The 54,026-nt window shown below is 61.6% G+C and carries 58 protein-coding genes, 1 tRNA gene and 1 pseudogene (1 of these 60 running past the window's edge); 22 read left to right on the top strand and 38 right to left on the bottom strand.

Going from position 1 to position 54,026, the window contains the following annotated elements; all coding sequences use genetic code 11:
• Positions 1-2,017, top strand: the 3' portion of a protein-coding gene (locus ACT3TP_RS13120) for a YhgE/Pip domain-containing protein (RefSeq protein ID WP_096285402.1). Its footprint begins 314 nt before the window's first position; the window shows 2,017 of its 2,331 coding nt (coding positions 315-2,331); the start codon falls outside the window, past its left edge; its stop codon occupies positions 2,015-2,017.
• Positions 2,014-2,625 (top strand): TetR/AcrR family transcriptional regulator, encoded by a 612-nt coding sequence (locus ACT3TP_RS13115; protein WP_096285403.1) that lies wholly within the window; start codon positions 2,014-2,016, stop codon positions 2,623-2,625. The genes ACT3TP_RS13120 and ACT3TP_RS13115 overlap by 4 nt, the downstream gene beginning before the upstream one ends.
• Positions 2,626-2,644: 19 nt before the next feature.
• Here the strand turns inward: ACT3TP_RS13115 and ACT3TP_RS13110 are convergent, their stop codons facing one another.
• The 4 genes from ACT3TP_RS13110 to ACT3TP_RS13095 all read right to left on the bottom strand — a co-directional run bounded on the left by ACT3TP_RS13110 (position 2,645) and on the right by ACT3TP_RS13095 (position 7,089).
• Positions 2,645-4,306 (bottom strand): ABC transporter transmembrane domain-containing protein, encoded by a 1,662-nt coding sequence (locus ACT3TP_RS13110; RefSeq protein ID WP_444620768.1) that lies wholly within the window; start codon positions 4,304-4,306, stop codon positions 2,645-2,647.
• 8 nt (positions 4,307-4,314) lie between these two features.
• Positions 4,315-5,469: a DUF1611 domain-containing protein gene (locus ACT3TP_RS13105; RefSeq protein WP_444620767.1), complete on the bottom strand. Its 1,155-nt coding sequence runs from the start codon at positions 5,467-5,469 to the stop codon at positions 4,315-4,317.
• Positions 5,470-5,683: 214 nt separating this feature from the next.
• Positions 5,684-6,211 carry a SixA phosphatase family protein gene (locus tag ACT3TP_RS13100; protein ID WP_444620766.1) on the bottom strand — a complete coding sequence of 176 codons (528 nt, stop codon included), beginning with the start codon at positions 6,209-6,211 and terminating at the stop codon, positions 5,684-5,686.
• An 86-nt stretch (positions 6,212-6,297) separates the two neighbouring features.
• Positions 6,298-7,089 (bottom strand): winged helix-turn-helix domain-containing protein, encoded by a 792-nt coding sequence (locus ACT3TP_RS13095; RefSeq protein ID WP_096285407.1) that lies wholly within the window; start codon positions 7,087-7,089, stop codon positions 6,298-6,300.
• 613 nt (positions 7,090-7,702) lie between these two features.
• On the opposite strand from ACT3TP_RS13095, the gene ACT3TP_RS13090 reads away from it, so the two are divergent.
• Positions 7,703-8,443: a response regulator transcription factor gene (locus ACT3TP_RS13090; protein ID WP_096285408.1), complete on the top strand. Its 741-nt coding sequence runs from the start codon at positions 7,703-7,705 to the stop codon at positions 8,441-8,443.
• Complete coding sequence (locus ACT3TP_RS13085) at positions 8,440-9,921, top strand: sensor histidine kinase (protein WP_444620765.1); 1,482 nt, start codon at positions 8,440-8,442, stop codon at positions 9,919-9,921. Before ACT3TP_RS13090 ends, ACT3TP_RS13085 begins: the two co-directional genes overlap by 4 nt.
• 11 nt (positions 9,922-9,932) lie before the next feature.
• Here ACT3TP_RS13085 and upp read toward each other — a convergent pair whose 3' ends face one another.
• Entirely contained in the window at positions 9,933-10,580 is a 648-nt protein-coding gene (gene upp, locus ACT3TP_RS13080; RefSeq protein WP_096285410.1) for a uracil phosphoribosyltransferase, read from the bottom strand.
• A gap of 200 nt (positions 10,581-10,780) precedes the next feature.
• Here upp and tadA point away from each other — a divergent pair, with 200 nt between their 5' ends.
• Together tadA and ACT3TP_RS13070 are read left to right on the top strand one after the other, a co-directional pair.
• The gene (gene tadA, locus ACT3TP_RS13075) at positions 10,781-11,257 is read left to right on the top strand and encodes a tRNA adenosine(34) deaminase TadA (protein ID WP_096285411.1); all 477 of its coding nucleotides are present in this window, start codon (positions 10,781-10,783) and stop codon (positions 11,255-11,257) included.
• A gap of 94 nt (positions 11,258-11,351) precedes the next feature.
• Positions 11,352-11,442 (top strand) — tRNA-Ser (locus ACT3TP_RS13070).
• A 175-nt stretch (positions 11,443-11,617) separates the two neighbouring features.
• Here ACT3TP_RS13070 and ACT3TP_RS13065 read toward each other — a convergent pair.
• Positions 11,618-12,163 carry a DinB family protein gene (locus ACT3TP_RS13065; protein WP_444620764.1) on the bottom strand — a complete coding sequence of 182 codons (546 nt, stop codon included), beginning with the start codon at positions 12,161-12,163 and terminating at the stop codon, positions 11,618-11,620.
• 104 nt (positions 12,164-12,267) lie between these two features.
• Between ACT3TP_RS13065 and ACT3TP_RS13060 the strand changes: the two genes are divergently transcribed.
• Positions 12,268-13,224: a helix-turn-helix transcriptional regulator gene (locus ACT3TP_RS13060; RefSeq protein WP_444620763.1), complete on the top strand. Its 957-nt coding sequence runs from the start codon at positions 12,268-12,270 to the stop codon at positions 13,222-13,224.
• A 237-nt stretch (positions 13,225-13,461) separates the two neighbouring features.
• On the opposite strand, the gene ACT3TP_RS13055 is transcribed toward ACT3TP_RS13060, so the two are convergent.
• The 10 genes from ACT3TP_RS13055 to ACT3TP_RS13010 all read right to left on the bottom strand — a co-directional run bounded on the left by ACT3TP_RS13055 (position 13,462) and on the right by ACT3TP_RS13010 (position 21,437).
• Positions 13,462-14,004: a YaeQ family protein gene (locus ACT3TP_RS13055; RefSeq protein ID WP_096285421.1), complete on the bottom strand. Its 543-nt coding sequence runs from the start codon at positions 14,002-14,004 to the stop codon at positions 13,462-13,464.
• A gap of 27 nt (positions 14,005-14,031) precedes the next feature.
• Positions 14,032-14,370, bottom strand: coding sequence for a YciI family protein (locus ACT3TP_RS13050; RefSeq protein WP_096285422.1), 339 nt, complete (start codon positions 14,368-14,370; stop codon positions 14,032-14,034).
• 130 nt (positions 14,371-14,500) lie between these two features.
• Entirely contained in the window at positions 14,501-14,767 is a 267-nt protein-coding gene (locus tag ACT3TP_RS13045; RefSeq protein ID WP_096285423.1) for a DUF6457 domain-containing protein, read from the bottom strand.
• 19 nt (positions 14,768-14,786) lie between these two features.
• Positions 14,787-15,395 (bottom strand): molybdenum cofactor guanylyltransferase, encoded by a 609-nt coding sequence (mobA, locus tag ACT3TP_RS13040; protein WP_444620762.1) that lies wholly within the window; start codon positions 15,393-15,395, stop codon positions 14,787-14,789.
• On the bottom strand, positions 15,392-16,630 hold the full coding sequence (locus tag ACT3TP_RS13035) for a molybdopterin molybdotransferase MoeA (protein ID WP_444620761.1): 1,239 nt from the start codon (positions 16,628-16,630) through the stop codon (positions 15,392-15,394). Before ACT3TP_RS13035 ends, mobA begins: the two co-directional genes overlap by 4 nt.
• A gap of 94 nt (positions 16,631-16,724) precedes the next feature.
• The gene (locus tag ACT3TP_RS13030; protein WP_444620760.1) at positions 16,725-17,486 is read right to left on the bottom strand and encodes a sulfate/molybdate ABC transporter ATP-binding protein; all 762 of its coding nucleotides are present in this window, start codon (positions 17,484-17,486) and stop codon (positions 16,725-16,727) included.
• The gene (locus tag ACT3TP_RS13025) at positions 17,483-18,295 is read right to left on the bottom strand and encodes an ABC transporter permease (RefSeq protein WP_096285428.1); all 813 of its coding nucleotides are present in this window, start codon (positions 18,293-18,295) and stop codon (positions 17,483-17,485) included. Before ACT3TP_RS13025 ends, ACT3TP_RS13030 begins: the two co-directional genes overlap by 4 nt.
• Entirely contained in the window at positions 18,292-19,107 is an 816-nt protein-coding gene (gene modA, locus ACT3TP_RS13020; RefSeq protein WP_444620759.1) for a molybdate ABC transporter substrate-binding protein, read from the bottom strand. Before modA ends, ACT3TP_RS13025 begins: the two co-directional genes overlap by 4 nt.
• Before the next feature lie 696 nt (positions 19,108-19,803).
• On the bottom strand, positions 19,804-20,226 hold the full coding sequence (locus ACT3TP_RS13015) for a molybdenum cofactor biosynthesis protein MoaE (RefSeq protein ID WP_444620758.1): 423 nt from the start codon (positions 20,224-20,226) through the stop codon (positions 19,804-19,806).
• On the bottom strand, positions 20,223-21,437 hold the full coding sequence (locus ACT3TP_RS13010; RefSeq protein WP_444620757.1) for a ThiF family adenylyltransferase: 1,215 nt from the start codon (positions 21,435-21,437) through the stop codon (positions 20,223-20,225). Before ACT3TP_RS13010 ends, ACT3TP_RS13015 begins: the two co-directional genes overlap by 4 nt.
• A 60-nt stretch (positions 21,438-21,497) precedes the next feature.
• Between ACT3TP_RS13010 and ACT3TP_RS13005 the strand changes: the two genes are divergently transcribed.
• The 5 genes from ACT3TP_RS13005 to ACT3TP_RS12985 are packed head-to-tail and all read left to right on the top strand — an operon-like array spanning position 21,498 to position 24,250.
• A complete protein-coding gene (locus ACT3TP_RS13005; RefSeq protein WP_096285432.1) occupies positions 21,498-21,767 on the top strand; it encodes a MoaD/ThiS family protein in 270 nt (89 codons plus the stop codon).
• Between the two features lie 9 nt (positions 21,768-21,776).
• Positions 21,777-23,039, top strand: coding sequence for a molybdopterin molybdotransferase MoeA (locus ACT3TP_RS13000; protein WP_096285438.1), 1,263 nt, complete (start codon positions 21,777-21,779; stop codon positions 23,037-23,039).
• Entirely contained in the window at positions 23,032-23,520 is a 489-nt protein-coding gene (gene moaC, locus ACT3TP_RS12995) for a cyclic pyranopterin monophosphate synthase MoaC (protein WP_096285440.1), read from the top strand. The genes ACT3TP_RS13000 and moaC overlap by 8 nt, the downstream gene beginning before the upstream one ends.
• The gene (locus tag ACT3TP_RS12990; protein ID WP_343252120.1) at positions 23,504-24,010 is read left to right on the top strand and encodes a molybdopterin-binding protein; all 507 of its coding nucleotides are present in this window, start codon (positions 23,504-23,506) and stop codon (positions 24,008-24,010) included. The genes moaC and ACT3TP_RS12990 overlap by 17 nt, the downstream gene beginning before the upstream one ends.
• A gap of 30 nt (positions 24,011-24,040) precedes the next feature.
• Entirely contained in the window at positions 24,041-24,250 is a 210-nt protein-coding gene (locus ACT3TP_RS12985; protein ID WP_096285442.1) for a DUF1653 domain-containing protein, read from the top strand.
• A 103-nt stretch (positions 24,251-24,353) separates the two neighbouring features.
• On the opposite strand, the gene ACT3TP_RS12980 is transcribed toward ACT3TP_RS12985, so the two are convergent.
• Entirely contained in the window at positions 24,354-24,647 is a 294-nt protein-coding gene (locus tag ACT3TP_RS12980; RefSeq protein ID WP_096285444.1) for a DUF6966 domain-containing protein, read from the bottom strand.
• 111 nt (positions 24,648-24,758) lie between these two features.
• A complete protein-coding gene (locus ACT3TP_RS12975) occupies positions 24,759-25,409 on the bottom strand; it encodes an alpha/beta hydrolase (protein ID WP_444620756.1) in 651 nt (216 codons plus the stop codon).
• A 215-nt stretch (positions 25,410-25,624) separates the two neighbouring features.
• Here ACT3TP_RS12975 and ACT3TP_RS12970 point away from each other — a divergent pair, with 215 nt between their 5' ends.
• Positions 25,625-26,017 carry a VOC family protein gene (locus tag ACT3TP_RS12970; protein ID WP_096285448.1) on the top strand — a complete coding sequence of 131 codons (393 nt, stop codon included), beginning with the start codon at positions 25,625-25,627 and terminating at the stop codon, positions 26,015-26,017.
• 4 nt (positions 26,018-26,021) lie between these two features.
• Here the strand turns inward: ACT3TP_RS12970 and ACT3TP_RS12965 are convergent, their stop codons facing one another.
• The 5 genes from ACT3TP_RS12965 to ACT3TP_RS12945 form a co-directional block, all read right to left on the bottom strand.
• Complete coding sequence (locus tag ACT3TP_RS12965; RefSeq protein WP_444620755.1) at positions 26,022-26,804, bottom strand: IclR family transcriptional regulator domain-containing protein; 783 nt, start codon at positions 26,802-26,804, stop codon at positions 26,022-26,024.
• A 99-nt stretch (positions 26,805-26,903) separates the two neighbouring features.
• Positions 26,904-27,560, bottom strand: a complete 657-nt coding sequence (locus ACT3TP_RS12960; RefSeq protein ID WP_404289086.1) for a 3-oxoacid CoA-transferase subunit B — start codon at positions 27,558-27,560, stop codon at positions 26,904-26,906.
• Positions 27,560-28,231 (bottom strand): 3-oxoacid CoA-transferase subunit A, encoded by a 672-nt coding sequence (locus tag ACT3TP_RS12955; protein WP_444620754.1) that lies wholly within the window; start codon positions 28,229-28,231, stop codon positions 27,560-27,562. The genes ACT3TP_RS12960 and ACT3TP_RS12955 overlap by 1 nt, the downstream gene beginning before the upstream one ends.
• A 19-nt stretch (positions 28,232-28,250) precedes the next feature.
• Entirely contained in the window at positions 28,251-29,462 is a 1,212-nt protein-coding gene (locus ACT3TP_RS12950; protein WP_444620753.1) for a thiolase family protein, read from the bottom strand.
• A gap of 175 nt (positions 29,463-29,637) precedes the next feature.
• Entirely contained in the window at positions 29,638-30,306 is a 669-nt protein-coding gene (locus tag ACT3TP_RS12945) for a DUF6318 family protein (RefSeq protein WP_444620752.1), read from the bottom strand.
• A gap of 248 nt (positions 30,307-30,554) precedes the next feature.
• Here ACT3TP_RS12945 and ACT3TP_RS12940 point away from each other — a divergent pair.
• Positions 30,555-31,217 (top strand): annotated as a pseudogene (locus tag ACT3TP_RS12940) (IclR family transcriptional regulator); the annotation flags it as partial.
• A 940-nt stretch (positions 31,218-32,157) separates the two neighbouring features.
• Here the strand turns inward: ACT3TP_RS12940 and ACT3TP_RS12935 are convergent.
• The 3 genes from ACT3TP_RS12935 to ACT3TP_RS12925 all read right to left on the bottom strand — a co-directional run bounded on the left by ACT3TP_RS12935 (position 32,158) and on the right by ACT3TP_RS12925 (position 35,752).
• Positions 32,158-33,483, bottom strand: coding sequence for an MFS transporter (locus ACT3TP_RS12935; RefSeq protein ID WP_444620751.1), 1,326 nt, complete (start codon positions 33,481-33,483; stop codon positions 32,158-32,160).
• A gap of 120 nt (positions 33,484-33,603) precedes the next feature.
• Positions 33,604-34,617 (bottom strand): PDR/VanB family oxidoreductase, encoded by a 1,014-nt coding sequence (locus ACT3TP_RS12930; RefSeq protein WP_102598618.1) that lies wholly within the window; start codon positions 34,615-34,617, stop codon positions 33,604-33,606.
• Positions 34,618-34,657: 40 nt separating this feature from the next.
• Positions 34,658-35,752, bottom strand: a complete 1,095-nt coding sequence (locus ACT3TP_RS12925; protein WP_102598619.1) for a Rieske 2Fe-2S domain-containing protein — start codon at positions 35,750-35,752, stop codon at positions 34,658-34,660.
• Positions 35,753-35,921: 169 nt separating this feature from the next.
• On the opposite strand from ACT3TP_RS12925, the gene ACT3TP_RS12920 reads away from it, so the two are divergent.
• Positions 35,922-36,503 (top strand): PadR family transcriptional regulator, encoded by a 582-nt coding sequence (locus ACT3TP_RS12920; protein ID WP_102598620.1) that lies wholly within the window; start codon positions 35,922-35,924, stop codon positions 36,501-36,503.
• A 58-nt stretch (positions 36,504-36,561) separates the two neighbouring features.
• On the opposite strand, the gene ACT3TP_RS12915 is transcribed toward ACT3TP_RS12920, so the two are convergent.
• The 10 genes from ACT3TP_RS12915 to ACT3TP_RS12870 all read right to left on the bottom strand — a co-directional run bounded on the left by ACT3TP_RS12915 (position 36,562) and on the right by ACT3TP_RS12870 (position 46,404).
• The gene (locus ACT3TP_RS12915) at positions 36,562-37,431 is read right to left on the bottom strand and encodes an ABC transporter ATP-binding protein (RefSeq protein ID WP_102598621.1); all 870 of its coding nucleotides are present in this window, start codon (positions 37,429-37,431) and stop codon (positions 36,562-36,564) included.
• The gene (locus ACT3TP_RS12910) at positions 37,421-38,143 is read right to left on the bottom strand and encodes an ABC transporter permease (RefSeq protein ID WP_441674159.1); all 723 of its coding nucleotides are present in this window, start codon (positions 38,141-38,143) and stop codon (positions 37,421-37,423) included. Before ACT3TP_RS12910 ends, ACT3TP_RS12915 begins: the two co-directional genes overlap by 11 nt.
• Before the next feature lie 47 nt (positions 38,144-38,190).
• Positions 38,191-39,027 (bottom strand): ABC transporter permease, encoded by an 837-nt coding sequence (locus tag ACT3TP_RS12905; protein WP_102598623.1) that lies wholly within the window; start codon positions 39,025-39,027, stop codon positions 38,191-38,193.
• The gene (locus ACT3TP_RS12900; RefSeq protein WP_444620750.1) at positions 39,024-40,004 is read right to left on the bottom strand and encodes an ABC transporter substrate-binding protein; all 981 of its coding nucleotides are present in this window, start codon (positions 40,002-40,004) and stop codon (positions 39,024-39,026) included. The genes ACT3TP_RS12905 and ACT3TP_RS12900 overlap by 4 nt, the downstream gene beginning before the upstream one ends.
• 83 nt (positions 40,005-40,087) lie before the next feature.
• Entirely contained in the window at positions 40,088-41,086 is a 999-nt protein-coding gene (locus ACT3TP_RS12895; RefSeq protein WP_444620749.1) for an ABC transporter substrate-binding protein, read from the bottom strand.
• A gap of 210 nt (positions 41,087-41,296) precedes the next feature.
• The gene (locus ACT3TP_RS12890; RefSeq protein ID WP_444620748.1) at positions 41,297-42,814 is read right to left on the bottom strand and encodes an acyl-CoA synthetase; all 1,518 of its coding nucleotides are present in this window, start codon (positions 42,812-42,814) and stop codon (positions 41,297-41,299) included.
• A gap of 61 nt (positions 42,815-42,875) precedes the next feature.
• The gene (locus tag ACT3TP_RS12885; protein WP_073707419.1) at positions 42,876-43,331 is read right to left on the bottom strand and encodes a MaoC family dehydratase; all 456 of its coding nucleotides are present in this window, start codon (positions 43,329-43,331) and stop codon (positions 42,876-42,878) included.
• A gap of 54 nt (positions 43,332-43,385) precedes the next feature.
• Entirely contained in the window at positions 43,386-44,573 is a 1,188-nt protein-coding gene (locus ACT3TP_RS12880) for an acyl-CoA dehydrogenase family protein (protein WP_444620747.1), read from the bottom strand.
• A complete protein-coding gene (locus ACT3TP_RS12875) occupies positions 44,573-45,463 on the bottom strand; it encodes an amidohydrolase family protein (RefSeq protein WP_444620746.1) in 891 nt (296 codons plus the stop codon). The genes ACT3TP_RS12880 and ACT3TP_RS12875 overlap by 1 nt, the downstream gene beginning before the upstream one ends.
• A 17-nt stretch (positions 45,464-45,480) precedes the next feature.
• Complete coding sequence (locus ACT3TP_RS12870) at positions 45,481-46,404, bottom strand: SDR family NAD(P)-dependent oxidoreductase (protein WP_444620745.1); 924 nt, start codon at positions 46,402-46,404, stop codon at positions 45,481-45,483.
• A 133-nt stretch (positions 46,405-46,537) separates the two neighbouring features.
• Between ACT3TP_RS12870 and ACT3TP_RS12865 the strand changes: the two genes are divergently transcribed.
• The 7 genes from ACT3TP_RS12865 (at position 46,538) to pcaC (ending at position 52,600) form a co-directional block, all read left to right on the top strand.
• On the top strand, positions 46,538-47,011 hold the full coding sequence (locus ACT3TP_RS12865; RefSeq protein WP_444620744.1) for a MarR family winged helix-turn-helix transcriptional regulator: 474 nt from the start codon (positions 46,538-46,540) through the stop codon (positions 47,009-47,011).
• A 165-nt stretch (positions 47,012-47,176) separates the two neighbouring features.
• On the top strand, positions 47,177-48,373 hold the full coding sequence (locus ACT3TP_RS12860; RefSeq protein ID WP_444620743.1) for a 4-hydroxybenzoate 3-monooxygenase: 1,197 nt from the start codon (positions 47,177-47,179) through the stop codon (positions 48,371-48,373).
• A gap of 40 nt (positions 48,374-48,413) precedes the next feature.
• On the top strand, positions 48,414-49,262 hold the full coding sequence (pcaH, locus tag ACT3TP_RS12855; protein ID WP_444620742.1) for a protocatechuate 3,4-dioxygenase subunit beta: 849 nt from the start codon (positions 48,414-48,416) through the stop codon (positions 49,260-49,262).
• Positions 49,263-49,841, top strand: coding sequence for a protocatechuate 3,4-dioxygenase subunit alpha (gene pcaG, locus ACT3TP_RS12850; protein ID WP_444620741.1), 579 nt, complete (start codon positions 49,263-49,265; stop codon positions 49,839-49,841).
• Positions 49,842-49,986: 145 nt separating this feature from the next.
• Positions 49,987-51,393 carry a lyase family protein gene (locus tag ACT3TP_RS12845; protein WP_444620740.1) on the top strand — a complete coding sequence of 469 codons (1,407 nt, stop codon included), beginning with the start codon at positions 49,987-49,989 and terminating at the stop codon, positions 51,391-51,393.
• Complete coding sequence (locus ACT3TP_RS12840) at positions 51,375-52,172, top strand: alpha/beta fold hydrolase (protein WP_176484144.1); 798 nt, start codon at positions 51,375-51,377, stop codon at positions 52,170-52,172. The genes ACT3TP_RS12845 and ACT3TP_RS12840 overlap by 19 nt, the downstream gene beginning before the upstream one ends.
• Before the next feature lie 17 nt (positions 52,173-52,189).
• The gene (gene pcaC, locus ACT3TP_RS12835) at positions 52,190-52,600 is read left to right on the top strand and encodes a 4-carboxymuconolactone decarboxylase (protein WP_096285469.1); all 411 of its coding nucleotides are present in this window, start codon (positions 52,190-52,192) and stop codon (positions 52,598-52,600) included.
• Between the two features lie 83 nt (positions 52,601-52,683).
• Here the strand turns inward: pcaC and ACT3TP_RS12830 are convergent, their stop codons facing one another.
• Both ACT3TP_RS12830 and ACT3TP_RS12825 read right to left on the bottom strand, forming a co-directional pair.
• Complete coding sequence (locus ACT3TP_RS12830) at positions 52,684-53,124, bottom strand: acyl-CoA thioesterase (RefSeq protein ID WP_255248404.1); 441 nt, start codon at positions 53,122-53,124, stop codon at positions 52,684-52,686.
• A gap of 50 nt (positions 53,125-53,174) precedes the next feature.
• A partial coding sequence (locus ACT3TP_RS12825; protein WP_444620739.1) for a hypothetical protein occupies positions 53,175-54,026 on the bottom strand: 852 nt, incomplete at its 5' end.

The following is a 54,026-nucleotide window of genomic DNA, read 5'->3' as shown; positions in this document are numbered from 1 at the left end:
CTACGCATTCGCGATGACCATTCCGAAAGACTTTTCCGCCTCGTTGACTTCCCCGGCGGAGCTGAAAAGCGCGAATGCGGCAAATCTGGAGCTAACTACCAATGACGCCAATAATTTCATGGCTGGCAATTTCGCAAAGACCCTGGCCAATGAAGTGCGTGATTCGGTCTCCAAAGAAGTCGGCACCGAAACCGCCGAAGGGATGATTGCCGGCTTTGTCGACATCCACGATTCGATGGACGAGGCGGCCGATGGCGCGAAGAAACTCTACGACGGCACGATTTCTCTTTCGGATGGGGTCCTCACCCTCCAAGACGGCACCACGCAGCTCGTGACCGGCGGCGCCGAACTTGAAGCTGGCGCACAAACCCTGCATGACGGCACCGGCCAGCTATCCGGCGGCCTCAAGAAACTCGTTGACGGGCAAGGCAAGCTCGTAGCTGGCACAGATGACTTGGCCAGTGGCAGCGCCGAGCTCAATTCCGGGGCGAAAACGCTCAGCAGCGGGCTAGACACCCTGGAGTCAAAGACGGCCCCCCTGCCCAGCTCGGTTTCCAAGCTCAACGACGGAGCCCAACAGGCCGCTGCCTCGGCAGATCAACTAGCCGCCGGATCGCGTCAGGTAGCCAATGGAAACGCCGAGCTCAGCGCCACGGCCGACGAGGCAATTGCGGTCATCCGGGATCTGCAGGCGGATGCCGAATTCCGGCTGGACCAGGTGCAGCAAAACACCAACGCGTTCCTTGCACGGCAGGTCGAATCCGGAACGCTCACCCAGGAACAGGCTGAGCAAATCAACGCACAGCTGCAATCCACCGTGGAAAACTCCACGCTCACCGAGCAGTTGAACTCCAAGGTCAAAGACGTCAACGTGAAACTCACCTCGGCGCAAAACGACCTGGATAAACTCGCCGAAGGCTCCGAACAGGTTGCCGACGGCAATAAGCAGCTGGCCACCGGACTGCACACCCTGGCCCAAGGCACCGACAAGCTCAACGATGCCGTTCCCGCCCTTGCCGATGGCATCTCATCCGCCGCGAACGGCGGCAGCAAACTCGCCGACGGAGCCGCAAAGCTCGCTTCGGGAAGCTCCACCCTTGCAGAAGGCCAGAAATCCGCACTGGCAGGTACCAAAGACGCGGCCCAAGGCAGCAATAAACTCGATGCCGGAGCCAAGGACCTGGCAGCCGGAACCACCACCTTGCACGATTCACTGGTCACGCTGGACCAAGGAGTCGGCGAACTCGGCGATGGCGCAAGCGAATTGCAAGACGGCTCGGGCGATCTTTCCGAAGGCCTGGACAGCGGTGTGGGCCAGGTGCCGAACCCCGACTCGCCAACTTCCGCACAGCTAGCCGACGTGATCGGTGACCCGCTGCGGGTGAACTCCCATGCGCAATCCGAGGCCAGTGCCTATGGTGCGGGACTCGCACCGTTCTTCATGACCCTCGCTACCTGGATCGGCACCTTCATCCTCACCCAGGTGATGCGCCCGGTCAACAACCGTGCGTTGGCTTCCAACGGCAGCAGCTGGAAGATCGCGTTGGGCGCGTGGCTTCCCTTTGCTTTCATTTCACTCATCCAGTGCACCGCGCTGTACGCGGTGGTGGTGTTCGCCGTCGGGCTGGAACCCGCACACCCATGGTTGACCTTGGGCTTGTTCCTACTCGCCGCACTATGCTTCAGCGCATTGATCCAGGGAATCTGCGCCTTGCTGGGTGCCGCAGGTAAGTTTGTGGTGCTATTGCTGATGGTCCTGCAGCTGGTGACCGCTGGCGGCACCTTCCCTTGGGAAACGTTGCCGGCACCATTGCAGATATTGCACCAGGTTCTGCCGATGAGCAATGTCGTGGTGGCATTGCGACATGTGATGTATGGTGCAGACTTGGGAATGCTCGTCGCCACCATCCTCCCAGTCATCGGTTACACGCTGCTGGGTCTGCTGCTGAGCTTCCTGGCGGTGCGCAAGCACAAGACCTGGACTTTGAAGACGCTACAACCGGAGCTGACGGTATGACTACACCACCAAGCGCGCGGCCCCGTGTGCGGGCCACCGCCTCCAAGAAGCGTCTGTTCGCGGCCTCGATGCAGCTGCTCGGCGCCCGCGGCCCCAACGCCGTATCGGTGGACGAGATCGCGCAAATGGCAGGTGTCTCCAAGGGAACCGTGTATTACAACTTTGGTTCCAAGGACGAGATGATCGGCCAGGTTCTGGAATTCGGTGCCGATATGCTGGTCGCCGAGCTGGATCAGGCCGCGGCGAATCCCAAGCCCCGCGAGGCTTTGCGGGCAATGGCCACTATCGCCGTTGAATTCGTCGAGAAATACCCGTCATTCGCGCAAATCTGGATCAGCGAGCAGCTGCGGCCCGAAAGCGACTGGGGCGACCAAATTACCCCGGTGTATTCACGGGTCACCTCGACCCTCGTTGAAGTCTTGGATCGCCTGGTCATCTTGGCTCCCGAGGAAAAGCAGCCAGCGGCGACGGCGATCTTCGGCGCGGCCTTGTTCTCCGCACGTATGCGCACCGTTTCTGACAACGTAGCCGACCGCGAAACCACCCTCAACGCGGTGCTGTACAGCGTTGACGGTTTGCTTGCCACCCACCAGCATGTGGCGTCCTAGGCGAGCATCCTCGGCTTGGCTATTCCGCGTCTTCCAGCGGGGCCGGGTTCTCGGCATGGGCTCCGACGCGCAGCGGTGCCTGCCACGTGCCGGTTGCTTCGAGCCCCGGAATTTCTCCTTGGAAAATCACCACTCCGGGATATTCGTTGAGTTTTCGAATCACCGCTTCGCGGGCGGCGCTCGGCAGGCGGTTGAGCACCGGGTCGAGGATCAATACCGGCGGCTGTCTCAGCAGGGCGCGTGCCATGATCAGGCAGGCGCGCTGTGCGGAGTCCAGAGGTTCTCCCCCACGACGCAACATGGTGCGCTCCGCGGCGGGGAGCGGGCCGAGCTCTAGCCCGCAGTCGGCGGCCACGCGCAGCGCGCGTTTCACCGAAGACCCCGGATGCCGGTAGGTCAGCGCACGGATGATGGTGCCGCGTTCGGGAACCATGGAACTCAACGCTGCGCCTATCAGCTTACGTCGTTCGGTAGCCGGAAGGTCCTCGCTGCGTCCCTCGGCGATCCACAACCCGCCGAGCGAATCGCCGTGGGCGGTGATCCTGCCGGTGGCCAAAGATTCGAGCAGTGCTCCGGATTCTGCCCCGGGCCCCACCACCTGGATCCGTTGCCCTGCGTGCGCTCGAAGCACCGGCCAGTTCTCCAAGCCCGGTGCCGTGGGACGGATCCGCACGGTGATTTCTTTGCGGTTCAGGTCCTTCACCTCTCGGGTGGAGATCATTTTCTGCTCCGCGATGCTCCAGGATTTCTCTGCGTGCAGCAGCGGAGCAATAATCCGTCGGCCGGCTCGATAGTTTTGCCGGTACTCAACGATGCGCCCCCATTCGCCCATGGTCCCTGCGCAGATCCCCATCAACGTCAAGGCGCTGGCCAAGGTCCCCGCGCCAAGGCCCGCCCAGGAGCCGGCAGCCACCACCAGCGCGGTGCCCAACAACGGCACCGTCAGCGATCCGGCCCGCAAGGCGCCGGCATACTTTGCGCGATCCACGGCGGCCTGAACGACTTTCTGCGAGCTTCGGTCGACTCGCTCGACCTCGCGGCGCACGCCTCCGCCCGCGGCGATGGTGGTGGCCGCGGTGACCGTGTCGGCGATCCGTGCCGCAAGATTCCCCCGGTGCCTGCGCAGCACTCGTGCGGTGCGCAAGGCCCCTCGGGCCAAGAACGCGAGCAACCCAACTTCCAGCAGGACCGGAAGTACCAGCGCCGCGGCCAGCAGTGGGTGCAGGGCTCCCAAGCCGAGCGCGGCGAAAACGATCAGCGGGATGCCCGCGAGCAAGGGCACGATTCCTTGGGTGACCCAATTGCGGATGGAGGACAGGTCATTGCTTGAACGCGCCACGGTGATCCCCACCGAGGGTCCCCGGCGAGCCTTGAGGGCATGCGATATCAATGATCCGCGCAGCTGAGCCACATAGTGCTGGCCAAGCCTTTCGGCCAGCACCCGTTCGATAAACTTCGCACAGAAAAACGCCAGGGACAGGACGATAACCCAGGTCAGCGCTCCGAGGCCGAAGGCCGTTGCCAACTGGCCTACCTGCCAAGCGATGGCGATGGACAGCGCCCCCACGCCCAGCGCCAGCGCCAGCAGGGCAGCCAGCAGCCCGCGTCGCCCCGGCGCCAGCAACGCCGGGAGCGAAGGTTCCTTGATAGTGGGTGGATCTACAGGCTGCGAGCCGGTCATCGGGCCTCCTAGCGTGTCGGCAGCAGTGCGCTGGCCACCTGTGGGTCGCACAGGTCATAAGTGTCGATGATTTCGGTGTCCATGTGGGATCGCGCTTCCGAGGCCGCCAGCGGGGATGCGGTGAGCACCCCGGAAACCGCGGCGAGGTCGAGTCCTGCGTCCAGGAGAATTTTTTCTCCCGCCTTTGCCCCGAGCGCATCCTGGGCGCTGAACAGCACACGGTCGACGTGTTCCTTGAATACCGGGTCCCGGAGCAGTCGCGAGGTCTCGCCCTGGAACAAGCCGTCGGCGATCTCGATGATGACCGCGTCGGCGCCGGAGGCGCTCTGCTCATTGATCATCGAGACCAGCAGCGCGCGAACGGTTTCATAGTCCAACCGGTAGGTGGTGGGGTAACCGAAATCGGTGAAGTCGCAGACGCTGAAGGCACCGGCGTCGGTGAACAGGTTCGGGTCGTTCCCCGCACCGGTTCCGGTCGCCTTACCTGCGGCGACCCGCAGTCCCGCGTTGCTCAACCCATTGACCAGGCAACCGAGGGTGGTGGATTTTCCGGAGTTCATCGAGGTTCCGAGCACCGCGATCACCGGTGGACGCTGGCCTGCGATGCGGGAGGTGACATTAACCGAAGGGTTCTGGACGCTTAGCGGGGCGAAGTCGCTGAGCGTGACGACCTTGCCGCCGCGCATCAGCAGACCGACCGGTTCAATTTCGGTGGCCTTGTCAATCGAGGCGTGCTGTTGCTCCACGCGCGAGGCCAGCCCGCCACCGGCGACCAGCTCGCATGGCCCAAGATCGGTTGGTACGTGGGCAAGGAACTGGTCCGGTGCGTAGCGGTGGCCGTAGGCCACCATGATTTCCTGGCCGACAAAGAGCTTTTGGCGGCGCGCGTGCGGCGACTGCAGGCCCTTGTGCTTGCCCAGCTCGGAAACCTTGGCGATCACCACATCACCGGAGCGCGGAGCCATGCCCGAGCTGGAGACAATCTGGAAGTCCTGTGGATTGCGGGAGAGTTCGGCTGCGACAAAGCGCGTGGTGTAGGCCGCCTTGATGGTGCTGGCGCGGAGGGCGTCGATCGCAATCCGGGCTTCTTTGATGGTGCAGGTTTCGGTGCTTTCGTTCGGGATGATCTCTGCAATGATGCCCATGGCTTCGGCCTTTCTCACTTCGGTTCCCGCAGAAGCGGAAAACCGTCATCTTCAGTCGGCCGTTTGGCTCGATGAATATCAGTCAAGCGAGCGAAGATGAACCGAAGATGAATCAATCCTGAGGCCTTGGGAAGAAAATGATGAGGGCGTTCTCATGCACGCCTCATAAAGCCAACACAGCTCGTATTACGAGACTGACAAGGGTCTTTAAAAATTCCTCATGAGAATCTTCTCATTCAGGCCGCGGGACGATGAAATGCGTGACCCGCGCATCGCGCGCATCCAAAAGTGAGTAGGAATGATCTGTTTCTAGCACCGTAGTGCCCAACGTCGGATAGTTCATCGCCAGTTCGTAGACTGCTTCCTCATCGGATTGCGCCGAGGCCAGACGCAGTGCGAGGTCCTGGAGCGTCGGCTGGTGCCCGATGACCAGCAAGGTGGAGACGGCATCAGGGACCTCGTTGATGATTGAGCATAAGGCGGTGGCCCCTGCGCCGTAAACGCGCGAGTCGACGTACGGGGTTGGACCTTTTTCGCCGAGCTCCGAGAGCACCCAGGCGCAGGTTGCCCTAGCGCGCAACGCGTCGGAGCAGATGATGTAATCCGGTATCAGGTCATTCTCTACCAGCCAGGCACCGGCGGCCGGCGCTTCGCGGTTGCCGCGAGCGGCCAGCGGGCGGTCATGATCACTCACTCCCAGCGGGTAGTCAGACTTTCCATGGCGCATGAGAATCAGCCGACGGCGCTGCATAGTATTCATAGTCCAAGCTTAGACGCGCGGGACCTAAAAAACTGAGGCGAACAAACCTGAGTGGTTTGCTCGCCTCAGCGAAAAAAGCGTTCTGCTTAGATGGAGTATTCCGGAGCGGCCCAGACGACTACCTCTGGGTGCTCGTAGAAGCGGTAGCCCTGTCCACGCACGGTGCGCACGGTGTTCGCCAAGCGACCCAGCTTCGAGCGCAAGCGACGGATGTGCACGTCGATGGTTCGCTCATTCGGGATCTCCTCGGCATTGCGCCACAGGTTTTCCAGCAATTCTTCACGGCCCACGGTGCGGGTGCCGTTCTCCACCAAGAAATTCAGCAGTTCGAATTCCTTGAAGGTCAGGTTCAGCGTTTCACCATCGAGGTAAACCTCTCGGCGGGACAGATCGATCAGCACGCCGGATGGGCGTGGCGCGCTTGGACGAGCTTCGGCACGCGGGCGACGTGACAGGGTGGGATCCCCCAGCGCCTGACGAACGACGTCAATTGGCTCGCCTTGCGCGCTGGTTGGCGCCAGCGCTACTGCAGCATGGGTCTGCGCCTGCGGCGACAAGGTCGCCAGGAATGCGCGAACCTGGGTTGCCAACTTTCCCAACGAGGTTCCCTGAGCCTGGGCGGCAGCTTCATCCAGTCCGACATACAGCACGAAACCACGAGCGCTGGTGTCCGCGCTAGGCGTGCCAGAGGACTGTACTGGTGTGGCGATAGCTTGAGTCATCGGTTCACGCGTTTCATGAACGTTGTTGACCGCACGCAGCGGGCGATAGCCGGCCGGAGCATAGCTTCCGCTACCAGCAGCGGCGCGCTGTGCTGCCGCCGCGCGATTCTGAGCGTTGCGAATTGAAACGTGTACGTATCCGGATCCAGCCGACATGATGACTTCCTTTTCGTGCGAAGGCCAAGTGATTTGGCGTTAATGCTTCGGGTTTTGCTTGCGCCGCCCGCGACCTTCTTTCACGAACAGCAGTTGGGTTTCCCGTCGGTGTCTCTGGACTCGGCCGCTTGTTACTTCAGCCGATCGATCCAATTTCACCGACGCCGAGCATTCGACAACAGCACGCAAGCGTACCCTCAGGGCCTCTACCCTGATTGCTGTTGTTGATCTGCGCCGTACTCACACACCAAGTATTCCCCGTAACATTCGAAACTTGCAAGTAACAAAGGTCACCACTGTTCAGTATGTGAGACAGATGTGTCCAAAAGTGACGGAGAGCACCTTGGGCAAATCTCAGGTATCTAAGCGCTTAACTAATCGGAATGACCAATATCGAGGCCAAAAATATGCAGAATGACCATGCCATTCACGGTCATGAATATTCATTCAGGCTCATAGGTGGTCCATAGGTCAAACATTCGTGCATTGCGGCATTTGACCAAATTAACCGCTACCCGAACGGAATATTCCCGCATAAACTCGACATACAGTCATAGCTGTTGCACAGCTGAAACATAAAGTAGCCCAATGACAATAGGAGAAGCTGGTTAACATGAGCGATTCACGTTTTTCTCCCGCACAATTACCCCGGCTGACCCATCCAGATGGCACACCCATCAAGGTCCTGGTCGTCGATGATGAACCGTCATTGGCGGAACTGGTGGCCATGGGTACTCGCATGCTTGGCTGGGAAGCAACGATGGCCCACGATGGTCCGGAAGCCGTAGCCACCGCGCGCTCACTCTCCCCGGATGTTTTGGTTCTGGACTGGATGCTCCCCGGCTTCGACGGCCCCGAGGTACTGCGCAAGGTACGCAGTTACCTGCCAGAAGTCCCCGTACTATTTCTCACCGCGAAGGATGCGGTCGAGGACCGGATCGAAGGGTTGGGTGCCGGCGCCGATGATTACGTGGCGAAACCGTTCAGCCTCGAAGAAGTACTCATTCGCCTACACCGTCTGGTTGAACGCTCCGGTGCCTCGACCGCGGACTCCGCAGAACTTGTAGTTGGCGATCTGGTGCTGAATCTGGATTCACACGATGTCTCCCGCGCCGGACGCTCGATCTCGCTGACCGCAACAGAGTTTGATCTGCTCAGCTACTTGATGAATAACGCCCGGCGAGTGGTCTCCAAGTCGCAAATCCTCGACAACGTCTGGCATTACGACTTCGACGGTCAAGCAAATATTGTCGAGCTCTACATCTCTTACCTGCGCAAAAAGATCGATGTCGACGCCGAATCAATGATCCACACGGTGCGTGGTGTGGGCTACGTCCTCAAGCCCGCTGCATGAGTTCATTTCCCACCGGCCTCCGGCCAAGTTCGCCACACGCGCTGCAGCGCAAACTGCTAATGATCCTGCTGGGCTCGCTGACCGCAGTCTGCGTCTTGCTCGGGCTGCTCTACAACGCCGGCATGCGCCAAACGCTGATGGACCAGCTGGACGAACAGCTCAAGGCCTCGGTGGAACGAGCCAGTAGCTACTCGGTAGGGCTAGCCCGCCCGGATCAGCGCCTCTATGCGCCCGGACAGGCCGCGGGCACTCTGACCGCGCGCTTCGTGGATCGCTATGTTTTCTCCGGAGACGTGCTTGACCAGCATGGCGAACGAGTCATGCTCTCCCAGGATGACGCCATCCATCTGGTGACCATCGACATCAACGCGGAACCTGTACGACGCACGTTGTCCGTGGGCGACTATCTGCTCTCGGCGGTTCCAGATCCTGGCTCCGGAGGCGTGCTGATCGTTGGCTTGCCGCTGGATTCCACGGATCAAACACTGCTCGAAATGGCGTGGCTGACGCTGTTCATCGCGATCAGCTTGGTGATCGGCACCGGTTTGGTGGGAACCTGGCTCATTAGCCGGTCATTCGCCCCGCTCAAACGCGTCGCGGCGGTGGCCTCCTCGGTAGCTGCCGAAGAACTTGAATCGGGAAAGGTCGAGCTGACCCAGCGAGTCGCTTCCGAAGATGCCGTTCCCGGCACCGAAGTTGGCAACGTGGGACGCGCCTTGAACGCCATGCTCGACAACGTATCTACCGCGCTGACGGCACGTGAAAAATCTCAGGACCAGATGCGTCAATTCGTGGCGGATGCTTCGCATGAGTTGCGCACTCCGCTATCGGCGATTCGCGGCTACACCGAATTGCTGTCGGCAACCGAGCATTTCTCCCCCGACGGCAGGCGTTCGGTGGATCGAGTACTGCAGCAAAGCAACCGCATGGGTTCGCTGGTGGAAAATTTGTTGCTCTTGGCCCGGCTGGACGAGGAGACTTCGTTCACCATGAAGCGCCTGGATTTATGCGCATTAACTTCAGATATCACCGAGGATTTCAAGGCCACCGCGGATGACCATCTCTGGGAATTTGTCTGCCAGGCACCGGGGACAACGGTCAACGCCGATTCGCCCTCCCTGCGCCGAGTGATTACCAATTTGCTGGCCAACGCGCGTAAGCACACCTCGGCTGGCAACTCCGTAACCGTCAGCGTGGGGCAAGATCTCGAAAGCGGCGAGGCGGTGCTGCAGGTGCATGACACCGGCGAAGGGATCTCCGAAGAGTTCCTGCCGAAGGTCTTCGAAAGATTCACCCGCGCCGACAAGGCCCGCTCCGGAATGGACGGCACCACCGGCCTCGGGCTGCCTATTGCCAAGAGCATTGTCGAGGCCCACCGGGGCACCATTTCGGTGACCTCAGAGCCTGGTCATACGCTCTTCGAGGTGCGGCTGCCGCTGGCGGGCGAAATGCCCGCCAGCGACGAAACCGCAGGCTAAGCGAGGGCCGTCTAGACGATCGGTGGGGTGACGCCGTACAGACGGTCCCCGGCATCTCCGAGTCCGGGGATGATGTAGGACTTCTCGTCCAGTCGTTCGTCCATCGCGGCAAGCACGATGTGGACGCGCTCGTCGGCACCGTGGATTTCCTTCAGGCGTTCCACGCCCTCCGGAGCCGCGATCAGGCAGATGCAGGTGACCGATTCGGCGCCGCGCTCGAAGATGAACTTGATCGCTTCGGCCAGGGTGCCGCCGGTGGCCAGCATCGGATCCAGCACGAAAACCTGACGGCCGGACAGATCGTTTGGCACGCGGTCGGCGTAGGTGATGATGTCCAGGGTTTCTTCGTTGCGGGCCATGCCCAGGAAGCCGACCTCGGCGGTGGGCACCAAGCGGGTCATGCCTTCAAGCATGCCCAGACCCGCGCGAAGAATCGGCACCACCAAAGGGGTTGGCTTGGCGAAGGTGATTCCGGTGGTGGTGGCTACCGGGGTGACTACCTCGACTTCTTCGGTGCGCACCTCGCGGGTTGCTTCGTAGGCCAGCAGGGTGACCAGTTCGTCGGTCAGCTGGCGGAAAATCGGGGACGGAGTATCTTTGTCTCGAAGAACTGAAACCTTATGTGCCACCAATGGGTGGTCGACTACCTGTACGCGCATAAGTAGAAATCTATCAGCCCACCAATGAAGCAAACGAGATAAAAGTGCGAAATCCCGGTGTAATCACTCCATGATGTGCCCAACTAAACAGGAATCAGCGGGATTGCGGTCCCCACGGCAAAGGCATATCGGTGTTTTGCGGAGTGCTAGTCCCCAAGCGCATGCACTGACGAGGCTAAAACACGTAAGGTAAAGGCACTATGGCGCACGTACACGAGACTTGGATGGACCTCGCCCTCGCAGAGGCCCGAGCCGCATTGGACACCGATGATGTTCCAATCGGCGCGGTCGTCATCTCCCCCGAAGGCAAGCTCCTTTCCACCGGACGCAATGAGCGCGAGGCGCACTTTGATCCGACGGCTCACGCCGAAGTGGTGGCCATCCGCAACGCAGTCAAAGCGCTACAGGTTAAGGACAACGCCGACGGATGGCGACTAGAAGACTGCACGCTGGTCGTCACGCTGGAGCCCTGCGCCATGTGCGCCGGAGCCATCGTGCTTTCGCGCATCCCCCGACTGGTCTTCGGCGCTTGGGATGAGAAGGCCGGAGCCTGCGGCTCGGTCTTCGACATCGTCCGCGAACCCCGCTTGAACCACTGGGTCGAGGTATACCCGCGGGTCAAAGAAAACGAGTGCGCAGACCTGCTGCGCGATTTCTTCCGATCCAAACGCGGCTGAGCGAACACCCATATGTGTTTCGAACCACTTACCGGGATTTTCGCCTCGTTCGTTTTGGTGTTCTCGAAAGGTTCGTTATAGAGTTATCAGGTCTGGTGACGTGTCCGAGCGGCCGAAGGTGCAACACTCGAAATGTTGTGTACGGTAACCCCGTACCGTGGGTTCAAATCCCACCGTCACCGCCAGCGAAAACCCCGAGAATCATTGAATTCTCGGGGTTTTTCATTGCCTTAAAATGTCCGTGCTGGCTGAGAAGCTTATTTTGTCGCCACTAACAGTGGCCAGCATTCGGGGTCGCCTGATTATCCCCAGGAGCGCATCCTTCTTTGCCACCAATATCGCGACGCCCGGCTTCGGTGGTTAGCCCATGGTTTTTTGTCCGTCCAAGGATTCGCGGATGATGTCGGCATGCCCGGCATGCTGGGTGATTTCGGCGATGATGTGCAGCAACGTGCGGCGCACCGTCCAATGGGTATCGACAAACCAGGGTGCCTTGGGCAATTCGTGGACGGTATCCATGTCTAACTCTGCCAGAAAGTCATCGGTGTGGGCTGCGACCCGCGCGTAGTTTTCCAGCAGCTCATCCAAGCACTCTTCGCGCGACATGCGGAATTCATTCTGGAAAGCCTCCACTGCTTCGGGTGGCATCTTGCTGAAGTCTGCCCCGTCCCAGGCCATGGCGGCCCGTCCCTTGACCATGAATTCCTGCCACTGCTTTTCCACTGCGGTCACATGCTTGATTAGTCCGCCGGGGGTCAATTCGCTGTCGGTGGTGCGCTGTGCTGCCTGCGAATCACTGAGTCCACGGACGGTGAAGCGCAGGAAGTGCCGGGCGTTGGCTAACGCCTGGAATAGGTCGGCGCGTTCCCCGGTCAGGGTGGTTTCGGTGGTGGCCATGGTGCTCATTGTTGCCTCCTGGCATCAGCTTCAGCCGGTATTTCCAGCTGATAATTACCAGCGTAGAAGCAATAAGCGCCAGTTTTTGTCCTAAATTAAGGCAGACTAATTGCATGAGTACCAGCACCAGATTCTTGCGTTTGCTCTCCTTGCTGCAAACCCGCCGCTACTGGTCCGGCGACGAGCTGGCCGAACGGCTGGAAGTCAGTTTGCGCACCGTGCGCCGGGACATCGACCGGCTGCGCGATCTGGGCTACCCGGTGCAGGCTGACCGCGGGGTGGGTGGCGGCTACCAGCTGGCCTCCGGCACTGCCCTGCCTCCACTGGTACTCGGCGATGAGGAAGCCGTGGCGCTGGTCATCGGGCTGCAATCTACGGTGCATGGCGGCTCTTCCGCGTTAGCCGAAGCCGCATTGCGCGCGCTGTCCAAGGTCGTTCCGGTGCTGCCGGCCAGGTTGCGGCAGCGGGCCCAGGCATTGACTGCCAGCACCGTCCCGTTGAACTCGCAGCACGCTGTTCCAGAACCGGTGGACCCCCAGGTGCTGGTGGTGTTCGCCCAGGGATGCCGCGACCGCGAACGGGTGGCCTTCGACTACCGCGATGCTAAGGGAACCGCCAGTTCAAGGCGGGTGGAACCGGCTAAACTGGTCAATGTGGGCAACCGCTACTATCTGGTGGCCTATGATCTGGATCGCGCGGATTGGCGCAGCTTTCGCGTGGATCGAGCTGAAAACGCCGCGGCGCGGGCACTGCGCTTTGTCCCGCGGGAGATTCCCGGCGGCGATGCAGCCCAGTTTGTCCGCGAAGGGCTGCGCGGAGCCGGTCAGCAACAGATCAGCGCGCGGGTGCATGCCAGCGCAGAGGAGCTGGCACCGCGCATCGGCCGGTGGTTCGAGATCCATCCGCTTGATGAGGACAGCGCCATGGTGCGCACCGAGAACGCCAACCTACCTTGGGCTGCCTTCGGCCTTGCGTTGAGCGAGGCGAAGGTCAGCGATGTGCAACCGGAGGAACTGCGCTCACTGCTTGACTCATGGTCGGCAAACCTCGCCCCGGGGCCCGGAGAGTAAAGCTGGGAAAGCAGACTCACAGGTATGCAAGATGAGGAGAGCCGCGAAAGAGCGATCCAGGTCGCACGGCCAGCACCGCTTTCCCGTGAAGCCACGGACTAATACCTTATAAAACGGAGGCAATCGGCCTTTTGGATTGGACCGGAAACTAATAGCAATTCCGGGTGCCTTTGCAGGCAAAATCATCCGTTCAATAATGATATTCACGCTGGAGGCGTGCTTTACCGCCTGCGGTCGCTACTCGATGTGATGCTCGTGAATTTGCGTCTCAAAATTGCTGCCGTTGAGTTCGAGATAGATCTGCCCCTCGGTCACCGAAACCGACATGGTGTTGCGCCGGGTGAGGGCCTTGGCTGCCAAATCGATGAAGCCGGGGTCAAAGGAACGGACAACAATCTCATCGGCTTGGTAGATGGTCTTGCCCTTCCACGAGGCCAACAACTTCGCAGGCTCTCGGTGGGTGTAAACGGCGGCACGCTCTGCGCGCTTACTTCCCTGGTGAAGGCGCTGGGCATCCGGGGCGCCTACCTCAATCCAGGCCAGGATGCTTCCGGTGAGGTCCTTGACCAGCACCGCCGGTTCCTCCCCCGTGGATACCCCTCCGGCAGAAAATGCGATGCCTTCCTCCGCTTCGAGGCAGTAGGCGAGAACCCGGGTCACCAGATAGGCGTCGGTCTCCGAGGCTTGCTGTGCCACACGCAGTGAGAGATCTTCGTAAACACCGCGATCCACATCAGCCAGTTGGACTTCAAAAGTTTGTATTGTCGCGCCGATTGCCATAAGACACGAGTCTACAGTGGTGCGGGGCTAGCTCGCCGAGTCATAGGCGAATTCGCGCAGCTCTTGTGCGCAACGACAGGCCACCGCGATCTTTCGAGCCCAGCCCAGCGCTTCTTCACGGGTTGGCACCTCCAGCACGGTAAATCCGCCTTTGAGCTCCGAACCCGAATAGATTTCGTCACTCACCGAACCATCTGCCGATACCAGTACCGGACCCACGCGTTCCTCGATGCCACCACCGAAGACATAGACACCTGCCGCTTTGGCCTCGGAAATCACGGCACGGGCATCGGCGGCGACACGCGGCAGCTCTTCGTCCGCAATCACCATGGCCCGGCTCGGAAACGAGATCAGATATTTAGTCATCTCCCGATTGTGCGCCCGGAGGCGGCACACGGCAATGCTCAGCCCGCTGAAGCCGGAGATGCCTACCTCGCCATTGGGTGGCTACAACGCGTTGAGCTGAGACACGTGGTGGAACTTCAGCAGCTCGGGCTTACTGTTGCTCGGCCGCCCAACGCGCGGCCCGTGCGTTGAGCTTCTCGGCGAGCGCCGACAGCTCGGTGCCCGGTTCCGCGCGGCCAAGAGCCAAGCCCAAGAGAAAGGTGCTCAATGGGGCAGCTGGCCGCGCGACGTCGTGGGCAACGTGCTTGGCCACGTCGAGCAGCGTGCCTATAGATACCTCGTTGGCGTCCAAGCCGAGTTCCTCGGCCGCGGCCTCCAGCCACGGAATGAGTGCCTCGGGTGGGAGATGCTGTGCCATGATTATTTTCCTTTGCTCGCTAAGTCTTGGTTGGCTTCGTCGATTGAGTTGAATTCTTTTGCCGCAGACGGGCCTCTTCCAACGCTTCGGGGGTATCAATATCCGCCGATTTCTCCCCCGAAATCTTGGCCCTGTTCAGCCGAAGGTTGTTGAAAGCCCGCCTGACCGGTGCATTGACGACGCCGGCGCCCAGCGCCTCGCAGGCTTCGCGCAGCGGCTCGGTGCGGTAGCAACCCGCGAGCCACTGCGTCCGCCCGTTGTCGTCTACCAGCACCACGCCATCCGTCCCAGAAGTCTCCATGGCCACGGAAAGCGCCTGACAGACCGTGGCCGGATATTCCAGGTCGCAAGACAGAATCACTACCCAGTTAGCTGTCACCGCACGAAGCCCCACCGCAACTGCGGCCAGCGGTCCGGCGAATTCAGGTTCTTCGCGCAGCACCGCGTCCGCTTGGGTTCCAGCAGTTTCGGGACCCACAACGATCACCTGGCCGCTGATACTTTCCCGGCAAGCGCGCACCACGCGGTCCACCAGCCGCTGCCCGCCAAGGAGCAGTTCGGCTTTATCCAGGCCACCGAGCCTGGACCCACGGCCACCGGCGAGAATCAATGCGTCGGCGGCCATCATGGAAGCATCCGGATGACTTGCACGCTATCGCCCTCGGCGATGTCCCCACGTTCAGGTTCGACCAGGGCGTACCCTTGGGCCGCGCCGAAACCACCGACGGAATGCGACACCCGCTTGGAGTGCACCACCGGATAGCAGCGCAAAGACTGCCCATGTTCGAACTCAACGGGGAGCACTTGCAGCTTCCCGGTGAATCCACGCCAACCGGTCCCGGCGGTAGCGGTCAATCGTGGACGCTCGGACACCGTGTGCCCCTGCATGGCACGCAGCGCAGGGATTACGAACAGTTCAAAGCCGACCGCCGCGCTGACCGGATTGCCCGGCAGCGCGAAGACGAACGCGCCGGCGGCCAATCGCCCGGTGCATTGCGGCTGCCCGGGACGTGCATCCAGCCTCACGGCACGAACCTCTGCCTCATCTGCCAGCGCCAACCGCATCACGTCCCGTGTGCCCGGGCCCACCCCGCCGGTGCTCACGATGGCGTCGTAGCTCGAACCCAGTTCGGCCAGCCTTTGGGTCACCTCGGCTGCCTCATCGGGGCAATGCTGCACGCTGACCTCGACGATGCCCGCCTCGGCCAAGAGTCCGCCAATGAGCAAGGAGTTTGATTCCGGGATCTGCCCGCGGGTCAGCTCCGCACCAAGTGGTTGCAATTCGGCACCGGTGACCAGCACCGCAACTCGCGGCGCCCGCCGAACCAGTACCTTGGCTATTCCGGCCGCGGCCAATGCCGACAGGCGCACCGCGGTCAGCTGATCTCCGGCGCGCGCCACCAATGCACCTCGGGCCAGGTCTTCTCCATGGGCACGGATCTCCTGGCCGGGCTGAACCGGTTTGAATACTCGCACGAGTTCTTCGGCCCAAGTGCTTTCGCCCTGATCGCCAATGGTCGATTCGACGCGCACTACCGCGTCGGCACGGGAGGGGATGGGAGCACCGGTCATGATGCGCACCGCTTGGCCAGGCTCCAGCGGCGCATCCCACGAACTTCCCGCGGCCACTTCGCCCATCACCTTCAAGACGATCGGCTGCTGCCAGCTAGCGTTGGACGTATCGCAGCTGCGCACCGCGTAGCCGTCCATGGCCGAGTTCTCCCACAGCGGCAGCGAGTGAGCAGCGAACACATCCTCGGCAAGCACCGTTCCTCGCGCCTCGGCCAAGCCCACCGTGCGGGTGGCTACCAGGGTGATTCGGTCAAGAATCCACGCCAGATGTTCTGCAGGGCTTATCCCCATCGCTCCTCATCCTTCATTACCATCAAACGTTGTGTAGGCCCGGAAGCAAGAAATAATCGAAAGGTGCCGGACGGAAAAATCTTTGGCTTCATTGCTAAGAGGAACATCGCTTCTCCGGTTCGCTCTCGTAGCCCGCCGGAACGCTATTGGCCACGGCCCGCACAAACTCCGTAGCCGGCTGCGCAAGCACTTGCCGCGTATACCCCTGCTGAACGACCACCCCGCGTTCGATCACCAATAATCGCTCTGCCAGGGCCAGCGCGTCCGCCCCCGAATGCGAGACGACCACCGCGGTGGTTCCGGTGCGGGATAGCTCTTCACGGACCAGCTCGCGCATCTCCACCGCCGCTTGGACATCAAGTGCGGAGAAGGGCTCATCAACCAGCAACAGCTTCGGTCCCGCGGCCAAGGCACGAGCCAGCGCGATACGCTGCTGCTGCCCACCGGAAAGCGCGGCGGGTCGTTGCGTCGCGAATGCCGTGAGCCCTAAGCGTTCAAGCCAGTCGTGCGCCACCTGCTGGGCGGCGCGTTTGCTTAGGCCAGCCGCGCGGGCTGCGAAGGCGATATTCTCCGCGGCGTCCAAATGCGGGAAGAGCCTGGGCTGCTGCCCGAGCAGTCCGATCGCTCGGCGGTGTGGCGGCAGGTGCACTCCGGGACCGGAGAGCACCTTACCGTTCAGGGAAATCTGTCCGGACGTAAGGTGTTGAATTCCAGCTATTGCATGCACAATCGTGGACTTTCCAGCTCCGTTGGGTCCCATCAATGCGAGGGTCTTCCGGAATTCAAGGTCCAGTTGCACGTTAATTTCGAAGTTTGGGCGCGCCACACGGATTTCAGCCAGAAGCCCGGTGGTCATTTCAACGCCCCTGGACGCCAGGCACGCAGGCAAACCAGGACCAGTACTGCGGCCGCGAGTAACAACAATGAAAGCGCAACGGCTGATTCTCGTCCGGCGCCTGCCCCGTTGAAAGCCGTATAGATTGCCAGTGGCATGGTCTGGGTGCGTCCTGGCGCATTGCCGGCAAAAAGCGCGGTAGCCCCAAACTCGCCCAGAGCCCTGGCGAAGCAGAGGATCATCCCGGCAAACAGCCCCGGTGCGGCCAAGGGCAGGCTGATTCGGGTCAGCACCATCCAGCGTCCGGCGCCAAGCGTGGCCGCGGTCTGCTCATAGGCCGCCCCGCTGGTACGCAGGGTCCCTTCGACGGTGAGCACCAGAAAAGGCAGTGCGACAAACATTTGCGCCATCACCACCGCGGCGGTGGAAAACGGGAGGGTGAACCCCCAGAACTGTTCCAGCAGCTGGCCAATGCCGCTAGTCCGGCCGAAGAGCAGCAGCAGCGCGACACCGCCGACCATAGGCGGGAGTACCAGGGGCACCGCCACCAATGCACGGAGAACCTGTGCAACGTGCGGGGAGCTACGGGCAATGAGCAGTGCCAGCGGCACTCCGAGCAGCGTGCACAGCACGGTAGCCAGCAGCGCGGTGCGCAGCGATAGGCCAAGCGCCTGCAAGGCCTGGGGGCTGGTCACATCCGCCCACAAGGTACCCCAGGAGGCTTGCGTCAACAAGGCAAACAGCGGAAGGACGAGCAAGGCCACAGCCAATACTGCGGGCAGCAGCACCAGGCTCGGCGCCCGGGTGCCGACATCTACTTGGGCGGTCATTTCTGCCCGGACTTCAACTGGGCGGAGGACGTCGGGCTTCCGAAGCCATATTCGCGCATCACCTGTTGTCCATGCTCGCTCAGAACATAGTCCACGAACTCTTCGGCAGCCTCGCGCTTGGCCACTTCTTGTTTGTCCCCGCTTGCATTGGCGACTACCGAGATGGGATACGAGTTGACGACCTTCTGTGCCTCGGGAGGAATAATGCTTTCCGCGGTCGGCTCATTGGCCATTTCCGTGCGGTATACCAGTCCCGCGTCCGCTTCCCCGGTGGCAACCTTGACCAGTACGGTGCCTACATTCTGTTCCAGACTTGCGGCTTCGACCTGCACGCCGGCAAGATCTAGCAATTTTTTGGCCGCGGAACCACAGGGCACTTCGGGAGCGCAGAGCACCGTGGTGGCCTCTGCAAGGTCCGCCAGCTCACTGATGTTGCCCGGGTTCCCCTGGGGAAGGGCAATCACCAGCGTGTTGGTAGCGAAGATGCTCGGGGTGGCCACCAAGCCGGCCTCCTGCAACGCGTCCATGTTGCGTTCATCTGCCGAGGCAAAGACATCTGCGGGCGCTCCGGCGATGATCTGGGTGGCGAGCGTTGCGGAACCGTCATAGCTAATATCGGAGAGCAGAATATCTGGGTGCTGCTCCCGGAATTCCTGAGCCAATTGTTCGAAGGGCTCATGCAAAGAGGTTGCTGCCGAAATGTTGATTTGGGTCTGCGGCTGCGCGGCGTTTTCCATCCCGTCATTTGCTGCGCAAGAGCTCAGAGCCAGAATTAGGAATCCAGCTAACGCCAGCGTTGGGCGTAGTTGCATGCTCGGCTCCTTCAAAAACGGTACTTTGCCATGCTACCGCCGATGTCACGCGCGTCACGAGTTATTTCCGCGCCGACTTCACGATCCATCACAGCCGCTCGTCCGAGGATGCCGGCACGGTCTGCGGCCGCGTGGCGCTAAGCCGAGGTGCGGCCATCCCGCCGGCGGCGCCATCTGAGTTACAACCCCTCGAACGGCAGCTTCTGAGTGGCGAGCTGGCATATACGTTTTCAGGCTCTCGCACGATGGCGGCAGCCTCCGTATCGCCGGGCCTCGCCGACACCCGCGGCGGTGGCTGACCCGGACACGGAAATGTGCCGCAGCTAGAGATATCATGTGATTTGCTACTGCCGCGGGCGGTTTACCGGGATTGGCAAAATCAGGCGTTTTCGAAGCGCTCTGGATCTGGGACTAAGCGGAAATTGGTGACATGAAGAATTCCACGGTTTCACCCACAACTGCCTCGGTTCTCGCGGCGCTTTTCCTGATCGTGGGTGTTTGGCAGATGACAACCGGCACGGTTTGGCCAGGCGGTGCGATGCTGGCGCTTGCTGCCCTATGGGTTGCTGTCGCTGTGCGCCAAGCCAGAAAACCACCGGTCTAAGCGAATATCCCTCGTCGTTTGCGGCAGATCTAGCTTTGCTGTCACCTCAGCCGCGCCGAGATGACTGAAACCGGTGGCTAATGTCTCCGTGCTTAGAGTCCCACCCATTGACTGGTTCCCGCTTCGAAATGCTGACGCTTCCAGATCGGCACCTCGTGCTTGATGCGCTCAACCAGCGCTTCGATGGCGGCGAAGGCCTCGCCACGGTGCGCGGCAGCAGACGCCGCGACCAAGGCAGCGTCGCCAATTTTCAGTTCCCCCACGCGGTGCACCGCCGCCATACGCACCCCGGAGCGTTCCTGCTCTTCGGCCAGGATCTTGGCCAGGAACTCTTCGGCCTGCGGGTGGCTTGAGTAGTCCAGTCCCATGACCTTTTCGCCGCCGTCATGGTTGCGTACGATGCCATGGAACATCACCACCGCTCCGGCGTCCGGTCCGTCCACCGCCGCTCGAACCGCGGACTCATCGATGGCCTCAGTGCTGATGCGGGCAAGTGAATTGTTCAACTCGGTCATGAGTTCTCCTTCAAGCTGTCTGTTGATGCCATCGCGGCATCCGTCGCGGTGAATTCCGGGGCAAGCGGGGCGAACTCGTGGATACCACCTGAAAGGTAGCGCACCGGCACCCCGCGCTTGGCTAATAGCTGTGCGGCACGGATGGACCGGGGGTCACGGGCGCAATAGACAATCAGCTCGCCGCTACCGGGCAGGAACAATGACTGCTCCGCTTGGGAAGCCGCTTCAAGCTCATCCAACGGCACAAACTGGGATCCGGCGATGCGCAGCTGTTCGCGTTCTGCCAAGGTCCGCACATCAAGCAAGCGCGGGGCATCACCGGAACGCATCATTCCCGCGAGCTCGGAGGCCGAGATCGCCTCGGGTTGCGGTTCTGCGCCGGCGCAGAATAGTTCGTAGTCGATCAATTCGCTCACCGGATTTCCTTGCGGGTCACGGCCGTAGGCGATTTCCCTGGTGCGGCCGGCGAGCGCGTCATAGATCAGCACCCGGCCAATGAGCAGGTCGCCTAGTCCGGTGATCACCTTCAAGGTTTCGGTGGCCAGCAAGGAACCAACCGTTCCGCAGAGCCCCGGCAGCACCCCGCCGACGGCACAGTTCACCACGGTGCCCGGTTCCGGCGGACTCGGGAACAGATCCCGGTAGCCCGGGCCGTACTCATGCCAAGCCACGCTGACTTGCCCATGATGGGCGAGGATGGATCCCCAGATCAACGGAATCCCGCTGAGCTGAGCCGCATCATTAACCAGATAGCGGGTGGGGAAATTATCGCTCCCATCAACTACCAGGTCGTAGCCGGCAAAGATCTCCAAGGCGTTCTCGGCGGTCAACCGCAAGTTGTGTTCAACAACCGTAATGCTCGGGTCCAGCGCCCTGGCCGCCTGCGCCAAAGACGAGGTCTTGGCCACGCCGAGGTTCGCCGTGGTGTGCGCAACCTGCCGATGCAGATTCGAAAGTTCGACCACATCATCATCAACCAGCCCGATGGTCCCCACCCCGGCCCCGACCAGATACGGCACGCTCGCGCACCCGAGTCCACCGGCACCGATGACCAAGACCCGCGCGTGGGCGAGCCTGCGCTGGGACTCAAAACCGAAGCCGGGCAGTGAGAGCTGCCGCTGGGCACGAGCGCGCTGTTCGTCGTTGAGTTCCGCGCCCACCTGCACCGCGGCAGGAGGCGTGGCACCACCCGGAGATACGCTTTGATTCATACTGGGATCCTACGCGTTTATCGACTTACCTGCCCGCTACGCACAAGATAGCATGGAGATATGACCTCGATCCTGATCCGTTACTTCGCCGCCGCCGCCCAGGCCGCCGGCACCGAAGAGGAGCATTGGCCAACCGTGACAACGCTCGCGGAATTACGCGCCGGACTCCAGGAAAAGTACGGCCAAGAGATGGCAAAAGTGCTCAACGCCGGAAGTTTCTTGGTCAACGGCACGGTCCGCCGCGATACCGGTGCGCTGCGCACCGCCGGGGATGAAACAGACGGCAAACCGCTGACCGTTGATGTGCTTCCACCCTTCGCCGGCGGGTAACCACCCTTCATGAGTTGCACTCTCGAATCCCACCGCGTCCATGTGCGCGATCTGCTGGCGCCAATGCTGCAGCGCCTTCGCGGCGAAGCGCCGGAACTCTTGAGCGTCGGCCACCCTGCGCTCGCCGGTCGGGTCACCGCCGCGCAAATGACCGCCACCCTGCCGATCCCCGCCTTTACCAATTCGCAGATGGACGGCTACGCCCTTCACTCGCAGCAGCTCGCCGCGGCCAGTAGGCAATCCCCGCTGACCTTCCCGCTTGGTTTCACCGCCGCGGCCGGCGACCCGCGATTGACCCTTGAACCCGGTACCGTCATCCCGGTGATGACCGGCGCTCCCATCCCCTCCGGGGCAGACACCGTGGTTCCCATCGAGGAGACGGTTTCTGCAGCTTTTCCTGCGCTGGTTCGGGTCGGTGCAGGCACGCCGAGCGGCACGGCCACCTTTACCGGGCCAAGCGGCGCGGGGCGTTTCATCCGCGAGGCCGGCGAACAACTGGCCGGCGGCGCGGTCGTGGCCGAAGCCGGCGAGCTGCTGACCCCCACCTTGATCGGCGCGCTGGCAGCCAGCGGCGTGCATCAAGTTCCGGTACAGGCACGACCACAGGTGCTGCTGTGCACCACCGGCGACGAGCTGGCCGCTCCCGGATCCGAGGTCGCGGCTGCGCGCATCCCGGATGCCAATAGCCCGATGCTCGCCGCCCTCTTGCGGAACTACGGTGCCGAGGTCTCGGTGGCGCGCTTGCCCGATGATCCGCAGGCTTTCTCCGAACATCTCTTGAAGCATGCCGCGCAGGCTGACTTGCTGCTCACCGTTGGCGGGATCAGTGCCGGGGCATTCGAGGTGGTTCGCCAGGTACTCGAACCCCTGGGCGGCGACTTCCATCATGTGGCGATGCAACCCGGCGGGCCCCAGGGACATGCGCGCTTGGAAAACCCAGATGGTTCGCGCACCCCGGTCCTCTGCTTCCCCGGCAACCCGGTCAGCGCGCTGCTTTCCGCCGAGCTCTTCCTCGCCCCGTTGCTGCGCGCTTTCGCAGCTCTTCCACAGCCGCAGGCAACGCGCGGAGTGCTTGCCCATGAGGTCAGCTCCCCCGGATCCAAACATCAGGTGCGCCGCGCGATGCTGGCAGATGGGCAGGTCACCGTGCTCGCTCCGGGCTCGCACCTGATCCATGATCTTGCCCGAGCCGATGCGCTAGTCCATCTACCGGTGGGGCTGACCCATTTGCCCGCCGGCGCAGAAATTGAAACCTGGAGCTTTAATGTCTGAGAACCAACGCCTCACCCACCTGCGCGCCGATGGCACGTCCCACATGGTTGATGTCAGCGATAAGACCGTCACTAAGCGGGTGGCCACCGCCGAGGCGCTGTTCGTTACCCGCCCCGATGTCATCGAGCAGCTGATGAGCGGCAACCTGCCCAAAGGCGAGGCGCTGGGCACCGCCCGCGTGGCCGGCATCATGGCGGCAAAGCGCACCTGGGAACTGGTGCCGCTATGCCACCCGTTGCCGATCTCCAAGGTCTCGGTGGACTTCGCGGCCGAGGCAGACACCGTGCGCATCACCGCACAGGTCACCACGAAGGGGGTCACCGGTGTGGAGATGGAAGCACTAACCGCTGCCAGCGTCGCGGCCCTGACCCTGTACGACATGACCAAGGCGGTAGACAAGCACGCCGAAGTCACCGGCATCAAGGTGCTGTCGAAGTCCGGCGGAAAGAGCGGGGACTGGACTCGTGACAATCAGCGGTAAGGCAGGCGGCGACCGAGCCGCGGTCATTGTTGCTTCCACCAGCTGCGCGGCCGGAACCGCCACGGACAAGACCGGCCCGGTCATTGCCCGGTGGCTCGTCGAACGCGGCTTTGCTGCCGCCCAGCCGCTGGTGGCCGCCGATGGACTACCGGTGCGCGTTGCCGTGGAAGAGCAGCTTGCCGCCGGAGCCCGCGTGGTGGTTGTCACCGGAGGAACCGGAGTTTCCCCGGATGATCAGTCACCGGAGATGGTCGCCCCGCTGCTGGATGTGCAGTTGCCCGGGATCATCGAGGCCATCCGCCGGCGCGGCGAAGCGATGACCCCGATGGCAATCATGACCCGTGGCGTCGCAGGGTTCGCCGGGAACAGCTTTGTGCTGACCCTGCCCGGATCCACCGGCGGCGTGGCCGATGGTCTGGCCGTGCTGGACCCGATCCTGGATCACCTCTTGGACCAGCGCAGCGGTGCTCGCGAACATGGTCCACGCTAATTTGCATCTTCTGGCAGGAAAGGCCACCCATTGAGCGTTGAAGCAGGCATTTACGAACATTTTAAGGGACAGCGCTATGAGGTGCTGGCCGTGGGCAGGCACAGTGAAACCGAGGAGCCGCTGGTGTTCTACCGCAAGCTCTATGATGACTACAGCTTTTGGGCCCGCCCGCAGGCAATGTTCGAGGAAGTGATAGAGCGCGAGGGCTATCGCGGGCCGCGCTTCAACCGGATCGCCTAGCTTCTGCAGCCTCGTGCTTGAGTATCGTTCACCGTCGAATAAAAAATCTGCGGGCCAGCCGGTCGATTTGCCGGGTTCTTCCGGCGGACCCAACGAGCCGCGATTAGTCCCGCAGCAACCACGAGCGGGCTGCGCTTAGCGCATGGCGCAGTCCGTCCACGGCCTCAGCCATGACCGCGGTACCCACGTCTTGGAAAGAACCCATTCCTCCCCGGTAGAGCTCCAAGGCCTGTCTGGACGCCTCGCGCAATTGTGCACGGGATTCAACGTTTTCAAAGAGCCCGTCGAGCCAGTGCGCCGCGTGGGCACGCTGCGGATCCCGATCGTGTGCCGCGGCGCGATGCAACTTCGCGATTGCCGCGCGGATTTCAATCAACGTTCGTTCTACCCTGGCCATGAACCAAGATTACCCTTGACCACCAGTGCTACCGCTCCAGCGACTGACCCTGGGCGCCTCTGCTCGGTTCACCGAAACCGGAGATCCCGATCTCACAAGGTGCCCGCGGGCTCAGTCTTTGCCGACCGGCAAGGCGGCCAGCTGCTCGGTGACGTGGCTGCGCACGTCGTCCAGTTCATCGAGGTTGATCCCGTGGGCCAGCCCCGGGTAGGTGCGCTCGGTCAGCGACGAGTGCTGGGGCAGGAAGCCGGTGGTGCGCGCGATCGCCACTGGGGCGATCACCCGGTCCTCGGTGCCGCGGCCCCAGAACACCGCCGGACGCTGAGCGGCGAGCCGGGCATCGGCCGGCTGCTCGCCGCCGAGCACAAATCCGCCGAGGATCGTGGTGGCTAGTACGCGCTCCGGACGGGTGCGCAGCAGCTGGCTGGCCATCAGCCCGCCCTGCGAGAAGCCGATGGGGATGATCTTCGTGCCGGCATCGAGGTTTTCATCGATCCAGGCCCAGATGGCCGCGGTGGCCGCCTCGACGGGTGCCGCGTCGGGCACTCCCGGGGTGGTGATCTGGAACCAGGCGGCGCCGCCGTTGCCGAGTTCCAGCGGGGCGCGAAGCGATGCCCAGGGCAGTTTGAATCCGAGCGGCTCCGCCAGCGAGCTCAGATCGTTTTCGTTGGAGCCGAAGCCGTGCAAAAACAGGATTACCGCGCCGGATTCGGCGGCGCGGTTCCAATCTGCCGAACGGATGTCGCTCAGTATCTGGGTCATGGCGGGTCAACTCCTTGTGATTTGCTTCCGGGCCGGGCCCGGCGATGGCTGGGTTTCCGTTGCCGCCTTGGAGCGGCGAAGGACTCCGCTACGACAATTTTACAGGATTTAGTTGAAGTTACAACAAATTCTTTGAGAACCTTAATTTTCCCCGCCGGAGGTCTCCCCCTCCGCGGAGCTAGGTTGCACAACGGCCGCCGGATAGATTGGTGCCCATGGAAATCCTTTCAAGCCGAGTGCTGCTGCGGCCCGTGAACCTGGCCGAAACCCAGAGCTTCTACCGCGACGTGCTGCAGTTGGCGGTGTCCCGCGAGTTCGGGCCGCCCGAGCACCGCGGCGTGGTGTTTTTCCTCGGCAACGGACTGCTGGAGGTCTCCGGACAACGCGCCCCCGAGGCTACCTCGTCCCTGGTGCTGTGGATCCAGGTCCGCGATGTGGGGGCCCAGCTGGAGCTGCTGGCTGGCCAGGGAGTGCCCATCCTCCGCGAAGCGCTCACGGAGCCATGGGGTCTCATCGAAGGATGGATCCAGGATCCCGACGGGACCCGCATCGTGCTGGTACAGGTTCCCGAGCGCCATCCAATCCGGCGCGATGCGCGTGAGCTGTAGCTGTTCAGCGGCTCGCGGCCAGGGCTTCGCGCACCTGCTCGGCGGCCTTCAGCAATTCGGGCAGAACGGCTTCCGCCGCCTGCTCGGCGCTTAATGCCGAATTCGGGTGCACGCTCATCGACACATTCATCGCGGCCGCCACGCTTGTCTCCGAATTGAAAACCGGGACCGCCACCGAGCGCAACCCGATTTCCAGCTCCTGGTCCACCACGGCGAACCCCTGTGCGCGGATCCGCTCCAGCTCCACGCGCAGCTGATCCGCGCTGTCGATGCCCAGCCCTGTGGTCGCATGCACCCCGGCAGCCAGCACGGATTCGCGCACCGCTTCGGGCTGGTAGGCCAGGAGCACCCGGCCCATCGAGGTATTCACTGCGGGGAAGCGGGTGCCCACCGAGATGCCGACCCGCATGATCGAGCGGGTATGTACGCGGGCGATATAGACAATTTCGGTTCCGTCCAGCACCGAGGCCGAGGCCGACTCATGGACCGTCGCCGAGAGCTCTTCCAGTACCGGCTCGATCAGCTGCGGCAACGTGGCGCTGGACAGATAGGCGTAGCCCAGCTGCAAAACCTTGGAGGTCAACTCGAAATGCTTGCCATCAGAACGGACATAACCCAGATCTTGCAAGGTCAGCAGAAAACGACGCGCGGTGGCGCGCGAAAGCGAGGTGCGCACCGCAACCTCGGAGAGGGTCATCGACGGATGCTCAGCGTCGAAGCTGCTGATCACCTGAAGGCCCCGCGCCAAGGACTGGACCGACGTACTACTTGCTGCCTGCTCGCTCACCGTGCTCCTTGCGCGCGCCTCACCGTGCGGCGCGCAGGTTATGAAAATTGGGGGTGCCCCGAAAAAAACTCGGAAGCACCCCCACTAATCTACTGTGTTTTAGGCTTTGGTTAGTTCTACCGGCACCTTGGACTGCAGATCATCGAAGCTGATTCCGTGCGAGGAACGTACGAAGACCTTCCCGTCGCGCAATTCAAAAATTGCCACTTCGGTGTAGATCCGCGAGACGCATCCTAGACCGGTCACCGGGTAGCTCAGTGCTTCGACAAGCTTTGATTCACCCGTCTTGGTGAACAGGCTCATCATCACCCAGGTCTGCTTCGCACCGATGGCCAGATCCATGGCGCCACCGACGGCAGGGATGGCGCCCTCGGCACCGGTGTGCCAGTTGGCCAGATCGCCGGATTCGGAAACTTGGAAGGCTCCAAGTACACAGACATCCAGGTGTCCGCCGCGCATCATGGAGAAGGAATCTGCGTGATGGAAGAAAGAAGCTCCAGGAAGTTCGGTCACCGGGATCTTGCCCGCATTGATCAGATCTTCATCGATATCATCCCCGGTAGCTACCGGACCCATACCCAGCATGCCGTTTTCGGTGTGCAGGGTCACGCCCTGCTCACTGGTCAGGAAGTTGGACACGTTGGTCGGCTGGCCGATGCCGAGGTTCACAAAGGCGCCGGACGGAATATCTGCGGCAACCTTCTGAGCCATTTCGTCGCGGCTGAGTTTTTCTTGCGTGCTGGAGTAGTTGCTCATTATTTGTTCCCTCCAAGTGCCACAACGGTATCCACATAGATGCCCGGGGTGATGACGTTTTCCGGATCCAGACTGCCGGCCTCGACAACCTCGTCCACCTGCACGATGGCCTGCTTGGCCGCGGTGGCCATGATCGGACCGAAGTTCCGCGCGGTCTTGCGGTACACCAGGTTGCCCATGGTGTCTGCCTTCAGCGCCTTGATCAGTGCGAAGTCCGCATTGATCGGGGTTTCGAGCACATAGCCCTTGCCGTCGATGACGCGGGTTTCCTTGCCTTCGGCCAGCAGCGTGCCGTAGCCGGTCGGAGTGAAGAAACCACCGATGCCGGCGCCTGCCGCGCGGATGCGCTCGGCCAGGTTGCCCTGCGGAACCAGTTCCAGCTCGATCTCGCCGGCCCGGTAAGCCTCATCAAAGTGCCACGAATCCGACTGGCGCGGGAAGGAGCAGATGATCTTCTTGACCCGGCGCTCCTTGATCAACAACGCGAGGCCCGCGTCAGCCTGCCCGGCGTTGTTGTTCACGACGGTCAAGTCCTTGGCGCCGCACTCCATGAGTGCATCGATCAGTTCCATCGGCTGGCCGGCGTTGCCGAAGCCGCCGATCAGTACAGTGGAGCCGTCCTTGATTTCGGCGACTGCGTCCGCGGCCGAGGTGGCAATACGTGGTGCCATGATGCTGCCTTTCTAAAAGCTACTTGGTTGCGTTCACGTTCTCGACGACGACGGCCAGTCCCTGGCCCACGCCGATGCAGATCGCGGCAAGCCCGTAGCGCTCGCCGGATTCTGCCAGGCGGCGGGCGACGGTGCCCAGGATGCGCAGGCCCGAGGCTCCCAGCGGGTGGCCGATGGAGATGGCCCCGCCCCAGGCGTTGACGATGGCCGGGTCGATATCCCAGGCCCGGATGCAGGCCAGGGACTGGGCCGCGAATGCCTCGTTCAGCTCGACCGCGGCGATATCCGACCACTTCAGGCCGGCCTTGGCCAGAGCCTTGTTGGCGGCTTCCACCGGAGCGAAGCCGAAGAACTGCGGATCCAGCGCGGCAGCGCCGTTGGAGACGATGCGGGCGATCGGGGCGGCGCCCAGCAATTCGCCGCCGCGTTCGGAACCGATGAAGGCCGCCGAGGCGCCGTCGCTCATCGGCGAGGCGTTGCCCGCGGTCACCGTGGCATTCTCTCCGGTGCGGAATACGGTGCGCAGCTTGGAGAGGGTCTGGGCAGTGGAATCGGCACGAATGGTTTCGTCGCGGGTGACTTCGGTACCGCGCTTGTTCGCCGGCGGAACCGGAACTACCAAGTTGCCGTACTTGCCGGCCTGCCAGGCGGCCGCGGCCCGCTGGTGCGATGCCGCAGAGAATTCATCCTGGTCTTCGCGGGAGATGCTGTGCTTCTCGCGCAGCTGCTCGGTGGCCTCGCCCAGCGATACCGTCCACTCCCCCGGCATGGCCGGGTTGACCAGGCGCCAGCCCAGGGTGGTGTTGGCCAGCTCCAGATTGTTCATCGGGAAGGGGCGCTCGGTCTTGGGAAGCACCCATGGAGCACGGCTCATCGATTCGACGCCGCCCACCAGGACCAGGTCCGCGTCGCCGGTGGCGATCTGGCGGGAAGCCGCGATCGAGGCATCCAGCGAGGAGCCGCACAGGCGGTTCATCGTGGTGCCCGGCAGCGAGGTCGGCAACCCGGCGAGCAGGGTGGCCATGCGGGCCACATTGCGGTTTTCCTCGCCGGCGCCGTTGGCGTTGCCGAAGATCGACTCGTCGATATCCGCGACATCCAGCTTGGGAGAACGGGCGACCAGCTCGCGCACCACGTGGGCGGCCAGGTCATCGGGGCGGTGGCTGGACAGCGCGCCGCCGATCTTGCCGAAGGGGGTGCGGATTGCGTCGTATAGGTAGGCCTGCTGCATCGTCTCACTGCTCCATCGCTGCGGTATGTTCACATCGTGAACTTATGTTCGTACAATGAACTTTAGCAGTTGATATCCGTAGCTTCAATAGATTTCTGTTGCGGTCCCACCGGTTCCCCGCACAAAAATACCCCGGCTGCCGAAGCAGCCAGGGCACTTTCCAAGTCACATATCGCTATTGCGCGTTAACCGCGACATTCAACGGCTGCCATCCGGAAGACTCGTCGAACTCTGGATCCTGCACAGCTAGCGAGCAAATGGATCCAATGAAGTTTCCATCCTCGTCATAAGCGATCTCATCCCAATGTTCTTCAAAATCAATGCAGGAAACCGGCTCAATTTCGCTAGTCGCCTTTCCATCTGTACCGAGGACTTGACCAGCGGCTCGCTCTATTCCAAAGCTGGCAAACACAACATTGGGCTCGCCCGGCGATGCTTGATACTTGTCCAGGGTGCTCATGGTTTCAATAACTCTGAATTCGCCTTCGCCAATACTTCCGCCATTGGCATAGGCCTGGTCAGTCTGGGCGATTAGCTCCTGGCACAAGGTGCAGTCCGCTGCCGAGAAACCCTTGAGTGCGGCGGTGTCACCGCTCGCCACCGCATAATTCAGCAGCTGTACCCAATACTCCACGGCACCTTCCAGCCCTTCCTCGGATTTCTCGCTGAGGACCGCCGGGCGCTGCGGAACTTCGGCATTTTGCTCCGGGGAGCTCGGCGTGGGCGACACCGTGCCAGCAGAAGGATCACCGGCCCCTCCCTGGGATGCACTGACGCAACCGCTGGCTGCCAGCGTCAGTGCAGCTATCAAAGCTGCAAGCTTTACTTGATGATTCCGAACCATTGCCGCCGCCTTCTTGGAGTTTATTCCGCGTTCGAAAACGACCTTACATCAAGCATTTCGATAATACGACCACTATTCAAATAACGTTTTCGCTACTCTTTTCAATGAGAATTGCTGGAAAAATTCCACGTTAACTCTGGATGAACAAGGGAAATTCGGCGCGATAGCGAACCCTGCTTGCACTAAAGCGCAGAGCCGCTCACCTGGATGCAGGAGAAGCGAAGCAGCCACTGCCCTAAAATAGTTCCATGGCCAATTCGCCCAGTGGGGACTCTATGCTGGACCGCTTGGTTCGGATCCTGAATTCTTTTGATCTCAACAATCAGTCGCTCAGCGTCAGCAGCCTGGCTCGGCGTGCCGACATCCCCAAAGCAACCATGTACAGGTTGCTCGATGACTTGGTATCCCATGACTTGCTGGCGCGAGACGGGTCTGGCCAGGTGCGGCTGGGTTTGCGCCTTTGGGAATTAGCCAATCGAAGCGCTGCCACCCAGGACCTTCGCACCGCGGCATTGCCGTTCATGGAGGACATCAACCAGCTGCTGGGGCAAAATACCCAGCTCTCGGTACTGCACCAGGACGAGGTGCTGATCATCGAGCGTCTCTCGCGGCCGGGCTCCGTTGTCAATCAGGCGAATGTCGCCGGACGCATGCCTGTGCACCGAACCTCGATGGGCATGGCACTTTTGGCCTTTTCACGGCCGGAAACCATTCACGGGTTCCTGGAACGCCACCACGAACTGATGACCGCCACCCATCCTGAACTCCGCGCAGAAATGGCGGAAATCCGACGCAACGGATTCGCCTCGTTCGACGGATTCATCGACCCGGAAACCACCGGTGCCGCCGCCCCGATCCTCGACGAGGCGGGCTATCAGGTTGCGGTTATTTCGGTGGTTGTTCCCCGCGACTCCGGAACACTGCAGTCCGCAGCCCTGGCGCTACGCACCGCAGCCCGGGGCATTTCCCGTGCGATGCATTTGGGCGACAGCCGCTAGGCACAATCAGGATCCCGCTGTTCGATATACGCGCTACATCCACTGGCAATGCAAGCAGTCAATGGCTTCCGAGACCATCGCGCTTCTCCGAACTCCTTGTGGAGTTGATGCCACCAATGAATTGGTCTGCGTTTCTTCCGACAATGGGCGGAAAACAAGTGGTTGGTTGCTCTCCGATCTCGGTTTCGAGCGAGATAACGAGGTAGCTCCAGATCAAGTAATGTGTTGAGATCTTCCGGGATGAAAATGTCGTAGCTAGGGCCATTCTGATTTCCACCATCCAACGGCACGGACTACTTCAGTTCCCGACTCATCCACGGGTGCACTATCCGAAAAGCATTCAGCCCAGGCGCATTTCGTGCATCATCACCGCCAGGCAGACCTGGCCGGCCGCTCTTGCCGCCAAGCAACCGGACACTGCCTTGCCCAAACAGGCAGGTTTCATCCCCGAGCTCTTCCTGAGGCGCGGCTCGTCCCCAGAGTCCAAGAGCGGATCTGTTCATGATGAAGAGCCAAGCCGGCTTCGTCTCGATGGCAAGCCCTCCAGTGTTGTCCACGTGCGACCGAGGATTTCGTTTGAACCCGGACGCCGCACACCATCCACGTGCCGGCCATGATTGGATGGGATCCATCGTGGTCCTTCTAATTCGTTTGCCTTCTGGAACCAGGACCTCCCAAGCCATTGCCTGCAGCGCCATTCCTTGGCCAGTACCCGCCCAGATCCGAGATGGCCACTGCGAATCAAAGACTGACCGCTCCCCGACTAAACGCGCCATTAAAACGCTACTAAACGCGCCATTAAAACGCTGAAGGGGCGAAGCCCGTTGGCGCCGCCCCTCCGCTGAGAAATGTCCTAGCTGACGGAATTCGTGCTTGCCGAATCCGAAGTTTCCCTCTCCGGGGCGTGAGGCGACGCGCCGCCGCGCAGCATCATTAACGCAACTGCCGCGCACAGCACCACAATGCCTACGCCCAGGTACAACTGGGCGGCGGTCCACGAGGCGTCAAGCAGGCTGCCGGCAGCCAGTGGAGCCAGGATCGCGCCGAAACGGCCGATGCCAATAGCCCAGCCAACGCCGGTTCCACGCCACTGCGGTGCATAGGAGGACGGCGTCAATGTGTATAGGCCGGCTACGCAACCGTTAATGAGCATGCCAACCAGAACACCCAGGACGAAGGCCAGTGCAAGGATGCCTGCCGCCGAGATGAACACCACCATGAGCACTGAGGAAAGTACAGTGAACGCAATGAGCACCTTGCGAACGGCCCACTTGGTGGTCAAAGCGCCGAAGAGCAGGGAACCGAAGGTGCCACCGAGGGTCAGCATCAGGCCGCCGACCACACCTTGGCTTTCGGTCATGCCCGCGGTTACCAGCAGCTTCGGGGTCCAGCTATTCACGAAGTAGAAGCCGAACATCACCGCGAAGAAGGCCACCCAGATCACCACGGTCACCCGGCGTGTATCCGGTGCGAAGAGCGCAAGGACTGCGTTGCGGCTTCGGCCAGATGCGGAGTCGCCCTGTTCTGGCAGGGCCACGTTCTCGGCACCCAGGTGCATCTTGCGTGCCAGCTTGCTCAGCTTCTCGGCGGTTCGCGCAGTACGCCGGGTCAGCAGGAAGTCAACGGATTCGGGGACGACGGCCAGCAAAGCCAGGAAGGCGACCATCGTCAGCACTCCTCCGAAAATGAAGACCGAGCGCCAACCGTAATGGGCCTGCAGCGAGACCGCCGCCATGCCGCCCAAGGTGGCGCCGACTCCGTAGCCGGCGGTGTAGATGCTGACCGCCATGCCTCGCCAGCGTCCATTGGAGTATTCGCTGGTGATCACGTTGGTGCACGCCAGAATGCCGCCGACTCCCAGGCCGGTGACGATACGCCAGATGGCAAGGCTCGCCATGGAATCCGCGGTGGCGGAGAGGAACATGCCCAGCGATGCCAGCGCGGTGGTTGCCAAGAGCATCGGACGGCGTCCGAACAGGTCGGCGAATGGAGCCAGGAACAATGAGCCGGCGGCCATGCCAAAGAGGCCTGAGCTGAGCAGTACGCCCAGCTGGGCGCCGTTCAACGAGAATTCTTCGGAAACCTGGTTTGAGGTAAAGGCCATGGCCAACACATCAAAACCGTCGAGGGCGTTCAAGAAGGTGCAGACTGCGACGACGAGCCATTGAAAGGCCGACATCGGTGAATTTTCAATTCTCTGTTTGATGTCCATGGGGAACTATCTCCAGTTTTGGGGTGCACCAAGCCGCCCGCGAAACCATTTCGGTCCGCCGGAGAGGGTGCCAAGATGGGAAATTTGCTAGTTCGGTTCGATGGTGACCACGGCGGGTCCGCCGGTGCGGGCGGCATCGGCCTTGGCACCGGTCTGCGAGGTAATGGCTCGCGAAACGCAGCAGTTCATCTTGCTCGACTGGCGTTTCTGCCGTTCGGAGTAGAACACGTCGCGGTGGTCAATCCGTCCGGTGATTTCGGTAATGCGCACCTCGCACAAACCGCATTCGCCCTTGCGGCAGTCGGACATCATGTCCGCACCGGCGTCCTCCAAGGCTTCGAGCATGGAGCGCCCTTGGGGAACGGTCACTTCCAGGTTCAGCTTGGGAACCCGGACAATGAATTCCTCCGGGTCGTACCAGCCCGAGTTGCCAAAGGTTTCATAGCGCAGCGCCGATGGATCCAGCTCGAGTTCTGCCCAGCCACGTCGAACTGCATCCATCAGCCGGATCGGCCCGCACATGTACAGTTCGGTTTCCTCGCCGGCACGTTCCAGCAGCTCGTTGACCGACAGGGACGTGCCTTCATCGTCCACGTGCACTTCCAGCCGAGAACCGTGTTCCGCCTCCAGCTGTGCCAAGTAGGCCATGGCCGAACGCTTGCGGCCGGCAAACACCAGTGTGTAGTCGGCATTCAAACGCTTGAGCACTGAAGCCATATTCGCCATGGCGGTAATGCCGACACCGCCAGCCAGGAGGATGTAGTGCTTGGCACCCACGCGTAGCGGGAAGTTCTGCAATGGCTGGGTGATCTGCAACCGGTCTCCCACTGCCAGCTCATGCATATAGGCCGATCCTCCACGGGAGAGCGGAGCCTTGAGTACGCTGATCACCAGCGTTGTTCCGTCGGCGCTCGACTCGACCACAGAGTAGGAGCGCTTGGCATCCTCTGCGTTGATTTGCACCTTCAAATCTATGTGCGAGCCAGGCTCGGCTCGCTTTGGCAGCTGCGGGGCAAGCTCGATGCGCTTGATCCCATCGGCCACGTCTGCGATGCCGGTGACTTCCGCTTCCTGCCAGACTTCAATATTTGTCGCTGCCATTGCGTTGGCACCAACCTTTCAGTTTGAGCGCGGGAGCCGGCTAGGCGCGGACGGACTGGTTGGCTTCGGCGGCGAGCATGCCGTCAAGAATGCGGCGAACCCACATGCCGCCGGCATCGATGTTCAGGTTGTAGAACTCGTAGTCCGGGTTGGCATCAATGGCTTTCTGCTGGGCCTTGAGCATCGCCTCGTCTTCGCCGAAGACCCCATGCACCCCATCACGCAGCTGGGTGGTGATCAGCTGGCTGTCCAGGCAGTAGTTGCGCATGAACGCCCAGAAGTAATGCGAGGAACGATCAGTTTCCGGGGTGATCGTGTTCATGACGAAGCCATTGACTCCTTGGCTGCGGTCGCCTTCAGGCGCGCCGGTTCCAGCCTTGGCTACGCCGACGTCAATGGTGATCGTTGCCGGCGCTTCGAAGTGGATGATCTGCCAGCGGTCCACCTTGCCTTCGAAACCCGGGAACTTGTCGCGCATGTTCTTCAGCCAGAATGGCGGTGCGTCGATATTATGCATCCAGCGGGTGACGGTGACCTTGTTGCCTTCATGAGTGGTGATGAATTCCGAGTCGCTCAGCTCATCCTGGCCAATCGAGGAGGAATGCACGAATTCCTCATGGGTCAGGTCCATCAGGTTGTCCAGGATCAGCTGGTAGTTGCAATCGGCGGCAATGGTCATGCCGTCGCCTGCCCATTGTTCGGAAGACATCTGGTGCATGTCCGGGACCAGCTCCGGGTCGGCCAAGGTGGGGTCGCCCATCCAGATCCAGACATAGCGGTAGCGCTCAACAATAGGGAAGGAAGGAACAGTAGCCGAAGGATTGATGGTTTCCTGGGCAGGCATCGAGACGCACCGGCCAGCGGAGTTGTAGACGATGCCGTGGTATGGGCACTGCAACCCGTCCTTTCCCACGGTCTTGCCCATGGATAGCGGAGCCAGGCGGTGCCAGCAGGAGTCAGCCAGTGCAACGGCCTTGCCATCTTCGGTGCGATACAGGGCAACCGGGCGCTTGGCAATGGTGCGCGACATCGGCTTGCGGGTGACCTCGTGATCCCAGGCGGCTACGTACCAGGCATTCAGCGGATGGTCCATGATCTTGGCGGTGGTGGTGCTCTTGGCGGCAACCTCGGTCATGACGGTCCTCTCGATTGCGGACCCGGCAGTGCTCGGCGATGGCGGATCCAATATGTGGTTTGCCCAAAGGCGGAATATGAGAAACTATCTATGCACATAGATAGTTTGCATGCCATTAGACTAGCTATATAGATAGTGATACGCAACACATTTCTGGAAAGGGGCGGTTTTGAGTCTTCGCAACGCGCTGCTTTCACTGCTGACAGTTGAACCAATGACCGGCTATGACCTGTACAAAGTCTTCGAATCGTCGGTCGGGCACGTCTGGCACGCCCCGGATTCGCAGATCTACCCCGAGCTGAAACGCATGGAATCCGAAGGTCTCATTGCAGGGCAGGATGTGCCCTGGGGTCCACGCGGAAAGAAACGGCAATACACCATCACCCGGGATGGCGTCACCCAATTCAAGGATTGGATGAACACGCCCCTGGAGTACGCACGCACCCGCGATCCCGCGCATCTCAAGGCTGCCTACCTGGAATGGGCGGAACCCGAGGCCGCGCGCGAGCAGATGCGCGGACATATCGCTCATCACCGGTCATTGCTCAACCAATGGCAAGAACGCATCGCGGAATTGGAGCAAGGCAGCAACTCCATGCTCACCAAGCGCTTGAAGAACACGCCGCGCGAGGAGTGGGAAGCCACGGTTGCCTACAAGCGATTCACCTACGAAGGCCTGATCGCCCGGGCAGAAGCTGAAATCCAGTGGGCTACGCGCGGGCTGGAACTCATCGACCTGCTGAACCCCTAAACGCTGCCGGCCGGCGCCATAAAGCCGCCGACCCGGCACGGATCGGCGGCTCAGAGCGCTACTTGGGATTCGTCAAGAACTTCGTCTTGGCCTCTTCGGGCCGATGCCCTTGCTTGGCCTTCTGGATTTCCGCGTAGACATGGTGGCGAAGCTCGGTGAATCGCGGCAGCGACCGGGTTTCCAGCTGGTCGCGCTCTGCCGGCAGATCGATCAGGATATCCTCCTGCACCACGGTTGGCGAAGAAGACAAGATGATCACGCGCTGGCCCAGGTAGATCGACTCGTCGATGTCGTGGGTTACGAACAGCACGGTGACCCCCAGCTTCTTCCAGACATTGCGGATCAGGTCCTCGAGGTCTGCGCGGGTCTGCGCATCAACGGCCGCGAATGGCTCATCCATCAGCAATACCTCTGGCTGGTAGGCCACCGCGCGGGCGATCGCCACGCGCTGCTGCATGCCGCCGGAGAGCTGCCACGGGTAGGACTTGGGCACATGGCTCAGCCCCACGGCTTCCAGCGCATCGTCCACCAATTTCTTGCGTTCGGCCTTCGGGACGCCGGCGTTCTTCAGCGGCAGTTCGACATTGTCCGCCACGCGCAGCCACGGGAACAGCGACCGGCCGTATTCCTGGAAGACCACGGCCATTTTCTTCGGCGGTCCGGTGACTTTCTGCCCGTCCAGCAGCACCTCGCCGCTGGTGGCGCCCAGCAAGCCGGCAATGCACTTGAGCAATGTGGTCTTGCCCGAACCGGAAGGGCCGACCAGGCACACCAGCTCGCCATGCCCCAGGTCAAAGGTGAGGTCCCGGACCGCTTCGATATCGCCGCCGTCGGTGTGGTAGACCTTCTTCAGCCCCCGGACCGAGAGCAGCGCTTCGCCTTCTGGCAGGGTGCGCCCGCCGGCGGTTCCATTCTGGCTAGACAGCATTTTCAACCTCTTTCAGACCGTTGTACCAGCGCAGGACGCGGCGTTCGATCCACTGGAATATAAATGACATGATGACCCCGATCAGGCCCAGCACCACGATGCCGGACCACATTTCCGGTACGGCGAAGGAACGCTGGAACTGGACGATCGCGAAGCCCAACCCGGAGGAGGATGCGAACATCTCGGAGATGACCATAAGGATCAGCCCGATCGACAAGCACTGGCGGATGCCAGCCATGATGGTCGGGGTGGCGCTTGGCAGCACCTGGTAGCGAATCCGGGCTAAACCGCTGATGCCATAGGAGCGGCTGGTTTCGTTCTGCACCGGATCGATGGCGCGAACGCCCTCAATGGTGTTCAGCAGCACCGGCCAAATCGCGCCGGAGATAATCACCGCGATCTTCATGCCGTCGTTAATGCCAACCAGGAGCATCAGCACCGGAATCAGCACCGGCGGCGGCAAAGCACGGAAGAACTCGAACACCGGTTCGGTAATTGCCCGGGCGGTGCGGTTCATGCCGACGAGCAACCCGAGCAGCACACCGAGCACAATGGCCCCGAGCACGCCGAGAACCAGGCGCTGGACGCTTGGCAGGACGTCGGTGAACATGCGTTCGCCAACCCAGGTCTCGATGAAGGTCTTGGCCAAGTCTGCCGGGGTAGGAACGAAGAAGCTCGCTCCACCAAGGGTTGCCGCGACCCACCAGAGGATGAGCAGAACCGGCAATGCCAGAATGAAGGAAATCGACTTCAGGAGTTTCATGCGGCGTTCTCTCCCCGGACTGAGGCGTGCCAGGAAAGCACGCGCTTTTCGATGATGCGCATGCACAGGTTGATTGCTACGCCCAGCAGGCCGGTGGCAACAATCAGCGCGTACATTCCGGCGATTGCGCCGCCTGACTGCGCCAGCTGGATTTCCTTGCCCAGACCCGGTGCGCCGATGATCAGTTCCGCAGTAATCGCCAGGATCAGTGCCACGGCAGCGCCCAGCCGGATGCCAGTCATCAGGTAAGGGAGCATGGTCGGGAAGATGACGTCGCGGATGCGCTGGATCCGGGAGAATCCATAGGATCTCGCGGTCTGCATCGCCACGTTATCCACGTCTGCAACTCCATAGAGCACCTGGATCAGCACCTGCCAGAAGCAGGCATAGATGATCAGCATCAGCGAGGATTCGATTTTCGTGCCGAACAAAAGCACCGCAAGCGGGATCAATGCCACCGACGGAATTGGACGCAGGAACTCGATGGTGGAGTTGGTCGCACGACGCAGGAAGCTCGACATGCCGATTACCAAGCCCAGTACCAGCGCCAGCAGCACCGCTGCGGCCAGGCCGATGAACCATGCCAGCATGGTTTCCCCCACCGCGACCCAGAAGGCGGTCAAGGCAAGATCAGCGAACAGCGTCAGCAGCACTTCGGAGGCGGGCGGCAGGTAAGCCGCCTCGACAATTCCAAGAGCCGGGACCAGTTCCCAGATCCCCAGGAAGATCACGATGCCAATCAATCCCCAAAAGCCATTGGGGAATTTCGAGCCCGATTTCCTGCGCTTGGCTTGGCGCGCCTCAGCCGGCGCTGTGCTAGTGATGGCACTCATGGCAGGAGCTTCTCCAGGTCGACTGGCTTGGACAAGGTGCCATAGCTCAGTGCCGCATCGCCGAGTTCTTGCACGGCCTCGCGGTTGAAGCCAGGCCGGAAGCGCGGCAGCACCATATCGGCGCGGACCTCCTCGTTGATCTTGGTGTAGGTTCCGACAACTTCGCGGACCTCGCCAGGGTTCTCCTGCGCATACTGAAGCGACTTGTCCATCGCCTTGGTGAACTTCTCGGTCACCTCGGGATTTTCTTGGGCGTACTGCGCAGAAGTGAAGTAGCCGGCAACATCTAGCTCCGGATCGAATTCGGCGAAGTTCGCAGAGAGCATTTTCGCTCCGGCATCCAAGGCCGAACTCTGGAACGGCTCCAGGATCCAGGCGGCATCGACGATGCCGTTTTCCAGTGCAGCAGGAGCATCGGGGAAAGGAACCTCGACGAACTCGATGCTTGCCGGGTCTCCCCCGTCTTCTTCGACAATTGACTTGATGGTGGTATCGCCGATGTTCGACAGGTTATTGACCGAGACCTTCTTGCCGGCCAAGTCCTTGGGCGAAGAAATCTTGGCACCATTTTTGACCAGCACGGACCCGACGTCGGATTTCACATCACCTGTGGTGGAGATGCCATTGGCGACGAACTTCATGTCCAGTCCCTTGTCGTTGGCGACCATTACCGAGATCAGATTGGAGAAGGCGAAGTCATAGCTCCCGGATTGGATACCCGGGACGATAGCCGAACCGCCAGTTGCGGTTTCAATTTCCAAGTCCAGGCCTTCTTCAGCGAAGAAGCCCTTGGATTCTCCCAGCCAGATTGGTGCGGTATCGACGATGGGGATTACCCCGACGGTGATTTTTTCCAGCGAGCCATCTGATCCTGCAGCATCTTCCCCGGCCGAGCCGCCGCTAGGCGAACCGGAGCTGCAGGCAGCAAGCGCGAGGACTGATAGCGAAGCGAGTGCGAGCTTGAGCGAGTGTTTCATGGCAACTACCCCCAATTGAGTGTCATTGGTGCTGCGGCGTCCGGAATCCGGAACCGCAGCAGCAATAGCGTGAAGTTGTGGAATTACTTGGCGATGAGGTTGTTCATGTCTGGGGCCTTCTCCAGGAATTCGAACTTGGCGGCCAGATCTCCGAGCTTTGCCAGTTCCTCAATTGGGGTTTCCGCTTCCCAGGTTTCCATGAGCAAGCCTTCGGCTACCTTGGCATCCATATTGATGAAGTCTGGCAACATGGCCCTGGCGGCATCCGGATCACTATCGGAGGCCGGCAGTACTTCCGCCATAGCTGACTTCCACTTGGAAATGACTTCCGGATTCTCTTCAGCGAACTGGCCGCTGGTGAACGTCACCATGGTTGGCAACCCCGGAATTGCTTCTTGGTTTGGATAGCCAAGCAGTTCGTTGTCCTTGTCGCCCAAAGCACGCGAGAGGAACGGCTCTGGAAGCCAGACAGCGTCAACGTTGCCGCGATCCAACTGCGCCTCCATATCCGGGAAAGGCATTTCGCTGAACTTCAGGTCTTTCGGATTGGCTCCAGCCATTTCTGCGGATTCCATAATCGTCAGGTCGCCCTGGGTACGCAACGCGTTGACCGATGTGGTTTTTCCAGCCAGATCTTCCCAGCCGCCGATGCCCGAGTCCTTGCGCACAACTACTCCATTGACGTCCTCCCCATCAGCCTTGGAAGCGGAATAGCCGGTGAGGATCTTCATGTCCAGGCCTTTGTCCGCAGCGGTCATCACCGATAGCGGATTGCCCACGGCAATGGCCAATTCTCCGGTGGATACCGCTGGGAGCATCGCCGCACCGGCGTTGGAAGTGCTCAGTTCTACATCCAGGCCATGCTTTTCAAAGGTCCCGGCGTCGATGCCCTGCTGCACTGCAACCGACGGTGCGATTGGCAGAATGCCTACGGTGATTTTGGTGAGCGAGCCATCCTCGGCGGCGGCGGATGTGCTTCCCTCTGATTCCGTCGAGCCGGACAGCGAACCTCCGCCACAGCCCACCAGGCCGAGTGATAGGACCGCCGCGCCTGCAAGCAGTGTAGACCAGCGCTTATTCATGTTTCCCCCTAGAAAGCCAGTGCCCCGGTCCCCATTGGCGGACCGCGAATTGCGTGTGATTTGAGACACATATCCAGACTAGATCAATCATTGAAAAAGTCAATGGTTGATCTTATAACGATTTAACTTCAGGGATTCCTGGCCAGATCCTGACCGATGGCCAACGCGTTCCAGCTCGGACGCTTCCGGAAGCGCCCGGGCTGAGAATCCTCAGCTGTACTGCTTGCGCAGATCCGCTTTGCGGATCTTGCCGCTGGCCGTGCGAGGCAGTTCCTCGAGGAATACTGCTGTACGCGGAATCTTGTAGCGTGCCAACCGGCCATCGAGATGTGCCACGATGCCTTCTTGGGACATTGAGCTGCCGGGCTTGAGCACGACGATTGCGCGCGGCACTTCGCTCCATTTGTCATCCGGGATCCCGATGACAGCGACAGACTCGACTTCGGGCAGCTCCATGATGGCTTGCTCGACTTCTGCCGGATAGATGTTCTCTCCGCCGGAGATAATCATGTCCTTCAGGCGGTCCGAGATGAACAGGAAACCCTCCTCGTCCACATGCCCGATATCCCCTGAACGGAACCAGTCGGGTTCGTAGAATGACCCGGCCGTCGCTTCGGGACGGTTCCAGTATTCCTTGATGACGTTGGGACCGCTGATCAGGATTTCGCCGACCTCGCCGGCGGGCAATTCATTGCCCAGTGAATCGGCGATACGGATATCGGTGAAGAAGTGCGGCAAGCCGGCCGAACCCATTTTCGGACGCGAATGCACCGCCTGCAGCAACGTGGCCCCCGGCGCGGTTTCGGTCAGCCCGTACCCGCCGCTGAATCCCAGTCCGCGGGCTTCGTAGGCTTCCAGCACGCGCAGCGGCACGGCCGAGCCGCCGCAGGTGAGCATCTGCAGCGAGGATAAGTCCGTGTTCGCCCAATTCTCATGCTCGGCCAGCAGCTGGAAGGTGGTTGGCACTCCCGAAAGCTGAGTGACCTGGTAGCGTTCCACAGCATCCAGGACCGCCGCTGGTTCGAAACGCTCCTGCAGCACAACGGTTCCGCCCTTGAGCAGCACCGGCAGTGCGCCCATGCCCAGTGCCGCCACATGGAATAGCGGAGCGATGAGCAGGACCACCGATGTGCTGGTGATGTCGTAGTCCACGATGACATTGTAGGAATTCCATGTCATGTTCGCGTGGGTGAGGACCGCGCCCTTGGGTGTGCCTGTAGTGCCCGAGGTATACAGGATGATGGCTGGGTCTTCGAGTTCCACGGCCAGGTCCGGGTGGGTTGCCTCACCGGCTTGCAAGGCCCGCTCGTAGGAGCTGTCTACGCAGGGGATCAGCGCGACTTCCCATGCCTGGTTCACCGGACTGCCCTCAATTGCCGCTTTCGCTTCAGCGGTGAAGTTCTCGACATAGACCAGCACTTCGCTGCCCGAGTCGCGCAAGGCGAAGTTCAGTTCCCGCGGAGCCAAGCGCACATTGAGCGGAACGAACAGCGCCCCGAGCTGCGTGGCAGCGAACATGGTCTCCAGGTAGGCGGCGTGGTTGGCGCCGAGGAACGCCACCCGGCTGCCCCGGACAACGCCCTGGGCCGCCAAGGCGCTGCTGAGCCTGTCGATGCGTTCGGCCAGCTGGGCGTAGCTCAGGCTGACCCCCGCATGGATCACCGCATCCTGCTGCGCGGACTTCACCCGGCGCCGGTGGATCCAGTTGCCAAACCCCTTATTCAACATCTGTCACTCTTTTCGTTAGGTCGATCGATGCGGTGCAGCACAGGCCCAGCAGTGCTGCGCGCTAGGCGTAGAAGCGGTAGATCCCGCGGGAGACGACGGCCGGTTTCGTGCCGCCCTCCACCTCAACCACCTGGTCCACAGCGATCTGGTAGCCGCCCTTGACCTCTTCCACCTCGGCGATTTGAGCCTTCATGCGGACCTTGGAGCCCACTGGCACGGGCGATGGGAAACGGACTTTTTCCAGGCCGTAGTTGACCTTGGTCTTCACGCCGGTGACGTCGAAGAGCTCGCTCCAGAAGGCGATCTGGAGGCTCAAGGTCAAGTAGCCGTGGGCGATCGGACCGCCGAAGGGGCCGTCCTTGGCCTTTTCCGGATCGGTATGGATCCACTGGTGGTCATCGGTTGCGTCAGCGAAGGTGTTGACCTGCTCCTGCGTGACCACGCGGTATTCGCTGTAGCCCAAGTCCTTGCCCTCAGCGGTGGCGAGGTCTGCGTAATCCAAAATGGTCGGTGCCATGGTATTTCTCCTGATGTTGTAATGGTTGATTGCTAATGAGCTGTGCTGCAGAAGTCAGCGGAAGGCGCTGACGCCGGTAATGGCCCGGCCGATGATCAGCGAATTGATCTCATGGGTGCCCTCGTAGGAATAGATGGCTTCGGCATCCGCGTGATGGCGGGCCACGCTGTTCTCCAGCAAGATCCCGTTGCCGCCGCATACTTCCCTGGCCAGCGCCGCGGTCTCGCGCAGCATCCGGGCCGTGAACATCTTGGCCATCGCCGAATTCTCGTCGCGGTAGATGCCCGCTTCCTGCTGCTGGGTCAGCCGCACCACCATGGCCAGGCAGGCGGTGGCATTGGAGAGCATATGCGCCAGCTTTTCCTGGATGAGCTGGAAGGAGCCCAGCGGCTTGCCGAACTGGCTGCGCTTGGCGACGTAGTCGCGGGCCGATTCATATGCACCGAAGCACACGCCGGTGGCAATCCAGGCGACATCCGAGCGCATATTGCGCAGGCAAGCCGCGACGTCCGCGAAGGAGTTGATCCTTTGCAACCGGGCCGAAGCCGGGACCCAGACTCCGGACAGCGCGATGTCCGCGTTCTGCATGATGCGCAGGCTGGTCTTGCCCGGGATCTTGCTAATCTTCACGCCGGGTGCATCCGTTGGCACGAGGAAGCACTTGACCTGGGAGTCGGCCTCGTCGCGGGCGAAAACTGCCAGCACATCTGCCTGGCTGGCGCCGCCGATCCAGCGTTTTGCCCCGTTGATCAGCCAGCCGTCTTCCCCGCTGCGCTGCTCCTGCTTGGCTGAGGTTGCCAGCCCGCCGGCGATGTCCGAGCCGTGCTCCGGCTCGGTCAGGGCAAACACGCCCTTGTAGGCGAAGGACGTGATCTGCGGTTCCAGCTGCGCCACCTGCTCTGGGCTTCCGCCGAGATTCACGGTGGTGCGGAAGAGTCCCGACTGCGCGTTGTAGAAGGTGGCGACCGAGGCATCCATGCGACCCAGCTCGAAGTTACGGAAACCGGCATAGAGGCCCGAGGGACGCTCACCGGCCTGGAGGACTTCGGCTGGTTCCATCAGCTGGGCGTCGACCAGCGGCGCGACAATCTGCTCCGGGAATTCCCCGCACTCCCAGTACTCGTCGAGCACCGGGCGCACGTGCTCTTCCAGCAAGCCGCGCAGGCGCGACAGCGCGCTGCGCTCGGCCTCGCTGAGCAGGTCCCTGAATCCGTAGAAGTCACTGGTGGCAACGGCTTCCATCAGCCCTCCACCCCCAGCACGCGCATCGCGTTGCCCTTCAGGATTCCCGGACGGACCTCATCCTTCAACTCCAGCTGCGCGAATGCGTCCAGCCATTTCTGCGGAGTGATCAGCGGGAAGTCGGTGCCGAACAGCAGCTTGCGCGAAAGCACGTTATTCCCCATCTTCACCAGCGAGGCCGGGAAGTACTTGGGGCTCCAGCCTGAGAGGTCGATGTAGACATTCGCCTTGTGCGTGGCAATCGAGTTCGCCTCGTCCTGCCACGGCACCGAAGGGTGCGCCATGATGATGATCAGGTGCGGGAAATCCGCGGCGACATCGTCCAGCAGCAGCGGATTGGAATAGCGCAGCTTGATGCCCCGCCCGCCGGGAAGCCCTGCGCCCATTCCATTCTGACCGGTGTGGAAAATGCAGGGCAGGCCCAGTTCCTGCAGCGTCTCCCAGAGCGGGTAGAAGCTCTCATCGCTCGGGTCGAAGCCCTGCAATGACGGATGGAACTTGAAGCCGCGCACTCCCAGGGTTTCTGCCTGGTACCGCGCGTCGTCGATCGCCGGCTGCCCGCGGCGAGGATCCACCGAACCGAAGGGAATCAGCACGTCATTGTTCCGCGCGCAGCCTTCCACCAGGTCGTCGATGGAGTTCGGCTCATGGCCCAGTGCGGTGCGCGCATCAACGGTGAAGACCACCGCTGCCATCTTCTGCTCGCGGTAGAGCTGCGCAATGCTGTCGATGGACGGGGTCCGGTCTTCCGACTTGAAATACGCCGCCGAGGCCTCGAAGAGATCTTCCGGCATGGCCTTGTGGCCGCATTCATCGACTTCAAGATGCACGTGCATATCGATGGCATCCAAAGCCGCGAAGTCGACTCCTAATTCATAGCGTGCAGTCATGGGTTTTCCTCCGGAGGTTACTTGGCTGGTTCCGGACGGAGTTCCTCAGGAAGCTCCGGGAACTTCTCGCCTACGGACTGCTGGTTGCCCGCGAAGGGGAACCGCTCCTGAAGTGTTGCATAGTCCCAGCCGCCGTCGTTGAATTCCGATGCGATCGCCTCCGGGTGGCTCCACAGCTGCAGGCGGTCGCCACCGGCGCCAATGACCTGGCCAGTGATGCCGCCTGCTTCCTCGGAAGCCAGGAATGAGATCAGTCCGGCCACATCGTCTGCGGTGCCGAAGCCCAGGTCCTTGCGGAAGAAGTCAGGCATGGCCTCACCGCGCTCGTCGGCCTCGACGGCCTTGGCGAAATACGGAACGGTCTTGGTCATCTCGGTGGCAGCCACCGGGATGACTGCGTTGACGGCAATGCCGGCGCGCTTCATTTCCAGCGCCCAGGTACGCACCATGCCCACAATGCCGGCCTTGGCTGCTGAGTAGTTGGTCTGCCCGAAGTTGCCGCGCTGGCCGGTAGGCGAACCGATGGCAATAATGCGGCCGCGGATATCGTTCTCCTTGAAGTAGGCGTAGGCCTCGCGGACGCAAGTGAAGGTGCCACGCAGGTGGACGTTGATGACCAGGTCGAAATCCTCATCGGTCATCTTCAGCAGCGACTTGTCGCGCAGCACCCCTGCATTGGTCACCAGGATGTCCAAGCGGCCGAAGTTCTCGACTGCGCCAGCCACCAGCGCCTTGGCGGCTTCGGTGGAGCCGACGGCCGCGACGATGCCGGCGGCTTTGCCGCCGGCTGCGGCAATGGAGGAAACTGCAGCTTCCACAGCAGCTGGGTCAACATCGTTGATGATGACCGCCGCGCCCTGGCGAGCCAATTCTTGCGCGTAGCTCAGACCCAGTCCGCGTCCGCTTCCGGTGACGATGGCAACTTTTCCTGCTAGCGACATGAGTTCTCCATTTCAATGGGTGTTTCGATTGCTCCCCCTTGGTAGAAAGTGGGAACCTTGACTACATACATAAGATCTTTAATCCTTGAGAAAGTCAATGGTTTATTTTTTCATGAAAAGTGGGGATAGTGGAGTGAGCAATAAAATCACCGCCAAATCAGCGAAGGAAGAACAGTTCATGAAATGCGATCTCGTGCAGGAGCTGAACTTCCTGGTGGCGCGCATGCGCTCCCTGGGATCAAGCCGGGCCAACCAAGCACTGAAGCCCCTGGGCTTGAAGGTGCGGTCCTACTCGGTGCTCTCGCTGGCCTGCAGCGACATCGTGCCAACCCAGCGCGATCTGGCAGAATTCCTGGCCTTGGATCCCAGCCAGATCGTCCCTCTGGTGGACGGCTTGGAATCCAGCGGGCTGGTCACGCGCATGCCGGATCCCAAGGATCGCCGCTCCAAGGTCATCGTGGCCACGGACGCCGGGCGCGAGCTCTACGCGCAGGCCAGGAAGGTTACCAAGGCGAACGAAAATGAAACCCTCGAGGCGCTCACCCCCGATGAACGTCTCCAGCTGCGCGACCTGCTATCCCGCGTGGCGTTGGCCGAAACGCAGTAGCCATTCCTTGATTATTCTCATTCATTGAGAACGTGGCTGTCGGCCAGGTCACCTGCATCGCATGCTTGTGGAAGTTCCCCGATACTTCCCTCGGCCAGCTGACCCGGCCCGGCAACGCAGCCGGCCGCGCGGGACATGGCCCAGACGACAGCAAGGCAAGGTCCCATGGTCCAGAATCCACGCATCCTCAAGACCAAGGTCGGCATCATCGGCGGCGGTCCGGCCGGGCTCATGCTTTCGCATCTGCTGGCCAAGACCGGCATCGATAACATCGTCGTGGAAATGCGCGACCACGAAACTATCCGCAATACGCATCGCGCCGGAATCCTCGAAGCCCAAGCGGTGCAGATGCTCACCGAGTCGGGCGTCGACGGCCGCGTGCTCACCCACGGCGACGAGCACGCCGGCATCGACCTGCGCTTCAATGGCGAATCCCACCCGCTGGACTTCCGCGACCTGGTGGACGCCACCGTCACCCTCTACGCGCAGAACGAGGTGTTCGTGGACCTGTCCGCGGCCCGCCACCGCGACCAGGGCGACGTGCGCTACTCCTGCGAGGTCACCGAGATCCTCGACATGGAGACCACCACCCCGAAGTTCCGCTTCACCGACGCCGAGGGCACCGAGTTCGAAGTGCACGCTGATGTGATCGTCGGTGCCGACGGCTCGCGCTCCTTCGCCCGCCGCCAGATGCCCGAGACCGTCAAACAGGACTTCAAGGTCGCCTACCCCTTCGCCTGGTTCGGCATCCTCACCGAAGCGCCGAAGTCCGCACCCGAGCTGATCTACGCCAACTCCCCGCATGGCTTCGCGCTGATCTCCCAGCGCAGCGAAACCGTGCAGCGCATGTACTTCCAGTGCGACCCGAACGAGGACGTGAACGCCTGGAGCGATGACCGCATCTGGGCCGAACTGCAAAAGCGCGTGGACGGGCCGGACAACTTCCAGCTGGAAACCGGGCCGATCTTCGACAAGACCGTGCTGGGCTTCCGCTCATTCGTGCGCGAACCGCTCTCCCACGGGCGCCTGTTCCTGATCGGCGACGCCGGGCACACCGTCCCGCCCACCGGAGCCAAGGGCCTGAACCTGGCCTTCGCCGATGTGAAGGTGCTCTTCGAGGCGCTGGATTCCTACTTCTCCACCGGCAGCGACCAGCTGCTGGAAGGCTACTCGGACCTCGCGCTGAAGCGGGTGTGGAAGGCACAGAACTTCTCCTACTGGATGACCTCCATGCTGCACACCCCGGTGGGCGGCGACCCGTTCATGGCCAAGCGCGCCCTGGGCGAGCTGGAAACCGTCACCTCTTCGCGGTTCGGCCAGCAGTACCTGGCCGAGTCCTACACCGGCTGGCCCCACGCCTAGAACCTCTAACCATCCTCCGCACCTTAGAAAGGAGCCCGCAATGAGCACCGAAACCGCACCGCAGGACCGCACCGAAGCCGAGTCCTTCAACAACTCGCATCTTCTGGACCCTGCGGCAACCACCGCCAGCCAGGAAGAAATCAGCGGCGAGATCGCCGATCTCCACGAGGCCTACCGCCAGGAGGTCCTGGCCGGCAAGAAAGCCGAAACCCAGCCGCGCATCGACTTCGCGCCCTACCGCTCCTCGCTGCTGCGCCACCCGACCAAGAACCTGCACCACGCAGACCCGGAAACCATTGAGCTGCACTCCCCTGCCTTCGGCCAGCGCGACGTGCATGCGCTGGAATCGGATCTGACCATCCAGCACAACGGCGAGCCGATCGGCGAGCGCATTGTCGTTGCCGGCCGCGTGCTCGATGGCGATGGCCGCCCGGTGGCCGGCCAGCTGGTGGAAATCTGGCAGGCCAACGCCGCCGGACGCTACATCCACAAGCGCGACCAGCATCCGGCCCCAATCGACCCGAACTTCACCGGCGTGGGACGGGCGATCACCGGCCCGAACGGCGAATACTCCTTCACCACCATCAAGCCGGCACCCTACCCGTGGAAAAACCACCACAATGCCTGGCGCCCGGCGCACATCCATTTCTCGCTGTTCGGCACCGACTTCACCCAGCGCATGATCACCCAGATGTACTTCCCGGGCGATCCGCTGTTCGCGCTGGATCCGATCTACCAGTCGATCACCGATGCGAAGGCCCGCGAGCGCCTGGTCGCCACCTACGACCATTCGCTCACCAGCCACGAATGGGCCACCGGCTACAACTGGGACATCGTGCTCACCGGCAGCAACCGCACCTGGATGGAAGACGAAGAGGGAGAGCACTAAATGGCACAGGCACCTGAACTGAAACTCGTCCCGACTCCGGGACAGACCATTGGCCCGTTCTACGGATACGCGCTGCCCTTCGAGAAGGACAACGAGCTGGTTAGCCAGGCCAATCCCCGCTCGGTGCGCCTGCACGGGGTCATCACCGATGGCAAGGGCGAGGTCATCCCGGACGCGCTGCTGGAAATCTGGCAGGCCGACGAGCACGGCAATGTCGTCTCGCGCGATGGCTCGCTGGTCCGCGACGGCTACACCTTCACCGGGTGGGGCCGCGTGGCGGTGGACAACGTCGGGCATTACACCTTCACCACCGTGAACCCGGGCGCCACCGAAGCGGGCAAGGCACCGTTCATCATGCTCACGGTCTTCGCCCGCGGACTGCTCAACCGGCTGTTCACCCGCATCTACCTGCCGGAGGACACCGAAGCGCTGGCCGCTGACCCGCTGCTGGCATCGCTGAGCGAAGCAGAACGCTCCACGCTGATTGCCACCCGCGAAGCGGACGGCTCGCTGCGCTTCGATATCCGGCTGCAGGGCGAGAACGAGACGGTGTTCCTCTCCTACCCGCGTGAAAGCTAGGAAATTCCAAGCCACCCCGCTGGATTGCCCCGGCGCCCGCACTGTTACGGGCGTTGGAGCACCCGGCGGGGTTCTGCCCGTTGCCGGGCATTAGAGTTCTAGATAGACGGCTTACACGCTCAACAGCTAAGAATCGAGGCACCGAATGGATGGCGCAGACTACGGCGTACTGGCCCCCACATGGGCTGGTACTGCGGCAGCGGCCCTGGCCAGCGATGCGGCTTTCGTCCAGGCCATGCTGGATGTTGAGGCCGGTTGGGTGCAAGTCCAGGCTGAAGCAGGCCTGTGCACCGGCCAAGACGCGCAGGCCGTTCGGGCAGTGTCCAAGGTAGAGCGCTACGATCTGGCCTTGCTGGCTTCCAAAACTCCTGATGGAGCCAATGCCTTGATCCCGCTCTTGGGCATGATGCGCGAGTTGCTCAACGCCGATGGTGCGCCAAAATCTGCAAGTGCCTCATTGCACCGCGGGGCCACCAGCCAAGACATCATCGACACCGCCTTGATGCTGGTTCTGTCCAAGACTGCCGGCCAGACGTTGGCAGATTTGCGCCGTGCCGCGCAGGGACTGGCTCACCTGGCGCAGGCCAATCGCGGGACGATCTGCATTGCCCGCTCGCTGACCCAGCACGCGCTGCCAACCACTCTTGGATGGAAGGCTGCCAGCTGGCTTTCGGCCGTGCTCAGCGCCGAGCAGCAGCTGGAATCCGCATCGAAGCAGCTGTCCCTGCAGTGGGGCGGCGCAGTGGGAACCCTCGCTTCCCTCGAGCAGTTCCTGTCGAGCCGAACCGGGGCACCAGCGACCAGCCAGCAACTGAGCACGGATTTGGCGCGCTTGATGGGCTTGTCGGATCCTGGCACCCCATGGCACACCAACCGGATGCCCATTGTGCAGATCGGTTCAGCACTGGCCGCAACCATTGCCGCACTGGGGACCTTCGGCGCAGATGTGCTTACCGCCTCCCGGCCGGAAATCGGCGAGCTGTCCGAACCACGCGAAGCCGGTAAGGGCGGGTCCTCGGCCATGCCGCAAAAGCAGAATCCGGTACGTTCGATACTGCTGCGCAATGCTGCGTTCAGCTCCCCCGGGTTGCTCTCCACGCTGTTCACCGCTGCCGGCACCGCCGTAGATGAACGTCCGGATGGCGGCTGGCACTCCGAATGGAACGCACTGCGCGAACTGGCCCGGTTGGCTTCGGGCGCAGCGTTCCATGGGTCTTCCCTCGCCAACGGGCTCATCGTAAATCTTCCAGCCATCGAGCGGAACCTCGCACTGGGCGGGGATGCTGTGCTCTCCGAACGCCTCGCTACCGTTCTGGCTCCGTTGGTCTCCGGCGGCAAGCCCGCCATCCAGTCGCTGGTGCGCCGCAGCCTGGAGGATGATATTTCCCTGCGCGAGCTATTGCGCTTGGAAATACCAATGCATGATCTGAGCGACCAAGACCTCTTCGAATTACTAGATCCCGCCGGCTACCTCGGTGCCGCGGATCGTTTCACCGAAACCGTACTCGCCGAATACTCGGCACGGAAGGAACTATGGCAGTCCCACAATTAACCCCCTCCCTGTTGCACACCAACAAGGAACTTCCCACCCTCATCGTTGGCCCGTCGCTGGGCACCGCCGTCCTGCCGCTGTGGGCCCCGGCATTGCCTTACCTCAAGGAAAAGTTTCAGGTCATCGCCTGGGACCTTCCGGGGCATGGCGAAAGCAAGCCATCCACCGAAGCATTCTCCCTGTCTGAGCTGGCCACCGGTGTCACCAAGGTAGTCGAAGCACTGCGTGCCGATGGCATTATCGCCGAAGGCAGCAAGCTGTACTACGCCGGTGTGTCACTCGGCGGCGCCACCGCGCTGCAACTGGCCGTGGACTACCCGGGTTACTTCAACGCACTGTCTTCCATCTGCTCCGCAGCGAAGATCGGCACCCCCGAGGGCTGGACCGAACGTGCCGAACTGGTGGCCAAAGCCGGAACCCCGACCATGGTCGCCGGGTCCGCCGAACGCTGGTTCGCACCCGGATTCATCGAGAAGGAGCCGGTGATCTCCACCGACCTGCTGCACAGCCTGCAGGACGCGGACCGCTTTGCCTACGCACACGCCTGCGGCGCGCTGGCCGGTTTCGACGTGCGCGAACAGCTGATCGCAACCACCGATCCGATCATCGCCGTCAACGGCGCACAGGACCAGGTCTGCCCTCCAGCGGACGCTCAGTTCATCGCCGAAAATGCACCCCACGGAACCATGGCGGTCATCGATTCCGCAGGTCACATGGCCCCGGCCGAAGCACCCGAAGAGACCGCAGCCTTGCTGGCTGAGTTCTTCTTGGCCAATTAATTAAGAGAGCCGCTGATATGCCTGATTCACAACGACTGCCCGGCGATGCCTACGACGCGGGAATGGAGGTTCGCCGCGAAGTACTCGGCAACGAGCACGTGGACCGCTCCACCCAGAATTCGAACGAGTTCACCGACGAATTCCAGGAAATGATCACCCGCTACGCCTGGGGCACCATCTGGACCCGTGACGGCCTGCCGCGCACCACGCGCAGCGCCATCACGCTGACCGCCATGATTGCCGGCGGTTACTGGGAAGAGCTTGAAATGCATGTGCATGCCGCCCTGCGCAACGGAATGACTTCCGAGGAAATCAAGGAAGTCTTCCTGCAGTGCGCCATCTACTGTTCGGTCCCGGCAGCGAATGTCGCGTTCAAGATTGGCAAGAAGGTCTTGGATGAGTACGCCGCGCAGGACCCCGCAAAGTAGCGGTTCGCGCCAACACCGGCCAGTGGCCCCAAGAGAATCAGTAGATTCACTTGGGGCCACTGCTCATTTACGCTGGGTAGGGCTTAGGCGTGCGAGTCAATCACTGAGTTTTCAAGCCAAACCCGTTCGAATTCGCTCAGGGCCCTGGAGGACTTGCCATCCGCGGCCAAAGGCACCATCACCGTTGTCGAGTCGAAGACCGGATGACCCTCCTGATAGCCGATCCCGCGTACGCTGAAGGATTTGGTCCCGATGCGGGTAATCCCCATGCGGATCAGCATTTCCGGCTGGTAGTAGAGCGGGCGCAGGTAGTCGACCTGGATCGAGGCGACGACCGTGCCGAATTCGAAGCGGCCGGTTTTGCCGTCTTCACGAGTCCAGCGAATGCGTGCCTCTTCCATCAGCGTGACGATGCGGGCATTGTTCACATGCCCCAATGCGTCCTGATCCGACCAGCGCAATTGCAGCAGGATCTCGGTAGCAGCGGCCAGGTTTTCGGATTTCGCTTCAGTCATAGCTTCCATTGCACCAGATTTCCGGCCGTTCAGCTGCGCCCGTGACCTGCTCATGAATTCTATTGTCCCGTCGTGCAAACCCAACGGCGCGCCTCGCTGTTTGTATCCAGGCAGCTCCAATTCACGGGTTCCGCATAGAATCTGATTTCATCGGTGAACCAATAGGTCTTATCCGGGTCCCATCCGGCGATCGCGCTGGCGAAATTTTCGTCTACTTCAAGGCATTCTCCGGCAAGGCCCAGATATCCGGCCACGCTCAGATGCACGCCGTCGTAGTGCTGCGCGACCAGCGACCAGTCGGGCATCACCCAGGAGCCGTCGCGGCCGGTGGTTCGATACCAGTCATGGCGTTTGCCCGCGGTGACCTCGATGCCGTATTTGCGGCACAACCGAACCCAATCGGCGGCAAAAGAGATCTCCAGTATCCGCACCGAGGGCGGCACGCTCGCCGCTCGGGTCACCGCTTGTTCCCAGCCGAAACCGTCTTCGACGCAGCTCAAGCCCAACGGCTGTTTGTCGGCGAAAATTCCGCTGGTGGCCACGAGGTTCATGCTGGGCATTGACCACCAATCGCCACCGAGGTTTGCGCTGGCCGGTGTCGGCTTTTCGGCGGCGAAACGTGCCTCGGTCAGGATCAGCAGTTCCTTCCAGCGCTTGAGCTCGTTGGCCACGCTGCGGTCTGCGAGTGTCACCGAAGCGCTGGGATCTAGTTGATCAAATTCCACGTGAAACTGTGAGCGCAGATCGACGGGCGCACACCACCATTGCGCATTGCCGGAGTCCGCAATGTGTCCAGCGATTCGTTGCAGCGGCTCCGCGAGCACCGGCGCGGCCAACAGCGTGTCCTCGCCATCCGGTTCCTGCCAGTATCTGGCAGCATCGACTGAGCGTTCCAGCGCCGCCTTCAGGAG

The sequence above is a fragment of the Glutamicibacter sp. AOP38-B1-38 genome, from assembly GCF_052377485.1.
In the GTDB taxonomy this organism is placed as follows: Bacteria; Actinomycetota; Actinomycetes; order Actinomycetales; family Micrococcaceae; genus Glutamicibacter.
This window is presented reverse-complemented; position numbering and strand designations above follow the sequence as displayed.

Excerpts from the sequence above, each read along its gene's own strand:
- ACT3TP_RS13115 (WP_096285403.1), top strand. The coding sequence starts at position 2,014 with ATGACTACACCACCAAGCGCGCGGCCCCGTGTGCGGGCCACCGCCTCC.
- ACT3TP_RS13110 (WP_444620768.1), bottom strand. The coding sequence starts at position 4,306 with ATGACCGGCTCGCAGCCTGTAGATCCACCCACTATCAAGGAACCTTCG.
- ACT3TP_RS13100 (WP_444620766.1), bottom strand. The coding sequence starts at position 6,211 with ATGAATACTATGCAGCGCCGTCGGCTGATTCTCATGCGCCATGGAAAG.
- ACT3TP_RS13095 (WP_096285407.1), bottom strand. The coding sequence starts at position 7,089 with ATGTCGGCTGGATCCGGATACGTACACGTTTCAATTCGCAACGCTCAG.
- ACT3TP_RS13090 (WP_096285408.1), top strand. The coding sequence starts at position 7,703 with ATGAGCGATTCACGTTTTTCTCCCGCACAATTACCCCGGCTGACCCAT.
- ACT3TP_RS13085 (WP_444620765.1), top strand. The coding sequence starts at position 8,440 with ATGAGTTCATTTCCCACCGGCCTCCGGCCAAGTTCGCCACACGCGCTG.
- upp (WP_096285410.1), bottom strand. The coding sequence starts at position 10,580 with ATGCGCGTACAGGTAGTCGACCACCCATTGGTGGCACATAAGGTTTCA.
- tadA (WP_096285411.1), top strand. The coding sequence starts at position 10,781 with ATGGCGCACGTACACGAGACTTGGATGGACCTCGCCCTCGCAGAGGCC.
- ACT3TP_RS13065 (WP_444620764.1), bottom strand. The coding sequence starts at position 12,163 with ATGAGCACCATGGCCACCACCGAAACCACCCTGACCGGGGAACGCGCC.
- ACT3TP_RS13060 (WP_444620763.1), top strand. The coding sequence starts at position 12,268 with ATGAGTACCAGCACCAGATTCTTGCGTTTGCTCTCCTTGCTGCAAACC.
- ACT3TP_RS13055 (WP_096285421.1), bottom strand. The coding sequence starts at position 14,004 with ATGGCAATCGGCGCGACAATACAAACTTTTGAAGTCCAACTGGCTGAT.
- ACT3TP_RS13050 (WP_096285422.1), bottom strand. The coding sequence starts at position 14,370 with ATGACTAAATATCTGATCTCGTTTCCGAGCCGGGCCATGGTGATTGCG.
- ACT3TP_RS13045 (WP_096285423.1), bottom strand. The coding sequence starts at position 14,767 with ATGGCACAGCATCTCCCACCCGAGGCACTCATTCCGTGGCTGGAGGCC.
- mobA (WP_444620762.1), bottom strand. The coding sequence starts at position 15,395 with ATGATGGCCGCCGACGCATTGATTCTCGCCGGTGGCCGTGGGTCCAGG.
- ACT3TP_RS13035 (WP_444620761.1), bottom strand. The coding sequence starts at position 16,630 with ATGGGGATAAGCCCTGCAGAACATCTGGCGTGGATTCTTGACCGAATC.
- ACT3TP_RS13030 (WP_444620760.1), bottom strand. The coding sequence starts at position 17,486 with ATGACCACCGGGCTTCTGGCTGAAATCCGTGTGGCGCGCCCAAACTTC.
- ACT3TP_RS13025 (WP_096285428.1), bottom strand. The coding sequence starts at position 18,295 with ATGACCGCCCAAGTAGATGTCGGCACCCGGGCGCCGAGCCTGGTGCTG.
- modA (WP_444620759.1), bottom strand. The coding sequence starts at position 19,107 with ATGCAACTACGCCCAACGCTGGCGTTAGCTGGATTCCTAATTCTGGCT.
- ACT3TP_RS13015 (WP_444620758.1), bottom strand. The coding sequence starts at position 20,226 with ATGACCGAGTTGAACAATTCACTTGCCCGCATCAGCACTGAGGCCATC.
- ACT3TP_RS13010 (WP_444620757.1), bottom strand. The coding sequence starts at position 21,437 with ATGAATCAAAGCGTATCTCCGGGTGGTGCCACGCCTCCTGCCGCGGTG.
- ACT3TP_RS13005 (WP_096285432.1), top strand. The coding sequence starts at position 21,498 with ATGACCTCGATCCTGATCCGTTACTTCGCCGCCGCCGCCCAGGCCGCC.
- ACT3TP_RS13000 (WP_096285438.1), top strand. The coding sequence starts at position 21,777 with ATGAGTTGCACTCTCGAATCCCACCGCGTCCATGTGCGCGATCTGCTG.
- moaC (WP_096285440.1), top strand. The coding sequence starts at position 23,032 with ATGTCTGAGAACCAACGCCTCACCCACCTGCGCGCCGATGGCACGTCC.
- ACT3TP_RS12980 (WP_096285444.1), bottom strand. The coding sequence starts at position 24,647 with ATGGCCAGGGTAGAACGAACGTTGATTGAAATCCGCGCGGCAATCGCG.
- ACT3TP_RS12975 (WP_444620756.1), bottom strand. The coding sequence starts at position 25,409 with ATGACCCAGATACTGAGCGACATCCGTTCGGCAGATTGGAACCGCGCC.
- ACT3TP_RS12970 (WP_096285448.1), top strand. The coding sequence starts at position 25,625 with ATGGAAATCCTTTCAAGCCGAGTGCTGCTGCGGCCCGTGAACCTGGCC.
- ACT3TP_RS12960 (WP_404289086.1), bottom strand. The coding sequence starts at position 27,560 with ATGAGCAACTACTCCAGCACGCAAGAAAAACTCAGCCGCGACGAAATG.
- ACT3TP_RS12955 (WP_444620754.1), bottom strand. The coding sequence starts at position 28,231 with ATGGCACCACGTATTGCCACCTCGGCCGCGGACGCAGTCGCCGAAATC.
- ACT3TP_RS12950 (WP_444620753.1), bottom strand. The coding sequence starts at position 29,462 with ATGCAGCAGGCCTACCTATACGACGCAATCCGCACCCCCTTCGGCAAG.
- ACT3TP_RS12945 (WP_444620752.1), bottom strand. The coding sequence starts at position 30,306 with ATGGTTCGGAATCATCAAGTAAAGCTTGCAGCTTTGATAGCTGCACTG.
- ACT3TP_RS12935 (WP_444620751.1), bottom strand. The coding sequence starts at position 33,483 with ATGTCGGCCTTTCAATGGCTCGTCGTCGCAGTCTGCACCTTCTTGAAC.
- ACT3TP_RS12930 (WP_102598618.1), bottom strand. The coding sequence starts at position 34,617 with ATGGCAGCGACAAATATTGAAGTCTGGCAGGAAGCGGAAGTCACCGGC.
- ACT3TP_RS12925 (WP_102598619.1), bottom strand. The coding sequence starts at position 35,752 with ATGACCGAGGTTGCCGCCAAGAGCACCACCACCGCCAAGATCATGGAC.
- ACT3TP_RS12915 (WP_102598621.1), bottom strand. The coding sequence starts at position 37,431 with ATGCTGTCTAGCCAGAATGGAACCGCCGGCGGGCGCACCCTGCCAGAA.
- ACT3TP_RS12905 (WP_102598623.1), bottom strand. The coding sequence starts at position 39,027 with ATGAGTGCCATCACTAGCACAGCGCCGGCTGAGGCGCGCCAAGCCAAG.
- ACT3TP_RS12900 (WP_444620750.1), bottom strand. The coding sequence starts at position 40,004 with ATGAAACACTCGCTCAAGCTCGCACTCGCTTCGCTATCAGTCCTCGCG.
- ACT3TP_RS12895 (WP_444620749.1), bottom strand. The coding sequence starts at position 41,086 with ATGAATAAGCGCTGGTCTACACTGCTTGCAGGCGCGGCGGTCCTATCA.
- ACT3TP_RS12890 (WP_444620748.1), bottom strand. The coding sequence starts at position 42,814 with ATGTTGAATAAGGGGTTTGGCAACTGGATCCACCGGCGCCGGGTGAAG.
- ACT3TP_RS12885 (WP_073707419.1), bottom strand. The coding sequence starts at position 43,331 with ATGGCACCGACCATTTTGGATTACGCAGACCTCGCCACCGCTGAGGGC.
- ACT3TP_RS12880 (WP_444620747.1), bottom strand. The coding sequence starts at position 44,573 with ATGGAAGCCGTTGCCACCAGTGACTTCTACGGATTCAGGGACCTGCTC.
- ACT3TP_RS12875 (WP_444620746.1), bottom strand. The coding sequence starts at position 45,463 with ATGACTGCACGCTATGAATTAGGAGTCGACTTCGCGGCTTTGGATGCC.
- ACT3TP_RS12870 (WP_444620745.1), bottom strand. The coding sequence starts at position 46,404 with ATGTCGCTAGCAGGAAAAGTTGCCATCGTCACCGGAAGCGGACGCGGA.
- ACT3TP_RS12860 (WP_444620743.1), top strand. The coding sequence starts at position 47,177 with ATGGTCCAGAATCCACGCATCCTCAAGACCAAGGTCGGCATCATCGGC.
- pcaH (WP_444620742.1), top strand. The coding sequence starts at position 48,414 with ATGAGCACCGAAACCGCACCGCAGGACCGCACCGAAGCCGAGTCCTTC.
- pcaG (WP_444620741.1), top strand. The coding sequence starts at position 49,263 with ATGGCACAGGCACCTGAACTGAAACTCGTCCCGACTCCGGGACAGACC.
- ACT3TP_RS12845 (WP_444620740.1), top strand. The coding sequence starts at position 49,987 with ATGGATGGCGCAGACTACGGCGTACTGGCCCCCACATGGGCTGGTACT.
- ACT3TP_RS12840 (WP_176484144.1), top strand. The coding sequence starts at position 51,375 with ATGGCAGTCCCACAATTAACCCCCTCCCTGTTGCACACCAACAAGGAA.
- pcaC (WP_096285469.1), top strand. The coding sequence starts at position 52,190 with ATGCCTGATTCACAACGACTGCCCGGCGATGCCTACGACGCGGGAATG.
- ACT3TP_RS12830 (WP_255248404.1), bottom strand. The coding sequence starts at position 53,124 with ATGGAAGCTATGACTGAAGCGAAATCCGAAAACCTGGCCGCTGCTACC.